55 protein-coding genes and 1 pseudogene (2 of these 56 only partly in view) are annotated in these 55728 nt (G+C 59.4%); 25 read left to right on the plus strand and 31 right to left on the minus strand.

All coding sequences use genetic code 11. The features are described 5' to 3' along the window. Positions 1 to 152, minus strand: partial view of an adenylate/guanylate cyclase domain-containing protein gene (locus tag I8E17_RS23325; protein WP_069615559.1) — the 5' end (the start) only. The gene continues 1096 nt to the left of window position 1, outside the view; only the first 152 of its 1248 coding nucleotides appear in the window; its start codon is at positions 150 to 152; the stop codon falls past the left edge of the window. Positions 153 to 374: 222 nt separating this feature from the next. Here I8E17_RS23325 and I8E17_RS23330 point away from each other — a divergent pair, with 222 nt between their 5' ends. After that, positions 375 to 956: a nucleoside 2-deoxyribosyltransferase gene (locus I8E17_RS23330; RefSeq protein WP_069615560.1), complete on the plus strand. Its 582-nt coding sequence runs from the start codon at positions 375 to 377 to the stop codon at positions 954 to 956. Between the two features lie 31 nt (positions 957 to 987). Here the strand turns inward: I8E17_RS23330 and I8E17_RS23335 are convergent, their stop codons facing one another. The 10 genes from I8E17_RS23335 to I8E17_RS23380 form a co-directional block, all read right to left on the minus strand. Then, the gene (locus I8E17_RS23335; RefSeq protein ID WP_069615561.1) at positions 988 to 1764 is read right to left on the minus strand and encodes a PhnD/SsuA/transferrin family substrate-binding protein; all 777 of its coding nucleotides are present in this window, start codon (positions 1762 to 1764) and stop codon (positions 988 to 990) included. Between the two features lie 45 nt (positions 1765 to 1809). After that, positions 1810 to 2814, minus strand: a complete 1005-nt coding sequence (locus I8E17_RS23340; RefSeq protein ID WP_069615562.1) for an ornithine cyclodeaminase family protein — start codon at positions 2812 to 2814, stop codon at positions 1810 to 1812. Between the two features lie 110 nt (positions 2815 to 2924). Beyond that, positions 2925 to 4439 (minus strand): histidine ammonia-lyase, encoded by a 1515-nt coding sequence (gene hutH / locus I8E17_RS23345; protein WP_069615563.1) that lies wholly within the window; start codon positions 4437 to 4439, stop codon positions 2925 to 2927. Positions 4440 to 4732: 293 nt separating this feature from the next. Next, entirely contained in the window at positions 4733 to 5155 is a 423-nt protein-coding gene (locus I8E17_RS23350) for a type II toxin-antitoxin system VapC family toxin (RefSeq protein ID WP_069615564.1), read from the minus strand. Beyond that, complete coding sequence (locus I8E17_RS23355; RefSeq protein ID WP_069615565.1) at positions 5152 to 5409, minus strand: plasmid stability protein stbC; 258 nt, start codon at positions 5407 to 5409, stop codon at positions 5152 to 5154. Before I8E17_RS23355 ends, I8E17_RS23350 begins: the two co-directional genes overlap by 4 nt. Positions 5410 to 5649: 240 nt before the next feature. Next, complete coding sequence (locus I8E17_RS23360) at positions 5650 to 6396, minus strand: ATP-binding cassette domain-containing protein (protein WP_069615566.1); 747 nt, start codon at positions 6394 to 6396, stop codon at positions 5650 to 5652. Further along, complete coding sequence (locus tag I8E17_RS23365; protein WP_069615567.1) at positions 6389 to 7453, minus strand: ribose ABC transporter; 1065 nt, start codon at positions 7451 to 7453, stop codon at positions 6389 to 6391. The genes I8E17_RS23360 and I8E17_RS23365 overlap by 8 nt, the downstream gene beginning before the upstream one ends. 108 nt (positions 7454 to 7561) lie before the next feature. Next, positions 7562 to 8551 (minus strand): substrate-binding domain-containing protein, encoded by a 990-nt coding sequence (locus I8E17_RS23370; protein ID WP_069615568.1) that lies wholly within the window; start codon positions 8549 to 8551, stop codon positions 7562 to 7564. Positions 8552 to 8779: 228 nt separating this feature from the next. Then, a complete protein-coding gene (locus tag I8E17_RS23375; RefSeq protein ID WP_069615702.1) occupies positions 8780 to 10192 on the minus strand; it encodes an ROK family protein in 1413 nt (470 codons plus the stop codon). After that, positions 10185 to 11126: a tagatose-bisphosphate aldolase gene (locus I8E17_RS23380; protein WP_069615701.1), complete on the minus strand. Its 942-nt coding sequence runs from the start codon at positions 11124 to 11126 to the stop codon at positions 10185 to 10187. Before I8E17_RS23380 ends, I8E17_RS23375 begins: the two co-directional genes overlap by 8 nt. Before the next feature lie 227 nt (positions 11127 to 11353). Between I8E17_RS23380 and I8E17_RS23385 the strand changes: the two genes are divergently transcribed. Together I8E17_RS23385 and I8E17_RS23390 are read left to right on the plus strand one after the other, a co-directional pair. Then, complete coding sequence (locus tag I8E17_RS23385) at positions 11354 to 12274, plus strand: sugar-binding domain-containing protein (protein ID WP_176728059.1); 921 nt, start codon at positions 11354 to 11356, stop codon at positions 12272 to 12274. Further along, positions 12274 to 12936, plus strand: coding sequence for an HAD-IA family hydrolase (locus I8E17_RS23390; RefSeq protein WP_069615569.1), 663 nt, complete (start codon positions 12274 to 12276; stop codon positions 12934 to 12936). The genes I8E17_RS23385 and I8E17_RS23390 overlap by 1 nt, the downstream gene beginning before the upstream one ends. 7 nt (positions 12937 to 12943) lie before the next feature. Here the strand turns inward: I8E17_RS23390 and I8E17_RS23395 are convergent, their stop codons facing one another. Both I8E17_RS23395 and I8E17_RS23400 read right to left on the minus strand, forming a co-directional pair. Then, complete coding sequence (locus tag I8E17_RS23395) at positions 12944 to 13177, minus strand: tautomerase family protein (protein ID WP_069615570.1); 234 nt, start codon at positions 13175 to 13177, stop codon at positions 12944 to 12946. A 137-nt stretch (positions 13178 to 13314) separates the two neighbouring features. Then, positions 13315 to 13581 carry a hypothetical protein gene (locus I8E17_RS23400; RefSeq protein WP_069615571.1) on the minus strand — a complete coding sequence of 89 codons (267 nt, stop codon included), beginning with the start codon at positions 13579 to 13581 and terminating at the stop codon, positions 13315 to 13317. Positions 13582 to 14011: 430 nt separating this feature from the next. Here I8E17_RS23400 and I8E17_RS23405 point away from each other — a divergent pair, with 430 nt between their 5' ends. From I8E17_RS23405 to I8E17_RS23415, 3 genes are all read left to right on the plus strand, one after another. Further along, complete coding sequence (locus I8E17_RS23405) at positions 14012 to 14383, plus strand: PsiF family protein (RefSeq protein WP_069615704.1); 372 nt, start codon at positions 14012 to 14014, stop codon at positions 14381 to 14383. A gap of 168 nt (positions 14384 to 14551) precedes the next feature. Further along, positions 14552 to 15460 (plus strand): TIGR03571 family LLM class oxidoreductase, encoded by a 909-nt coding sequence (locus I8E17_RS23410; protein WP_219511601.1) that lies wholly within the window; start codon positions 14552 to 14554, stop codon positions 15458 to 15460. Between the two features lie 110 nt (positions 15461 to 15570). Continuing rightward, positions 15571 to 16875 (plus strand): hemolysin family protein, encoded by a 1305-nt coding sequence (locus I8E17_RS23415; RefSeq protein WP_069615573.1) that lies wholly within the window; start codon positions 15571 to 15573, stop codon positions 16873 to 16875. A gap of 341 nt (positions 16876 to 17216) precedes the next feature. On the opposite strand, the gene I8E17_RS23420 is transcribed toward I8E17_RS23415, so the two are convergent. Beyond that, positions 17217 to 18131: a DMT family transporter gene (locus tag I8E17_RS23420; protein ID WP_069615574.1), complete on the minus strand. Its 915-nt coding sequence runs from the start codon at positions 18129 to 18131 to the stop codon at positions 17217 to 17219. Between the two features lie 299 nt (positions 18132 to 18430). Here I8E17_RS23420 and I8E17_RS23425 point away from each other — a divergent pair, with 299 nt between their 5' ends. Next, on the plus strand, positions 18431 to 20527 hold the full coding sequence (locus I8E17_RS23425; protein ID WP_083258341.1) for a GGDEF and EAL domain-containing protein: 2097 nt from the start codon (positions 18431 to 18433) through the stop codon (positions 20525 to 20527). 46 nt (positions 20528 to 20573) lie between these two features. Here I8E17_RS23425 and I8E17_RS23430 read toward each other — a convergent pair whose 3' ends face one another. The 3 genes from I8E17_RS23430 to I8E17_RS23440 all read right to left on the minus strand — a co-directional run bounded on the left by I8E17_RS23430 (position 20574) and on the right by I8E17_RS23440 (position 23200). Further along, the gene (locus tag I8E17_RS23430) at positions 20574 to 21692 is read right to left on the minus strand and encodes a lactonase family protein (RefSeq protein WP_069615575.1); all 1119 of its coding nucleotides are present in this window, start codon (positions 21690 to 21692) and stop codon (positions 20574 to 20576) included. 88 nt (positions 21693 to 21780) lie between these two features. Further along, positions 21781 to 22497: a FadR/GntR family transcriptional regulator gene (locus I8E17_RS23435; protein ID WP_113366736.1), complete on the minus strand. Its 717-nt coding sequence runs from the start codon at positions 22495 to 22497 to the stop codon at positions 21781 to 21783. A gap of 118 nt (positions 22498 to 22615) precedes the next feature. Further along, the gene (locus tag I8E17_RS23440; protein WP_069615577.1) at positions 22616 to 23200 is read right to left on the minus strand and encodes an NADPH-dependent FMN reductase; all 585 of its coding nucleotides are present in this window, start codon (positions 23198 to 23200) and stop codon (positions 22616 to 22618) included. Positions 23201 to 23588: 388 nt separating this feature from the next. Here I8E17_RS23440 and I8E17_RS23445 point away from each other — a divergent pair, with 388 nt between their 5' ends. The 8 genes from I8E17_RS23445 to dhaL (I8E17_RS23480) all read left to right on the plus strand — a co-directional run bounded on the left by I8E17_RS23445 (position 23589) and on the right by dhaL (I8E17_RS23480) (position 32663). After that, a complete protein-coding gene (locus tag I8E17_RS23445; RefSeq protein ID WP_069615578.1) occupies positions 23589 to 25067 on the plus strand; it encodes a sugar ABC transporter ATP-binding protein in 1479 nt (492 codons plus the stop codon). 55 nt (positions 25068 to 25122) lie between these two features. Continuing rightward, on the plus strand, positions 25123 to 26127 hold the full coding sequence (locus I8E17_RS23450) for a sugar ABC transporter permease (RefSeq protein WP_069615579.1): 1005 nt from the start codon (positions 25123 to 25125) through the stop codon (positions 26125 to 26127). A gap of 86 nt (positions 26128 to 26213) precedes the next feature. Further along, complete coding sequence (locus I8E17_RS23455; RefSeq protein ID WP_069615580.1) at positions 26214 to 27203, plus strand: substrate-binding domain-containing protein; 990 nt, start codon at positions 26214 to 26216, stop codon at positions 27201 to 27203. A 61-nt stretch (positions 27204 to 27264) separates the two neighbouring features. Continuing rightward, positions 27265 to 28038, plus strand: coding sequence for an SDR family oxidoreductase (locus tag I8E17_RS23460; protein ID WP_069615706.1), 774 nt, complete (start codon positions 27265 to 27267; stop codon positions 28036 to 28038). Between the two features lie 34 nt (positions 28039 to 28072). Further along, positions 28073 to 29065: a dihydroxyacetone kinase subunit DhaK gene (locus I8E17_RS23465; protein ID WP_069615581.1), complete on the plus strand. Its 993-nt coding sequence runs from the start codon at positions 28073 to 28075 to the stop codon at positions 29063 to 29065. 14 nt (positions 29066 to 29079) lie between these two features. Continuing rightward, positions 29080 to 29721 (plus strand): dihydroxyacetone kinase subunit DhaL, encoded by a 642-nt coding sequence (gene dhaL, locus I8E17_RS23470; protein WP_069615582.1) that lies wholly within the window; start codon positions 29080 to 29082, stop codon positions 29719 to 29721. 133 nt (positions 29722 to 29854) lie between these two features. Beyond that, positions 29855 to 31951 (plus strand): bifunctional sugar-binding transcriptional regulator/dihydroxyacetone kinase subunit DhaK, encoded by a 2097-nt coding sequence (locus tag I8E17_RS23475; RefSeq protein ID WP_083258342.1) that lies wholly within the window; start codon positions 29855 to 29857, stop codon positions 31949 to 31951. 55 nt (positions 31952 to 32006) lie between these two features. Then, positions 32007 to 32663: a dihydroxyacetone kinase subunit DhaL gene (dhaL, locus tag I8E17_RS23480; RefSeq protein WP_069615583.1), complete on the plus strand. Its 657-nt coding sequence runs from the start codon at positions 32007 to 32009 to the stop codon at positions 32661 to 32663. Positions 32664 to 32877: 214 nt separating this feature from the next. Here dhaL (I8E17_RS23480) and I8E17_RS23485 read toward each other — a convergent pair whose 3' ends face one another. After that, entirely contained in the window at positions 32878 to 33864 is a 987-nt protein-coding gene (locus I8E17_RS23485; protein ID WP_069615584.1) for an AraC family transcriptional regulator, read from the minus strand. Positions 33865 to 34250: 386 nt separating this feature from the next. On the opposite strand from I8E17_RS23485, the gene I8E17_RS23490 reads away from it, so the two are divergent. From I8E17_RS23490 to I8E17_RS23500, 3 genes are read left to right on the plus strand one after another with little or no spacing between them, the layout of a single operon-like run. Next, entirely contained in the window at positions 34251 to 35747 is a 1497-nt protein-coding gene (locus I8E17_RS23490) for a sugar ABC transporter ATP-binding protein (RefSeq protein ID WP_069615585.1), read from the plus strand. A gap of 16 nt (positions 35748 to 35763) precedes the next feature. Further along, positions 35764 to 36834 (plus strand): ABC transporter permease, encoded by a 1071-nt coding sequence (locus tag I8E17_RS23495; RefSeq protein ID WP_069615586.1) that lies wholly within the window; start codon positions 35764 to 35766, stop codon positions 36832 to 36834. A 40-nt stretch (positions 36835 to 36874) separates the two neighbouring features. Next, the gene (locus tag I8E17_RS23500; protein WP_069615587.1) at positions 36875 to 37969 is read left to right on the plus strand and encodes a substrate-binding domain-containing protein; all 1095 of its coding nucleotides are present in this window, start codon (positions 36875 to 36877) and stop codon (positions 37967 to 37969) included. Between the two features lie 59 nt (positions 37970 to 38028). Here I8E17_RS23500 and I8E17_RS23505 read toward each other — a convergent pair whose 3' ends face one another. The 5 genes from I8E17_RS23505 to I8E17_RS23525 all read right to left on the minus strand — a co-directional run bounded on the left by I8E17_RS23505 (position 38029) and on the right by I8E17_RS23525 (position 41665). Then, a complete protein-coding gene (locus I8E17_RS23505; protein WP_069615588.1) occupies positions 38029 to 39048 on the minus strand; it encodes a LacI family DNA-binding transcriptional regulator in 1020 nt (339 codons plus the stop codon). 134 nt (positions 39049 to 39182) lie between these two features. Then, on the minus strand, positions 39183 to 39515 hold the full coding sequence (locus tag I8E17_RS23510; RefSeq protein WP_004120191.1) for a hypothetical protein: 333 nt from the start codon (positions 39513 to 39515) through the stop codon (positions 39183 to 39185). Next, positions 39512 to 40399, minus strand: a complete 888-nt coding sequence (locus tag I8E17_RS23515) for an NAD(P)-dependent oxidoreductase (protein WP_069615589.1) — start codon at positions 40397 to 40399, stop codon at positions 39512 to 39514. Before I8E17_RS23515 ends, I8E17_RS23510 begins: the two co-directional genes overlap by 4 nt. Continuing rightward, positions 40396 to 40938: a gluconokinase gene (locus I8E17_RS23520; RefSeq protein ID WP_069615590.1), complete on the minus strand. Its 543-nt coding sequence runs from the start codon at positions 40936 to 40938 to the stop codon at positions 40396 to 40398. The genes I8E17_RS23515 and I8E17_RS23520 overlap by 4 nt, the downstream gene beginning before the upstream one ends. Continuing rightward, positions 40907 to 41665, minus strand: coding sequence for an SDR family oxidoreductase (locus I8E17_RS23525; protein WP_069615591.1), 759 nt, complete (start codon positions 41663 to 41665; stop codon positions 40907 to 40909). Before I8E17_RS23525 ends, I8E17_RS23520 begins: the two co-directional genes overlap by 32 nt. An 86-nt stretch (positions 41666 to 41751) precedes the next feature. On the opposite strand from I8E17_RS23525, the gene I8E17_RS23530 reads away from it, so the two are divergent. Next, positions 41752 to 42699 (plus strand): 2-hydroxyacid dehydrogenase, encoded by a 948-nt coding sequence (locus I8E17_RS23530; protein ID WP_069615708.1) that lies wholly within the window; start codon positions 41752 to 41754, stop codon positions 42697 to 42699. A gap of 11 nt (positions 42700 to 42710) precedes the next feature. Further along, positions 42711 to 43742: an L-idonate 5-dehydrogenase gene (locus tag I8E17_RS23535; RefSeq protein WP_069615592.1), complete on the plus strand. Its 1032-nt coding sequence runs from the start codon at positions 42711 to 42713 to the stop codon at positions 43740 to 43742. Positions 43743 to 43803: 61 nt separating this feature from the next. Here I8E17_RS23535 and I8E17_RS23540 read toward each other — a convergent pair whose 3' ends face one another. Continuing rightward, a complete protein-coding gene (locus I8E17_RS23540; protein ID WP_069615593.1) occupies positions 43804 to 44223 on the minus strand; it encodes a heme-binding protein in 420 nt (139 codons plus the stop codon). 90 nt (positions 44224 to 44313) lie between these two features. Here I8E17_RS23540 and I8E17_RS23545 point away from each other — a divergent pair, with 90 nt between their 5' ends. Continuing rightward, positions 44314 to 45204, plus strand: a complete 891-nt coding sequence (locus I8E17_RS23545; protein ID WP_069615594.1) for an SMP-30/gluconolactonase/LRE family protein — start codon at positions 44314 to 44316, stop codon at positions 45202 to 45204. A gap of 187 nt (positions 45205 to 45391) precedes the next feature. Here I8E17_RS23545 and I8E17_RS23550 read toward each other — a convergent pair whose 3' ends face one another. Beyond that, the gene (locus tag I8E17_RS23550) at positions 45392 to 45595 is read right to left on the minus strand and encodes a hypothetical protein (protein ID WP_069615595.1); all 204 of its coding nucleotides are present in this window, start codon (positions 45593 to 45595) and stop codon (positions 45392 to 45394) included. A gap of 326 nt (positions 45596 to 45921) precedes the next feature. On the opposite strand from I8E17_RS23550, the gene I8E17_RS23555 reads away from it, so the two are divergent. Further along, positions 45922 to 46278, plus strand: a complete 357-nt coding sequence (locus I8E17_RS23555) for a metalloregulator ArsR/SmtB family transcription factor (protein WP_069615596.1) — start codon at positions 45922 to 45924, stop codon at positions 46276 to 46278. 92 nt (positions 46279 to 46370) lie between these two features. On the opposite strand, the gene queE is transcribed toward I8E17_RS23555, so the two are convergent. The 4 genes from queE to I8E17_RS23575 form a co-directional block, all read right to left on the minus strand. Beyond that, positions 46371 to 47099, minus strand: coding sequence for a 7-carboxy-7-deazaguanine synthase QueE (queE, locus tag I8E17_RS23560; RefSeq protein ID WP_112723221.1), 729 nt, complete (start codon positions 47097 to 47099; stop codon positions 46371 to 46373). Next, entirely contained in the window at positions 47096 to 47452 is a 357-nt protein-coding gene (queD, locus tag I8E17_RS23565; RefSeq protein ID WP_069615598.1) for a 6-carboxytetrahydropterin synthase QueD, read from the minus strand. The genes queE and queD overlap by 4 nt, the downstream gene beginning before the upstream one ends. After that, positions 47452 to 48162, minus strand: coding sequence for a 7-cyano-7-deazaguanine synthase QueC (gene queC / locus I8E17_RS23570; RefSeq protein WP_069615599.1), 711 nt, complete (start codon positions 48160 to 48162; stop codon positions 47452 to 47454). The genes queD and queC overlap by 1 nt, the downstream gene beginning before the upstream one ends. A gap of 164 nt (positions 48163 to 48326) precedes the next feature. Continuing rightward, positions 48327 to 49433 carry an aldo/keto reductase gene (locus tag I8E17_RS23575; RefSeq protein WP_069615600.1) on the minus strand — a complete coding sequence of 369 codons (1107 nt, stop codon included), beginning with the start codon at positions 49431 to 49433 and terminating at the stop codon, positions 48327 to 48329. Positions 49434 to 49559: 126 nt separating this feature from the next. Between I8E17_RS23575 and I8E17_RS23580 the strand changes: the two genes are divergently transcribed. Both I8E17_RS23580 and I8E17_RS23585 read left to right on the plus strand, forming a co-directional pair. Beyond that, entirely contained in the window at positions 49560 to 50456 is an 897-nt protein-coding gene (locus tag I8E17_RS23580) for a LysR family transcriptional regulator (RefSeq protein WP_069615601.1), read from the plus strand. Positions 50457 to 50724: 268 nt separating this feature from the next. Then, positions 50725 to 51132 (plus strand): helix-turn-helix transcriptional regulator, encoded by a 408-nt coding sequence (locus I8E17_RS23585; RefSeq protein ID WP_083258343.1) that lies wholly within the window; start codon positions 50725 to 50727, stop codon positions 51130 to 51132. 132 nt (positions 51133 to 51264) lie between these two features. Here I8E17_RS23585 and I8E17_RS23590 read toward each other — a convergent pair whose 3' ends face one another. Then, the gene (locus I8E17_RS23590) at positions 51265 to 52536 is read right to left on the minus strand and encodes a TadE/TadG family type IV pilus assembly protein (protein WP_069615602.1); all 1272 of its coding nucleotides are present in this window, start codon (positions 52534 to 52536) and stop codon (positions 51265 to 51267) included. A 339-nt stretch (positions 52537 to 52875) separates the two neighbouring features. Between I8E17_RS23590 and I8E17_RS23595 the strand changes: the two are divergent. Continuing rightward, positions 52876 to 53517 (plus strand): annotated as a pseudogene (locus tag I8E17_RS23595) (EAL domain-containing protein); the annotation flags it as partial. A 105-nt stretch (positions 53518 to 53622) separates the two neighbouring features. Here the strand turns inward: I8E17_RS23595 and I8E17_RS23600 are convergent. Continuing rightward, on the minus strand, positions 53623 to 55728 hold the 3' portion of the coding sequence (locus I8E17_RS23600) for a glycoside hydrolase family 3 C-terminal domain-containing protein (protein ID WP_069615710.1). The gene runs 366 nt beyond the window's last position; 2106 of the gene's 2472 nt are visible here — the last part of the coding sequence; its start codon lies beyond the right edge, outside the window — the gene reads right to left on this strand; the stop codon is at positions 53623 to 53625.

Raw genomic sequence — 55728 nt, forward strand, 5'->3', positions numbered from 1 at the left:
ATTTTCTCGCAGAGTTCCACGAGGATATTGTCGATGAATCGCTGGTCGCGGACATCATTCATAAGCCAATCGAGGATCTTGCTTTGTTTCGTCGGCCAAATGCCCTGGTCGTCCTGCGTCGAGGCGGCAACGGCCTCAAGAGAAGATTGCATTTTCTATACCCCACAATTCCGTCACCTGTCCTAGACAGGGAGCGCCATTCGGTCCGAAGGGAACTATACGCGTCTCGCTGTTGACCGGGAACGGCAATCGCCATTATTTCGCGGTTTCGTAAATTATGCGCCCAGCTATGGCGGTTGCGCCTTGAATCAGCCATAGGCTTCATATGGTTCCGCAACTGCTGCGGTGCAAGATTCCATTAAAGGGGTAAGGCATTGAGAGCATATCTGGCAGGCCCGGAAGTCTTCCTCCCAAACGCTAGGGAAATCCTTGATCGCAAGATCGCGCTGGCGCGCAGCTATGGTTTTACGCCGGTTTCTCCCGGTGACCTTGCCGTGCCTGAGACGAAGACGCGCCGGCAGCGCGGCCTTGCCATCAGTTCCATCAACGAGAGACTGATGATGAGCGCCGATCTCATCATCGCCAATCTGACGCCGTTTCGTGGTGTCGCCGCCGATATCGGCACGGCCTTCGAACTCGGCTTCATGTGCGCCCGCGGCTGCCCGGCATTTGCCTTTTCCAACTGCCTCGATAACCACTTCGAGCGTGTGAGCAGGCTTTATGGCGGCGAAGTGCAGCTCGGTGAGGACGGACGTCACCGTGGCCCCGACGGCATGGCGCTGGAAAATTTCGATATGACCGACAATCTGATGCTCGATGGCGGCATAGCGGCACGTGACGGCATCATCGTCACCCGCCAGGTCGCGGCTGACCAGCTCTTTCTGGATTTGACAGCCTTCGAGGAATGTCTGGGTCTCGCGGCAAAGAAATTGTTGATACACGTCGCCAGCGCATAATGTGCCGGCTATTGATTGGCGCGTCCGAACTTCACCATGTTCCGAGAGCAGCATCGATGACGCGCGCTCTTGCGGGAAGCTGGTCATAAGCGGCAACATCCGGCTCGGCAAAGGCCACCAGTCCAAGCGATGCGAGAATATCGCTCCCTTGCCGATCTTGGTGCGCCTTGAGAAGAACGGCGCGTAGCGCGTCGACGATATCCGGCGATTGCTGCCTTGCGGCCACCAGCAAAGGGAAGGGAGCCGGCTTCGTGGTGGCGACGATGCGCAATGGCGCAACCATGTCCGGCTCGTGCATTGCCATCAGCTGAAAGGCATAGGCGTCGATGGCGCCGACATCTATGGTATCTGAACGAATGGCGTCGACTACGCCGCGGGGATTGAGAAGTGGGCCGACGATCTGCGCCGCTGCAGGCCTATTCGCAAGCGTGGCAAAGAATTCTCTCGGCGCATTATAGCCGGACTGAGAATCCCGCACGGTCCAGCCCCAGCGTGCGGTGGCGAGATCGGCTTCAGTCAGCGCTCTATCACGAGCGGCGACGATATGGCTCGCATAGGCTGGCTGCCCGTTTGCCCAGTCCGCCAGGGAAACCGGCGCGGCCAACAGCTGCGGACGCTCCGCCGGCGATAGCCGGGAGAACGGAAAGCCGCACATGAAAACGGCACCCATGTCCGGACGTCTCCATAGGTCGGACAGAGGAGCCGGAGGGGCATGGGCAATGATTTCGAGCTCGACGCCTGACCGGTCGGCAAGCCAATGAAAGAGCTCATCCCAGAGACCGGATATTTTCGGGCTCAGATTGTACATTCGTGAGCAGGCTATGGCCGTGGCAGAGGATATCGTCATGACGCGTCACGCAAACCGAAGGCGCTGGCCGATGTTCATGCGCTTTGCCTTTTCGACCATGGCTGCGCCGAGCGCGACGTCGGTGGTGCTCAGGCCCCGATGCCAGAAGAGGATGGTCTCGTCATCGCTTTCGCGGCCCGGCTTGGCGCCGCAGACGATCTGGCCGATTTCGGCATGCAGCGTCTCCGCCGTCACCTTGCCCTCATCGACATGGCGGCGAAGGGCACCGAAGGGACGCCCAGGTCCGCATTGTCCCCAGTCATCCACGACGACCTTGTCCATGATGTCGGTCAGGTCGAATTCGAGTGCGCTCATCGTGCCGTAAGGCACGACGAAGGCGCCTTTCTTGACCCAGGCGGTCTTGAACAGAGGCGTCGGCTCCGGCAGCCGGCTCGCCTCGATCATGATATCGGCGCCCTTCAGGCAATCCTCCCAATTGTCCGTTACAATGATTTTCTTGCCGAGATCCTTTTCCAGCCTCGCGGCAAAGGCGTCGCGGCTTTCCGGACGGCGCGAATGCACGCGGATCTCATCGAAGTCGAAGAGGTGATCGAGCAGCCGCACGTTCCAGTAGGAGGTGCCGCGCGCGCCGATATGGCCGAGAACCTTGCTGTCCTTGCGAGCGAGATGGCGCGCGCCGATAGCTGTGACGGCGCCGGTGCGCATGTCGGTGATCGCGGTTGCATCGATGATCGCCTTCGGTACGCCGGTGCGCGGATCGAAGAGATTGAGAACCGCCAGCTCCGAGGGCAGGCCCTGCTTGTAGTTGTCGACGAAATCGCCCACGACCTTGACGCCGGCATAGTCGAGCGGCTTCACATAGCCGCGCAGCACATTGAAATGACCCTTGTCGGAACTCTCGGGCACGAGATGAACGCGAGGCTCGATGACCGTCTCGCCGCGCCCCTGCGCATCGAGCGCTTTGGTCACGGCGTCGAGTATTTCGTCGTTGGAAAGGACCAGCGCCTTGGCGTCGATGGCGTTGAGATAGTCGATCCAGATTTCCTGCATTACCGTTCTCCAGCATGTCACCGGCCGTGCCGGTTTATCGGATGATGCAGGCCGCCAGACGGCCTGCGAGAAAGCGAGGCGGCGGGCAAACCACCCTGTCGCCGTTTCGATCAGGGAGCAGCGTTCGCGGCGGTCTCTGCGATAAATTCCGTCACTCTCTGAAAATCAGGACCGTGCGCGCGGTCTTCTTCGAGCGGCGCCACCAGCTGGCGTACCTGTCGATAGGCGCCCAGCGTTCCGCGGCCGAGCTCGCCCGCAACACCGCGCAGCTCAACGGCCTGGGCCGACGCGACGAGCTCGATGGCCACGAGATAACGCATTCGCTCGATCATTGCTTCGATCTTCGATAGGACGCTCGGTGCCATCGACGCCTGATCCTCTACACCATCCGCGACTGGGATCGGCGTGAGCGACACCGGATTGGCCAGATGGCGTATCTCGGCTTCAAGCGCCGAGACCGTTTTCTGCACGGTGGCGAAACCCGTCCTGCTCTGCCCGAGCGGGGTCAGGAAGCGCGGCAGCTCCGACATGACCGGAGACATGATTTTCATCGTTCTATAGGCGGTGGCCGCCGCACAATGCGCGATTGCCTGGCCAAGCCGCTCCCATGCGAGAACGAAGGCCGTCATGTCGAAATTGCCGTGAGACAGGATAAGTCCCTCGTCGGCCAGCACGACGGGATTGTCCCCTGAGCTGGCAAGCTCGATCTCGGTGGCGGCGCGCGCTTCGCCGATCGCGTGGAGCAGGGCACCCCAGACCTGCGGGGCACAGCGATAGCTCAAAGGATCCTGCAGGCGCCGTGCGGCACCGTCGACAAAAAGAGAGCTCCCGGAAAGCAGCTCGCGAAGTCTCGCCGCGGTTTCGCGTTGGCCGAAGGCTGGTCTCGCCGCCAGCGCGCGGTCATCGAAAGCCGAGACATTGGCGCGGAATGCCTCGAAATTCAGTGCGACGGCTGCAAGCGACCAATCGAACAGGCGCACGATATCCTCGATGCAGAGGCAGGCCTTGCCAACCGACAGGCTGTTGGCGACCACGAGGACGTGGCCATCCTTCGGCGCGATCGGCAAAGGTTTCAGACCGACTTTCGAGAGGGCATCCCGCGCCGGCATGATCGCGCCATCAAGCTCCGCCTCGCCGTCGCCCAACAAGGCCCGTGCCATATGCGCCAGAGGCGCGAGATCGGCTGCGCCGATCGAACCGAGCGAGGGAACCACCGGATGAAAGCCTACATTCAGCGCGGCGACGAGACCGGCGAAAACCGGGAGCGATACGCCGGAGCCGCCAGCCGCCATGCCAGCAATACGAGCGGCCATCATCGCCCTGACCATTTCGCATGGCAGCGCCGGCCCGACCCCGACGGCGCGGGCTTGCGGTACACGTAACTGAAAGGCGATCAGGTCGTCCGTGGCGATCCGAGTGTCGACCCCGGCACCCAATGCCGTCGTCAAACCATAGACTGGCTGGTCGGCTGCCAAATAGCGCTCCACGACTGCGCGCGCAGCGGCGATTTTGTTTTCGACGTCAGTCGAAACCTCGATCCATGCGCTACGGCGCGCTATCGAAGCAATGTCGCTTATCTTCGGTGCGGTACCGGTGAAACGCACGATGGGTACGGCTTCGGTCATGCCTGCTTGCCTCCAGTAAAAGCACTTATAGCCCGGTGGCTCTTTCTCGATCCAGCCTCCGGATCGCATTTGTTGCCGGGATGGCTGAGGAGTCGCACATCCCGTTTGAAGATTACGAACATTTCCTGATTAGCTCCCCGATTAAGGATCGAATGCATTCGGTACCGCAAGAGTAGGGAGATCAACGGGTGCGGTCACGCGGATCGTCGGGCGATGCTCAGCGTAAACAAGCTGTTGCCATTTGAATATTCGGATTGTTCGGCAGACTTATCACGCGACTGCCTTAACCCTCTTCATTTCATGTTCCAAGGGTTGATGACGCTTAAACCGCCAGCTTCAAAAGGGCTAGTATCGCGCGTAGCTACCATAAAGCCATGTGAGGCAGCCGTGGCGGCAATATAGCCATCTGCCGTGCCAATGGACTTGCCTGCCCTCCTCGCTAACGCCATCAAATCGGCATAGGCTTGCGAGGCATCCAAGTCAAAAGGCAGAACCCGGTTGGCAAAAGCTGGTAAAACCTCTCTTTCCAATCGGCCTTGATAGATCGTACGCCGCTTGCCCTCCGGCATCGCAGCCAAGCCGAAGCGCAATTCGGCAACGGTGATGATCGAGAGGTAGAGTGTTTCGATCATCTGCGCATCGATCCATGACAACACATTCGGATCGGGCGTGATCTTCCACAGCTCGGAAATGACGTTGGTGTCGAGAACAATCATTCGAAGCTAATCGGCCCGACCGGGGTCTTATCGCGAAGCTGGTTGAAACCCTCAGCTTCGGCTTCGGTTAGCCCCCCCGCTTCACGAGCGATGGATGTCAACAGCGAACCCAGCTTCAGGCGGCCTTCTGGTTTTGCTGCCTTTTCCAGAATATCGCGGATCTCGGCTTCAGTGCTGCGACCGTGCATAGCAGCTCGCACCCGGATCGCACGGTGCACCTCGTCCGACACATTGCGAATGGTGATCGATGCCATTGCTTCACGCTCCCATATTTGATTGCATTGATAGCAATATATGAGAACGCAATCAAAGCAAAGCAAGCGGAAACGCGCTTGCCGGCTTTCTACGCGCTCCAACATCAACTGCCGGCCTCTTGGTTCTTGCTACTGCTCCGGTGAGCCCAAAACGAGCGCCTTTGATTGCTGACAACGAAACGGCAATGGCGACGAAACACCATTGCCGCTCTCGGCTCAAATCATGTGCCGGCGATCCTGTTAACCGCCAACCATGAGTCTCACGACTTCCTCGTGATTGGTGTCGGCGATGTTGCGTTCGCCGGCAACGATCCCGCGGCGCAGGACGACGATGCGGTCGGAGACCGCGAAAATATCCTGCAGATTGTGGGATATGAAGATGACGCCGCGCCCCTGCGCCTTCAGCGACTTGATGAGGGCCACGACCTTGCGCTGTTCCGGCACGCCGAGTGCTGCGGTCGGCTCGTCCATGACGAGGATGCGGGCATTCCAATAGACGGCACGCCCGATCGCGACGGCCTGCCGCTGACCGCCGGAAAAGTTGCTGACGGGCGCATCGAGCCTCTTCACGTGGAAATCCAGCTCCGCCATTGTCTTGCGAGCCGCTTCGGCCATGGCTTTCCGATCGAGCACCGGCAGGAAGCCGAAGAGTTTCTTCATCGGCTCACGGCCAAGGAAAATATTGGCGCCGATCGGCAGATTATCGGCAAGCGCCAGATCCTGATAGATCGTCTCGATGCCTTTCTCGCGCGCATCCTGCGGCGATGAGAAGGTAACCGGCTTGCCTTCGATCAGGATTTCGCCGGCGGTCGGCGGATAGACGCCGGAAATCGCCTTGATCATCGTCGTCTTGCCGGCGCCGTTGTCACCCGCAAGTGCCACGACTTCACCGGGCCGCACGACCATGGAGCAATTGTCGAGGGCACGCACCGCACCGAAATAACGCGAGAGATTGCGGACCTCGAGGAGGGGAGTTGCACTATTCATCCTGTTTTGCTCCGCTGAACCGACGCTGCGCCTGGTCGATGAGCACCGAAATGATGATGACGACGCCGACGGCGATGAACTGCCAGAACGGCTCCACATTCATGAAGACGAGACCATACTGGATGACGGCGATGACGAGAGCGCCGGCAATGGTGCCGATGATCGTGCCGGAACCGCCGAAGAGGCTGGCGCCGCCGATAACGACGGCGGCCACGCTATCGAGCAGCAGGGGCTCGCCCGCTTGGGCGGCGCCTGCAGTGAAACGGGCCGCATAGAGCGCGCCGCCCAGGCCAGCGCAAACGGCTGAGAGAATATAGAGACGCAGCAGATGGGACTTGATGTTGATGCCGGCGCGGCGTGCCGCCTGGGCATTGGCGCCGATGGCATAATTATGCTGGCCGAAGCGGGTCTGGCTCAGCAAATAATGCATGATCACCACGAAGACGAGCGTGACGATGACGAGATAGGGCACGCCATAGAATCGTCCGTTGCCGAGCTCGGCGAAATAGGAATTCTTGACCGGCACCGTCGTACCGCCGGCGAGCAGGAAGGCGGTGCCACGCGCCACGCCGAACATGCCGAGCGTACCAATGAACGGCGGAACCTTGAGACGGGAGATCAGGAGACCATTAATGAGGCCGGGGACTGCGGCTGCCAGCATGGCGACGAGGATGCCGAAGACCATTGCGACGGGCAGAGGCATGTAAAGACCGGCGATATTGGCAATATGCGCGGCGACGACGGCCGCAAGGCCCATGATGAAGCCGGTCGACAGATCGATACCGCCTGAGATGATGACGAAAGTCTGCCCGATTGCCAGCAGCAACGGTGCCACCGCGAAGATCGCAACGGACTGCCAGTTGAAGCTCGAGCCGATGAACGTACCGCCGAAGTCGATCCGCGCCCAGATCTCGAAAGTCACGATAAGCGCAGCAAGAAAGAGCCACGCACGCAATTGCGCGATGCGATTAAGAAGTGTTTTTGCCTGGTCGCCGTGGTCTGCCTGTGGCGCCACGTGCTGATCCGCCTTGCGGACCTCTGCATTGTCGATTGTCATGGATCGGTCCAAACTGGAGCGTTGGAAGCGCGAAGATTAGAGCGCCGTCGCTCTATCATCGTTGGATAATGTGCCTCGCCGATCGGCGAGGCACAGACTATCCCCGCATCAATCGGAGTAGATGAACTTCGCGATCTTCTTGTCGGCTACGTTCGACTTGTCGATGACCGTGAAACCGGTCCCGATCGCAGTCGGAATCGAATTGCCGGTGAGATGCGCATAAGCGGCCATCACTCCGAAATAGCCGATCTCGGCCGGATGCTGCGCAATCGCCAGATCGACGAGACCGGAGTTGATGTTATCAACGATAGACGTCGGCGCATCGAAGGCCACCACGCGGATCTTACCCGTCTGGCCGGCCTGCTGCACGCCGTTGGCGGCACCGAGAGCGGAGAACAGATTGGCTCCGAAAACGCCGTCGAGGTCGGAGTTGCGTGCGAAGACGGCCTGCAGCTGCGATGCTGCCTTGTTGGCGTCGTCATCGTTATATTGCGTCTCCAGAACGGTGATGTTCGGATACTTCTTCATCTCCTCCTTGAAACCCTGCTCACGCTGGTCGGTGGTCGAGACGCCGGGCTTGACGTTGGAAACATAGACCTTGCCCTTTTCGCCAACGGCCTTTGCCAATGCACGGGCGGCAATCGCCCCGCCGAGCAGGTTGTCGGAAGCGATATAGGCCAGCGGGAAATCGGCATCACCACTGCCGGTCTGGTAAACGCCGTTACCGATGAAGGTATCGACGGTGATGATCGGAATGCCGGCATCAACAGCCTTCTTCAGAGGCTGGATGAGCTGATCCTTGTCGGTCGGCGCAATGAGAATGAAATCGGGCTTCTTGGCGATCACTGCGTCAAGAACCGGAACCTGGGTCACCGGGTTGAAATCGGGGCCGCCCTGAAAAACGAGCTCGGCACCGACTGCCTTGGCTGCCGCTTCGGCACCCTTGCGCATGGTAATATAGAAGGCGTCGGTCGTCAGACCCGGAATGAGGGCAATCGTAAACTTCTTGTCTGCGGCTTTGGTGCTGCCGGCAATTGCCGCAACACCGGTAGCGAGCGATGCCACGGCCGTAGCCTTGAGAAATGAGCGGCGCTCCATAATTTTCCTCCTCTTGAAGCCGAACCTCCCCTGTCCGGCAAAGCGATAATCAGTGGGTTACCGCGGCACGTCAAGTAATTTTTTTCTGCAAACTATTTCTTTCATCTTGCTGATATAGCTAGATAATTCTTCCATGCACACGATGCCGGCATCCGCCGGGGACATAGCGTCGCACGACAGTTCAGGAATATTTCGCATTTATGCCGTCTGCCCGGACGGCGGCGCTTATCATTCGCCCTCGAAGACCTTTGAAAGCCAGGCCGTGATAGCCGCCATATCCGGTTCCTCCGTCTGGTCGACCGTCATTACGGCACCACATCCCATAGGCTCGGCCCGATCGGCAAGCGCTACCAATTCCGGCACATATTCGGCACCTGGATGTCCAGGCAATCGGTCCTTCAACCGACTGGCGTAACGCTCGCCGGCAACCGATCCAGGCACCTTGCACCAGAGCTCCGCGACATGGCCTATCTGCGCAGCATTGAGATAACTCTCTAGTTGAGCCTTCGGCTGAAAGCCGAACCATGCATCGACAATGAAGGTCGAACCCGTGGGCGCCTCAGCGATGAAAGACCAGATCGCTTGGTAGCTCGCCTTTCCCAGCGTCCGGTTGAAGTCGCGGTCTACCGCACCGATATGCTGGAGAAACGGGTTCTTGATGCCGTCGAGAGACAGGACCGGCCAGCCGGTTCGCAGCGACAGAGCTTTGGCCAGACGGCTTTTGCCGGAAGCCGGCACGCCGTTGACCATGACGACCCGCTTTCCTTGCGGCACGGCATCAGCGTCGAAAATCGAAAGTCCGGCGCCGATTACGCCGGCATCGTCTGAAAGCTTCGCTGGCAATATGGCGGGGCAAAACCAGGGAGCGGCGGCCGGTAAGCCGGCAAGAGCCCGTGCGGCGGCACAACCAAGCCCGCCGCCGAGCAGGATAATCTCCGGATCCATGGTCGCTGCAATATTGTCGAGTGCGGCACGCAAGGGTGTTGCCCATTGGCGCAGCACACGGACCGCCGTGTCGTTTCCTTCCGCTGCCATTTCGAGGATTTCACGAATTGTCGTGACGGATAATCCGGATTCGGCGATATGCCGGCGCAAAGCGGTTCCGGAACTGAAGGTCTCGACGCAGCCGCGTCTGCCGCAAGGGCAGGGCGGGCCATCCTGCGCAACGCAGATGTGACCAAGCTGCCCTGCCGCCCTATGCCCGTGATAAATGCGTCCTGCATGGGCGACAGCACCCCCGATGCCTGTCCCGATCGTCAGCATCGCGACGTTTTGATAGCCCTTGGCGCCGCCGATCCGCATTTCGGCGATCAACGCCATGCTGCAATCATTCTCGATGACAACAGGTTTTTGCAGCGCTGTCTCGAGCCGTTTTACGAAATCGAGGCCGGAAAGGTTGAGGATGCCGCCAGACAGAATCTCGCGTCTGTCGACGTCGACCCGCCCTGGTATGCCGACACCGATCCCCAAAACTTCACGAGTGTCGAGCGAGCGCGCCATCGCAATGACGCGCTCCAATGCCAACAGCGGATCGGTCGGGGTTCTTTCCGACAGCTTGGAAAGGATCTCGCCTTGAACGGAGACGAGGGCGGCACGAATATTCGTGCCGCCAATATCGACACCGATGGCGATGTCAGCCATGGGCGCGCCGCCTTTGATCATCGCCGTTAGAGCCTGTGCCCTTGAAGTGCGTCGCGATGACGGCCTGAATTTCGCGAAGCCTCGGCACCGCGACCGTCTCCAGACGATCCTTGGTTACCGAACGATCGAGCGAGATGCAGTCTTTCCACAGCGAGCGACCGGCGATGACGCCCGAAGCGCCGTTGCGCATGGCATCCTCGACCTGGCTGAGGAAGGTGGCGTGGTCGACACCGGCCGACAGCACCGCCCACGGCACATTGCCGGAAAGGCGCGTGACTTCGGCACAGGCTTCCGACGAGCCCGGATAAGGGATTTTCAAGACTTTGGCACCGAGATCGAGGCAGATCTTGCTGCCGCCGACGATCAGAGAGGGCAGTTTCGCCTTATAGTCTGTCTCGTCCTCGTCTTCGAATTTGTAGGTCAGGAATTCAACGACCAGCAGAAGATCCTCATGCGCGAAATCTTCGATGCACTGCTTCAGGATCTGAATATTGTGGGCATTCGCCGCATCCCGATCCGAGCGCAGATAGACCATGATCTTGCCACCCGTTGCCCCCAGCTGGCGCACGCGGCGCGCGGAAATCCCGGGAACCAGCTTCGACAGACGATAGCCGTCTGCCGATGTATCCCAGCCGGAAGCATCGAGGCCGATCAGCAGTGCGGTATCGCGCTGAAGGACACGATCATCGACCAGCGCCGGCACGGCGCAGATGGGATCGACGAGAACACAGGACGCCTTGCTCGCGAGGAAGCGGGCGATATCGGCCTTCGTGTCCCCCAGCACCTTGTCGGAGATCGCCGCCTGCTCGGCCGGGTCCTTGGCTAGAAGGCTGCGCATGCCGCCTCGCTGATCGCAGGCAATCACCATCATGGCACCGTCGCTGCCGCAAATCTGCTGGTAGCCGCGCATCTCCGCTGTCGTCAATTTCGTCATGTGATCCTTCCTCCAGCCGTTGCGAACGGCACCCATACGAGCACGCCTTCCCCACTCCTCGAAGAGGGCAATACTCTTGAAATTGAGGACTCTCATGCGCGGTATAAACGTTGCGTAACCGGGCTTTTTAAGCGATAACTCCTCAAGTGCCGCATGTGTAACACATTGCAGAAAGGAATTTCAATCTGAATTCGTCTCAATCGCAGGAGGCTGCGGCAAATCGCGCGTTGCTGCACACGGTCGCCAAGCTGCATTACCAATCCGATATGGCGCAGGTGGATATTGCCAGGAAGCTTGGTCTGTCGACGGCAACGGTTTCGCGGTTGCTGCAGCGAGCGCGGGCAGTCGGGATCGTCCGGATCGAGGTGATAGATCTCTCACCCGCCGAAGATCTGAGCGCAGCGCTGATCGACGGCCTGAAGCTGCGCACTGCTGCCGTAATCGATACGCCGTCATCGAACGTGCTGAGCGCGCTTGCCGCGCCTGTCGGCTCGCTTCTGCAGCAGGCGGGCCTGCGTTCAGGTTCGACGCTCGGCATCGGCTGGGGGCGGGCGGTGCGCGAGGTGACATTGGCTGGTCTGCCGCAATTGCCTGGTATCCTCACGGTTGCGCTGAACGGCGGCATGCAGCACGCAGCGCCTCACTTCCAGATCAACGAATTCGTGCGTCAGGCGGCGGTCCAGATGGGTGGCGTGCCGCATTTTCTGCATGCGCCCTATATCTCTTCGACAGAACTCCGGGATGCGTTTCTCGGAGATCCCACAGTCCAGCAGGTGACATCTCTCTGGGACAGGCTGGACGCGGCAATCGTCGGCGTCGGGCTGACACATGCGGCCAACCCCTCGGAAACAGCGTTGCCGGGCGAAAAGGCGCTGAGCCGTGCGGCCGGCGATGTGCTGCGCCACTACGTCACCGAGGAGGGCGAGATCCTGCACTGGGATGGAGAGGAGGGCATGATTGCAGCCTCTCCCGCACAATTGCGGAAGGTGCCGCTCTGCATCGCCGTTGCTGCTACTCCCGGCAAAGCAAGCGGCATTATCGGCGCGGCACGATCAGGAATGGTCAACGCTTTGGTCACCGATGCCAATACCGCGCAGGCTATCCTCGATCGTCTGTCATCCAACCCAAAAGTCGAGGATCGACCCTGATGCCCTTTGACGACCGCTCCTTCGGCGCCTTCCTGTTCGACATGGATGGAACCGTCCTGAATTCGATAGCGGTCGCCGAACGGGTCTGGACTTCGTGGGCGGAAAGACGCGGCGTCGATGCTATCGCCTTGCTGGCGACCGTTCATGGTCGTAAGGCGATCGAGACGATCACCCGCCTCGGACTTTCAGGGATCGATCCTGCCGAAGAGGTCAGGATACTCACCCAGGCCGAAATCGATGATGTTGCCGGCGTTGAACCGATCGCGGGCGCTATCGGCTTTCTGAAAAGCCTGCCGTTGGATCGCTGGGCGATCGTCACATCCGCTCCCCGTGAACTTGCCAAGGTCCGCATTGCGGCAGCCGGTATTCCCTGGCCGAAAATTCTGATCGCAGGCGAGGATGTGCAGCATGGCAAACCGGCGCCGGATTGCTTCATGTTGGCTGCAAGGATGTTGGCGCAATCTATTGAAGAATGTCTTATTTTTGAGGATGCGCCAGCGGGAATAGAGGCGGCGGAGGCCTCGGGTGCTTCCGTGCTTGTGATCAGCGCGACCCATCGGACGCCGTTATTCACACGGCATCCTACTATTGAGGACTATGATCGCGTGAGTGCGGGCAGCGATGCAGATGGTAATCTGCGTCTCTCTGCCAGACCCGGCTGACTAGCCCTCACCGAAACGGGTCGTAACCCGGCTTTTTATAGATCGTGTCTGACTTACCCTGGATATCGGGGACATAGACCTTCCCAGTCCAATCGGACATCGCCACATCCTCGATCGCGACCGATACCGAACTCTCGTCAACGCCGAGTGTTTCGATGACCGCCTTGATCAGATTTTCGGCCACGGCATGTTTCATTGCTTCGCTTCTTCCTGCTGCCATTTTCAAAATTATATGGGGCATCGGGTCATTCCTGTGCTCGTCGAAGGTTGCCGAACCGGATACGATATTATCGCGTATGGGGATTGTTGACGTGCCCGTTAGCCAAGAGCCGGTTCCGTTCCTGACCTTACGACGGAGAATATAGGCCCGACATCCAGTCACCAGCAAGTGACAAGGCCGGAGCCTGCGGAAGGAGGGCCGCAGGCTCCGGCATTTCCCGCCATCAACGGTCGATTGAACCGGTGGCGGGGGGAGAGCTCGATACGCGCATATGGAGCACATAGCGCCTTTGGCAAGTCCTTGAGATCATTGTCCTGGCTGGAAGAATCCAGCCAGGTTTCGGCTCTTTGCCAGCTTGGCGTCCCGGAGCGGCGGGCCTGCTTTTCTGCGTATTTCTTGGCGCGCTCCATGAAGCGCTTATTCATGCGGTCCTCGGCCTCTTTCGAGCCGTCGTGAAAGGTGCCGAACCACTAGTCGAGCGGGATCGCGCCATCGGCATATTGCACTCGGAGAATTTGTGATGGAGACAGTGGTCGTAGGCATTGGTATCGATCCCGGCGTTGCGCAGGAAAAGAAAGGCGATCCAGTCTGGCGCCGGCGTCTTCATCGTCTCCATGGAGGGTGTCGCATGAAGCCATAGCAGTGTCGCGACGACGACATCAACAAGGGTTTCGAGCTCATCATTCGGGTGAAAGCATTCGAAGCGTCGTGCTCTACCGACGTTGCAGGCGACCGGAAGTTTTTTGGCAGTCCGAACGACGGATAAGCCGATGACCATCGTTCAAGAAGGGCGCCGGCCTCGTAATGGGGTCGGCGGCTTGAACACGAATGGCCTTCAGGCAAAAGGATATGCCCATGACCAGCAAGCTGCTCAGTGCGACCGCCGCTGCTCTCTTCGCTCTATCTTCCGCAACCGTCGTCTTCGCCCAAACGACGACACCTGCGACGACCGCAACGCCAGCTCCCGCCACAACCCCTTCTACATCGGCCACGTCGTCGACCGAGCCCTCGAAGGATGAGATCAAGACGGCACGGCAAGCCTGCCGGCAGGATGCAACGGGGCAGGGCCTCAAGGGCGACGCGCGCAAAGACGCAGTCAAAAGCTGCCTGCAGCAGAAGTATCCGATCCTGGCGAAACGCAAGACCTGTCATGACGAAGGCACCGCGAAAGGTCTGGAAAAGAAAGCATTACGCGATTACGTCAAGCAGTGCATTTCCGCTAGCTGAGCATCGGCCCGCGATCACGGATCCGAACTGGACCCATCACACAATGACAGTCCGCTCCACGGGGCGGACTACGTGCCTTGCACAATCGCCGTACGCCTTGCACGGCCCCTTTTCCTCAAGCGCAAAGCTCCTTATCTCCTTGCAAGGATATAAATTTCAGGGTGCGGCGTGCTTTTCCATCCAGACAGGCTTTCATTCGGCATAGTCCTGCCGGCGCAAACGAGAACCGCTGCCGACATAGAGTTCGATGCTCAGCTCGGCATTGCGGCCCAAGCCGATAAATTGGGCTTCGATGCGCTGTGGGTGAGGGATGTTCCCCTTAACAGCGAAAGCTATCCTGATCCGATCGGACATGCCGATCCCTGGGTCTTCCTCGGAGCTCTAACCGCTTCCACATCGAGGATCGCCCTGGCGACGGGCGCAATCGTGCTGCCTTTGCGGCATCCGCTCCATATTGCCAAGGCAGTGCTGTCCATCGCCTCTCTGTCGAAAGGCCGGTTCGTCCTCGGTCTCGGCTCGGGAGACCGGCCGAGCGAATATGATGTTTTCGGAGAGGATATTGGAAACCGCAAAGCGCTCTTTCAATCGCATTCGGAGCGCCTCGCCGTTGCGCTTAGCCCGGATCAGAAGGTCGTCGATGAAGGCGGTCGCGTGCGGAAAGAGTTCGCCATAAGACCTGTGCTGCAACAACAGTCCATTCCCATGGTGGCTGTGGGTTCATCGTCGCAATCGCTCGAATGGATCGCTCGGCACGCGTCAGCCTGGATGACCTATTATCGGCCGCTATCCGTTCAGAAAGACCGGTTGGCGCTTTGGCACAATGCCCGGGCTAAGGTCACCGCCGATTTTCGCGGCTTTGGTCAGTCCATGGTCCTGGATCTGCTCGATAACCCCCACGCCTCCTATGAGGAAATCAATCTCGGCGGCAGAACCGGCAGGCGAGGGTTGATCGAAGCCTTATCGGCGATGCGTGAAGCGGGCATTCATCATGTCGCCTTCAATCTTATCGCGCAGGGACGGCCGCTAGGGGAAACCATGGAAGAGATCGCTGCGGATATTCTGCCCGCCATGCGATAGCCTCAACAAATTGGCCTCGGTGACAGCGCCGCGGAGATCATATTCCGTGGAACCCTGGCTTTTGCAGCCTTTGCCACCTATCTTTCCGCTGCAACCAAAAAGGGCTGATTTTGCTTCTCGAAATTTCTATCGTCATTGTCCTCACCCTCCTGAACGGCGTGCTTGCCATGTCGGAATTGGCAATCGTCTCATCCCGTCCTGCCCGCCTGAAAGTGCTTTCCGACCAAGGCAGCAGAGGCGCCACCATGGCGATGAGACTCGCGGACGAACCGGGCCGCTTCCTTTCAACAGTGCAGATCGGCATCACGCTCGTCGGCGTCCTGTCCGGCGCGTTCTCAGGCGCCACACTCGGCGCTCGGCTGTCGGGCTGGCTTGCCGCGCAGGGTCTTTCTGTTGCAGCCGCCGACGCCATAGGCGTCGGTTCCGTCGTGATCGCCATTACCTATCAGTCGCTGATCATCGGTGAGCTCGTGCCGAAGCAGGTCGCTTTGCGGGCGCCGGAAGCGGTCGCCAGCAAGGTCGCGCCGGCCATGGTGTTTCTTTCCCGGGCCGCAGCGCCGCTCGTCTGGTTGCTCGACATCTCGGGACGGCTGGTTCTGAGTGCGCTCGGTCAATCCGGCAAGGCTGCGGATGGTGTCAGCGATGAGGAAATCAAGACGGTTCTGGCGGAAGCCCAAAGCGCCGGCGTCATTGCGACGGAAGAGCAGGCGATGATCTCGGGCGTCATGCGATTGGCCGACCGCACCGCGAGAGCATTGATGACACCGCGTCGCGATGTGGAGGTCATCGATATCGAAGACGGTTTCGACGAGGTTCGCGAACAGCTTCGCCGCACCGAGAAGGCACGGCTGCCGCTGCGCAAGGACAGCTCCGATGAAATCGTCGGCGTGCTGACAACCAGGGACTTCTTCGATGCCCTGGTTTCCGGCGGGCAAGCCGACATTCTCAAGCTTGCCAAACAGGTCCCGATCGTTTCGGATCTTTCCAGCGCCCTTGACGTGGTCAAGGCGCTGCGTCGCTCTTCCTCGCATATGGTGCTCGTCTACGACGAATACGGCCACTTCGAAGGTGTCATCACATCGGGCGATATCCTCGAAGCAATCCTGGGAGCCGTTCAGGAGGAAACCGATGCCGGCGGCGAGCAGGCTCTCGTCCGCCGTCACGATGGCAGCTATCTCGTATCCGGCTGGATGCCCATCGATGAGTTTGCCGATTTCATGAACCTGCAGATCGAGGACGATCGTGACTACCAGACGGTTGCAGGCTTCGTGCTGCAGGAGCTGCGCCATCTTCCGGATGTGGGCGAAAGCTTCTCGAAAAGCGGCTGGCGCTTCGAGGTCGTGGATCTCGACGGCCGCAGGATCGACAAGCTGCTGGTAAGCGCGGACGCCGCCACTCGCGAAGCCGATCACTGAAACTCATCCGAAAGACGGCCCATCGTTTCGTAGCGGATATGCCGGCATCGGATCGGTTTCAAAATTGCCCGCACTCAAGTGTTGAAGCTGCCTTCGCAATCACAAAGCCGGGGCTCGCCATATCGATTTATGTTCCATAATAAATCTTATCTGATGTTTGTATGTAGCGGCTATTTAGTAATGCGACAGTTGGGCCAGTTAGAGATGCGACAGTCTCGCCTCTCGACGCACTGATCAAAGCCAACGTTGGGAGCAAGGATGACGATCTTCAGCCTGGTCGAGCGCAGGTTCAGATCAAGGATGTCCGTCAGTCTGCACGTCGCGGTGGCCGCCATACTGCCTCAATGTCCATCCCGAGCAACGTCGTCTTTCGGGACCGTATCCACCAGGTTCTTCCGATGGAAGATGAAGAGCCCGGCAACGACGATAATCGCAGAACCGATGACAATCTGGGTGTCGGGAATATCGCCGAAGAAAACGAAGCCCAGCACGATTGCCCAGACCAGCAGGCTGTATTGGAGCGGAGCAAGCAGCGAAGCTGGAGCAAGCTTCAGGGATCGGGTTATCAGCATATGGGCGCTGCCGGCGACGATGCCGAGGGCGAGCATGGCGCCGAAATCGAGCGCGGATGCGGGACGCCAGTCGCCAATGCTGAGCACCAGTCCGGCAATGAGCGCCCCGACCGTCTGCCACGCGACGAGGGTCGCATCCCGTGTCTGCCGCAGCCGTCGCCCGAGCACGAGGGTCAAAGCGAATGCGAGGCTGCCGCCAAGGCCGAAAAGCGATGGCCAGGAAAACATTGCCGCAGAAGGTCGGAGAGCGATCAATACGCCGATAAAGCCGACAAAAACCGCCAGCCAGCGCCGCCAGCCGATCTTTTCATCGAGAAAGAAATGCGAGATCGCCGCCACATAAATGGGGCCAGCCATATAGAAGGTCATGACATCGGCCAGCGGCAGATAGGCGACAGCGGCGTAAAAGAGAGCAACGTCGAGCGTTGTCATGCCGACACGCAGAAGCTGCAGCGGAGGCCGTTCGAGGCGAAAAAGCGCGTCACTGCCCTGCCGTGCGATCATCGGCGCCAGAATAATGAACGAACCGAACGAGCGGATCACCAGAATCTGGCCGACGGAGAAGCTCGCAACCAGCCACTTGCCCATGGCATCGTTCAGCGAAAACAGGAAGTCGCCGAGAAGCATCATCAGCATGCCGGCAAGCACAACATTGCCGCTTGTTACGGCTTTGCCCACGCGCATACTATTTTATCCTTGCAAATCCCGTGTTTCCACCACCTACGCTTTAGCCGGTTTTGCCCCCTACCCGCAATGGCATTCATCGCCGACGGATCATCCCGGAAAATCCAGCACCTGCGCACTCATTGGGACGCGTTCTTCCTGTAAAACTTGAGCGGATGTTTATAAATTCGGCTATATGATAACGTTTACGTGAACAGGTGAACCAAACTCGCCAGCGAGGACGGTCGATATGCCTATATGCTTTTATTCTTGCAGAACTGCCTGCGGATATAGTCCGCTTACCGGGTGAGAGAACATACATGATGCAGCCGCCCGATGGATCGTCAGAGCCTACGCACCGAGATCAAGACGTCGAGGATGAGCAGGTCCGCGAGCCGTTTGAATTGCTTCAGGCTCGATATCTGTCTCTCGCCGAGCGTTACGAATGGCTCGAGGCGATGATCAACTACGTGCCGGACTATATCTATGCCAAGGACAGGAACGGCCGGTTCCTTTTTGCCAACATGGCGATCGTCCTCAACAACGGCTTCACGCATGTCGACGAACTGATCGGCCTTACCGACGCCGAAATTCACCCGATGGCCGATGCCCACAAGATCGAAAAAGTCGAACAGCAGGTGATGGAGAGCGGCAAGGCCGATCTCGGCGTCGAAGAGCGGCGCCTCAAGGGCGAAGGCTGGCTCATGATGTCGCGGGTGCCGCTGCGCGATAGAAACGGCAACATCATCGGCGTCGTCGGAGCATCCCGCGATATTTCCGCCCGAAAACGGGCGGAAAAATTGATGAGCGCTCAGACGAAGCTCCTGCAGGATGTGGCGCGCGGCGTTGATCTTGACGTGTTCTTCGAGGATGCCCGGACCCTTCTCGAGGGCTTGCTGAATGGCAGACAGGTCCGTTTCGTTCTTGACGGCGAGCAGACCAAGCCTCTTGCCGGCGACACCCTGCTGTTTCCTATTTTCTCTCGGGATGGTGGTCGACATGGAGCCCTGGTGACGGTGCAAACCGATGGCGACGAGGCTGGACTTATGGAATTCTTCGCCGGCATAGCGCAGACCGTTGGAATAGCCATCGATCGTCATCGTGACATCGCTCACATCGCCTATCTGGCCGAACATGATGCGCTCACCGGCCTGCCCAACCGCATGTTGCTCGACCGCAAGCTCAGCGCCCTGCTGGAAACGGCGTCACGAAAAAGAAAGTCTCTGGCCGTTGCCTTTGTCGACCTGGACAATTTCAAGCTGGTGAACGACACCCTCGGCCACGCCGCCGGCGACGAATTGCTGACGGTGGTTGCGCAGCGCATATCGACGCATGTCGGCGGTCGCGGCATCGTTTCCCGGATTGGTGGCGATGAATTCATCATCGTTCTCGAAGAGAACTCTGAGCCGATATGCGAGAGGCTCGCGGCGGTTCTGGCAGACATATCCAGGCCGATGACCGTACAAGGGGTCGAAATCCGCGTGGGCTGCAGCATTGGCGTGGCTTGCGCCGTGGAGCATGGCAAGACGGCTTCGGAACTGTTCGCGAATGCCGACACGGCGCTCTATCGTGCCAAGGAAGCGGGGCGCAACGCCATTCGACTGTTCACGCCGGCGATGGCAGAGGAGGCCCGCAACAAGCTGACCCGTATTGAAGAATTGCGGCGCGCCGTGGAGCGGGATGAATTCGTGCTCCATTATCAGCCGCAAAAGGAAGTTCGCAGCGGCAAGATCATTGGCGTCGAGGCCCTCGTCCGGTGGCAGCATCCTGCCGAAGGCTTGCTGCTTCCAGGCGCCTTCATTCCGCTCGCCGAGGAGACGGGACTTATCGTCGCGCTCGGCGAAATCGTTCTGCGCAGAGCCTGTCAGCAAGCGCGGCTGTGGCAGGATCGCGGCCTGCCCGCATTGCGTATGGGCGTCAACGTGTCAGCGCGGCAATTCCTGGAAAGTTCGCTAACGAACCAGGTCGCATCGGCATTGCAATCCGCTCATCTCGATCCGCAATGGCTCGAGCTCGAATTGACGGAAAGCTTGATCATGCGTGACATCGAAGGAGCCATCGAGCGGATGCAAGAACTGAAGAAGCTGGGAGTCAGCCTCGCGATGGACGATTTCGGCACAGGATATTCAAGCCTGAGCACCCTCAGGCGCTTTCCACTTTCCCGGTTGAAGATCGATAGATCGTTCATCGCCGATATTCCGGAAAAGCCCGGCGATATGGCCATTACCTCCGCCATCGTATCGCTTGGCAGAACACTCGATCTGGAAGTCGTAGCGGAAGGCGTCGAGACCGAGGAGCAGGCCCGTTTTCTGGAAGGCGCCGGATGCGAACTGCTTCAGGGTTATCTGTTCGCCCGGCCCCTTCCCTCCTCCGAAATCGAAAGTCTGATTGCTGGAACCGCTGCGAAAGCAGTGTAGATATTCGCCCGAAAGGGGCTTGATGCTTGCCGCATGCGGACGCGTCTCAAGGAAATGTCACGATCTCTATCCAGTTCGCACCAGCATTGACCGGATATCGTCCTACCAGGCCGAGACTGCCATCGGCCTGGTCGATAGCATAGACCGACAGCCTGTCGGACTTCTCGCCGGATGCGACAAGAAACCGGCCCGATGGATCGATGCGGATACCGCGCGGCTGCTGCTCGGTCGGATAGTTTGTGACGTAGGTCAGTCTTCCATTGCCTGCGTCGACGCGGAAGAGTGCGATCCGGCTGGTGGTTCTCTCCGTCGTATAAAGAAATTTGCCGTTCGGGGTGATGTCGATATCTGCGGCCCAGACCTTCGGCTTGCCGTTGTCGGCGGAAGCCACGGCCGGCGCAGACGCACCGGATATCGCCGGACCAGGCGGCGCGATGCCCGGTGACAATCCGGCAATCTCGGGAACGGAAGCAACATTTTCGATCTCGCTCAAGGTGCCGGTATTGGTATCGAGCGCATAGTGGATGACATGGCCGGTCAGTTCGGTCAGGACGTACACCGCCGTGTTATCAGGGGAGATGGCGATGTGCCGCGGACCAAAGCCAGCGCCGGTCTCAACCTGCATCGGATCGTTCGGCTTCAGTATCCCGGTCTCGGCGTCGAGAGTGAATTGCTGCACAGCATCGGAGCCGAGATTGGTGACAAAGACATATTTGCCTGTCCGGTCACTGACGATCGAATGGGCATTGCGCCCGGTTGCGATCACTTGCTGTGCCTGCGCAGTGACCAGTCCGTTCTTGTCAATCAGCAGCACGGCGATTTTGCTGCCGCCATAGGAAGCAGCGAATAGAAGCCCACCTGTCGGATCGAGGGAGATGTAGGCCATGCTGTCGGGCAGAGCGGCGACGGCCTCCTGCCTTAGCCTGCCGCTTTCAGGGTCAATCGCCAGCGTCAGTACCCGGTAAGGCTGCTCGCGAATGACGGCATAGAGATGCCGCCGGTCCGGGCTGACGGCCATCGGCATGATCATGGGCCCGACATCAATGCCGGATATTGGGGTAAGCGTGCCCGTCGTCCCATCCATCCTGTACGCATCGATCGTTCCGGCAACTGCCGCGGAGACATAGACGAATGTGCGAGACACACTGGAAGACGTCTGAACCATTAATCACCTCGCCCGAGCATCGAGCGCAACCGCGGACGATCGCTGAATATCATATGACATAATATGACCATCGCAAATGCGTCGAGCATTATTGCGGCTGCAGTTCGGCCAGAAGGCGATAGCGCCGCTGGCTCGCCAGCATGTGTGCTCGCATCGCCTGACGCGCTCGCTCCGGGTCTTGATCGGCGATCGCCGTCAGGATTTCCGCATGCTCGGCATGGACCTTCTCCAAATAGGCACGATCATTCGCTTCAGGTAATGTCGGAAACTGTCCGCGCGGAATGGTTCTGGCTCCGAAATGCCGAAGCACATCGACATAGAAGCGGTTGTTCGTGGCAGCGGCTATCGCCATGTGGAATTCATAATCCGCTTCGACGGTCGATAGCCCCTGCTCCATCAGCAGTGCCATCTTGCGGTTGGCGGCAGCAATTGCTGCCTCCTGTTCGGCCGTTCTGCGATAGGCGGCGATTGCGGCCGCCTCGCCTTCCGCAGCCATGCGGAATTCCAGCAGTTCCAGCGTCTCCGGGATGCTTTTGACCTCGACAGGCGTCAGTAGCAGGCTGGATCGCGCCGACGTTTCGGAAACGAATACCCCCTTACCCTGAACGGGCTTGACGAGGCCTGCGGCACGAAGATCGGCAATCGCCTCACGCACCACGGTACGGCTGACATCGAAGGCCGCTTCGAGCTGCGGTTCCGTCGGAAGCTGGTCGCCTGCCTGAAGCTTGCCAGACTCGATCTGCGTGCGCAATTCATCGATGACCCTTTGTGCCAGCCTTTGCCTTGCCCGGGCATTTGTCGTCATTCCCGATCCCCGATTCCGGCTGCTCAGCCTCAGCCGCTTCTTATAATCAGCGTTAGGTCATAATATGAATAGTCTTAACATGGGACGCATCGAATGCAATCGGGGCAAGGCAAGGCAATTAGATTTCCCAGTCGGAGGTATATGCTCTGGCTCTCAAGCCGGATGACAATTCCAGCTTGACCTCGATCGTTTTCTTCAGCCGTGCCGCAAGAGCGTCGGAAAGGGTGGCGCCATAGATCCAATCCCTCTCCGTGGCATAGACGACATAGGGATTGATAACGCATTTGAAATCGAGCATCAGCGACATGGCGAGACTGCCATATGCCATATAGCTATGCGGGAGCCCACCGGAACAGACGAAGGTGACGATCTGGTCGAACCAGGCCGATTTTCGTCCGCCCTCGCCCGTCGCACCGGTAAGCTCGATCAGGCTCTTGGCAGCGCTGCCGACCGACCAATTGTAAATGGGCACAGCAAGCAGCACACCATCCGCATCGCGAATTGCACGATATAGCCTGTCATAGGAAGGATGCTGATAACAGTTCAAGTTGTCGAATACAGGCAACTCGAGATCCCGAAGATCGATAAATTCAACCTCAGCCCCTCTCTCTCGCAATAGATTTTCTGCCTCACGGCCCATGCGGCGGCTCCGGCTTTCCGGATCCATGCTGCAGGAGAGAATGGTGATTTTCGATGGATGCATCTCTACCTGCTCCGCTGCCAGAGGCACTACGTGAAACCGCTCGGTATCTTAGGATTAAGCGGATTCTCCCCGCCCACAACGAATTTCTTCTGTGCAATCGCTGCAGTCCATTGATGCGGTCTACACCGCATCCCTTCAAAGCGGCATTTTATCAAGCCGACCCATTTGCCGCCTCCGTACTAAATAATCCATTTTATTACAAATATGTACCGGCCCACCCTCAAGTGAATTCTCCTCGTGACGATAACGTACCGTCTCCGCAATCGCATGATTTCCGCATAACCATATTGACATTTGTCGAAAGCATTTCGAATATTGTCAAACCATGCCAAGCAATCGTCGACGGTGACGTCGTGACTCGCCACGGCATCCGGAATGGGAGAGGAAAGTGGAATTCCTGCTTGAAGTAGAGGGACTAAAGAAGTCCTTTGGCGGCGTCGCTGCATTGCGCGATGGGCGCTTTCAGCTGCGTCCCGGCTCCGTCCACGCCTTGTGCGGCGGCAACGGTGCGGGCAAGTCGACGTTCCTCAAGATCCTGATGGGCATTCACAAGCGCGATGCGGGCTCCATTCGCCGCCGCGGCAAGGACGTTGACTACGCAAGCCCTGCCGAAGCGCTGGCCGCCGGCATTGCCATCATCGAACAGGAGCTCAGCCCCATCCCGCACATGACGGTTGCGGAGAATATCTATCTTGGCCGCGAGCCATCGGCGCGCTTTGGCGGCATCGATTTCAAGACAATGAACCGTAACGCGCAGTCGCTCCTCGACCGGCTGCAGTTCAATATCCGCGCCACGCAATTCATGATGAACCTCTCGGTCGCGCAAGTTCAGCTGGTCGAGATCGCCAAGGCGCTCAGCCACGATGCCGAAGTGATCTTCATGGACGAGCCCACCTCGGCGATCGGCGAGAAGGAAGCGCAGCAGCTGTTTGCGACCATCGAGCGGCTGAAAGCTGAAGGCAAGGGCGTTGTCTACGTCTCGCACCGCCTGTCCGAGATTTTCCAGATCGCCGATTCCTACACAGCCTTTCGCGACGGGTCCTATGTCGGCAGCGGCGCGCTTGCCGATATCGACCGGCCTGGCCTCATCCGCCTGATCGTCGGCCGCGAACTTGGCGAGGAATACATCAAGACCAACGTGCCGACGGCAACGCCGGGGCTGGAAGTCGCCGGTCTCACAGCGGAAGGCAAGGTTAACGACATCTCTTTTACCGCTCACAAGGGGGAGATTTTCGGCATTTACGGCCTGATGGGATCCGGCCGGACCGAGATCTTCAACTGCATCTTCGGCGTCGACGCCGTCAGCAGCGGCCAGATCAAGCTTGCCGGCGAGCCCATAACCGTACGCAAACCGGCCGAAGCCATGCAGCATGGCATCGCCTTCGTCACCGAAGATCGCAAGCTGACCGGCCTCAACCTGATCGATAGCGTTCGCAACAACATCTGCCTTGCGAGCCTGCCCGAAATGAGCCCCAATTTTTCGATGGATCGCCGGGCCGAGGCCAGTGCCAGCCGGGACATGATCCAGCGCTTCGGCATCAAGGCAGCGCGCGACAGCATGCCCGTCTCCGGCCTTTCGGGCGGCAATCAGCAAAAGGTCGTGCTCGGCAAATGGTTCCTGCGCAGGCCGAAAGTGCTGCTGCTCGACGAGCCGACGCGCGGCGTCGATGTCGGCGCCAAGCGCGAGATCTATCGCATCATCTGCGACTTCGCCGCCGAAGGCGGCACGGTGATCATGATCTCATCCGAAATAGACGAGGTTCTCGGCATGTCGGACCGCATCCTGGTGATGCGCCAGGGACGCTCCGCCGGAATTCTCAAGAGGGAGGAGGCCGACGCGCAATCGCTCGTGCATCTGTCGACCTGAATGCGGCAGACCACGAAGCTCAAAAGAACGCGTCCGGCAACAAGAGGTATTTGCAATGTCCGCCACTGACAACAATCCATCCAATTCCTGGTTTGGCTCGGACCGGCGCCGATTGATCATTCAGGAATACGGGATCTTTCTCGCTTTCCTGCTGCTCGCCATCGTGCTCTCATTCTCGAATGAGTATTTTCTGACGGCCGGCAATATTTCCAACGTGCTGCTGCAGACTTCGATCAACGGCGTGCTGGCCATCGGCATGACATTTGTCATCCTGACCCGCGGTATCGATCTCTCCGTCGGCTCCGTGGTTGCGCTGACCGGCATCGTCAGCGCGAGCTTCGCAACGACGTCGGCGACGGCCGGCATCGTCGGCGCACCTTATCCGCCCTATGTCGCGCTCGCCGTCGGCCTGCTCGTCGGCGTCGCCTGCGGCGCCGTGGTCGGCCTGATCGTCTCGCGCTTTGCGGTTCCCGCTTTCGTTGCGACGCTCGGCATGCTCTCCGCCGCGCGCGGCCTGACGCTGATCTATGGCGGCGGCAAGCCGGTTCCGGCTCTCACCGCTGATTTTCGCTGGATCGGCACCGGCAGCGTGCTCTCCGTCCCAATGCCGGTTATCCTGCTTGCCATTGTCTTCATAATCGCGTGGTGGGTCCTGAACCGTACCCGCTTCGGCCGCTATATCTATGCTGTCGGCGGCAATCCGCATGCTGCCGTTACCTCCGGTATCAACGTCAGCAAACTGCGCTTCCTCGTTTACGTCATTTCCGGCGGCCTCTCCGGTCTGGCAGGCATGATCCTTGCCGCCCGCACCGGCTCCGCCCTGCCACAGGCCGGCATCGCCTACGAGTTGGACGCGATTGCAGCCGTCGTCATTGGCGGCACCAGCCTTTCCGGCGGCGTCGGCCGCATCACGGGTACGCTGATCGGCGCGCTGATCATCGGCGTCATGAACAACGGCCTCGATCTCATGGGCATCCAGTCCTACTACCAACAGGTCCTCAAGGGCGCGCTCATCGTCGGCGCCGTCATGCTCGACCAAAAAAGAAATCTGGGCGGCTGAGCCCGAAGAACATTCCGGTGTTCGCACTCGGAAAACCAAACGGCGCGTCAAGGCGACGGCCGGACTTTCAACGGAGGAGACTTATAATGAAGAAATTATTGATTGCTCTTGCTGCAGCGACCGCAATTCTGGCGTCACCTGCCCTCGCCCAGGACAAGAAGCTGAAAATCGGCGCGGCGCCCTACGGCCTGAATGCCGAATTCATGCAGATCTGGTCGGCAGCGCTGAAGGAACACCCCGCCGTCAAGAATGGAGATGTCGATCTGACCATCTTCGACGGCCGCTATGACGCGCTCGTGCAGCAGGAGCAGGTCAACACGATGATCACGCAGAAGTTCGACGCGATCATCTTCGTGCCGATCGATATCGAAGCCGCAGCAACCGCCGTACAGGCGGCCCATGACGCCGGCATCCCCGTCGTCGGCTCGAACACCCGCGTCAATTCCGACCTGCTGACCGCCTACGTCGGTTCTGACGACACGATCTCCGGCTACATGGAAGCCAAGACCGTCCTCGACAAGATCGGCTGCAAGGGCAACGTCGTCATCCTCGAAGGCCCGATCGGTCAATCCGCTCAGATCTCGCGTCTCGAAGGCAACAAGAAGGCGCTTGCCGAGTGCCCGAATGTGAAGGTGCTGGAAGATCAGACCGCCAACTGGTCGCGTGCCGAAGCCCAGACCCTGATGGAAAACTGGCTGACGTCTCATCCCGGCCAGATCAACGGCGTCATCGGCCAGAACGACGAGATGGCGCTCGGCGCGATCGAGGCGATCAAGGCTGCCAAACTTAACGTCAAGGACTTCGCCATTGCCGGCATTGACGGCATCACCGATGCGCTCCATGCCGTCAAGGCCGGTACGATGACCTCCATTCTGCAGGACGCCAGCGCGCAGGCTCAGGGCGCCCTCGATCTCGCAATCTTTGCCGCCAAGAAGGGCAACTACAAGCCGGAATCCAAGATCTGGGAACAGTATCCGGCCATGCCGTTCAACGACGGCAAGGACAAGAACTACAATGTTCCATGGACTCCGGTAACGGCCGAGAACGTCGACAAGCTGCTCGAAACCCGCAAGTAAGATCAATGTGGCGGGGCGAACCATCGCCTCGCCGCACCCCGAAAACAGAGGCTTGAAAAAGATGACCGAGACATCCCCAGACATTGATTTGAACTTCCCGCTTTCAGGCAAGACGGCGCTTGTCACAGGCGGCGGCTCCGGCATCGGTGCTGCGGTCGCGGCTGCATTCGCCGCCAAGGGCGCGAAGGTCGCGGTTCTCGATATCAATGTCGACATGGCGAAGGCCAAGGCATCGGAAATCGGCGGCGGCGCTGAAGCATTCGTCTGCGACGTGTCCGATCCGGCCTCGGTCAGCAAGGCGGTCAGCGATGTCGTATCGCATTTCGGCGGCATCGATATCGCCGTCAACAGTGCCGGCGTCGTCTTTCTCGCACCCGCCGAGGATCTGCCGCTCGACAATTGGGACAAGACGATCAACATCAACCTCAAGGGAACGTTCCTGGTCACACAGGCTGTCGGTCGCGCAATGATCGCCGCCGGCAAGGGTGGCAAGATCATCAACCTCGCCTCGCAGGCCGGCACGGTCGCCATCGAAGAGCATGTCGCATACTGCGCCTCCAAGTTCGGCGTGATCGGCATGTCCAAGACCTTTGCCGCCGAATGGGGCAAACACGGCATCAACGTCAACACCATCTCGCCGACCATCGTGCTGACCGAGCTCGGCAAGAAAGCCTGGGCCGGCGAAAAAGGCGAGGCCGCCAAGAAGCGCATCCCCACGGGCCGTTTCGCCTTCCCGCAGGAGATTGCAGCCGCCGCTGTTTTCCTCTCGTCGGCCGGCGCGGACATGATCAACGGCGCCGATCTGCTGATCGACGGCGGCTACACAATTCTTTGAGCGCGAGCGCTCGACAATTTCGACAGGAGGGACCATGCAGCGGTTCATCAACAATCCCGATGAAGTCGTTGAAGATACTGTAAAAGGCTTCATCAAGGCGCATTCGGATATCGTCCGTCTGGCAGACAATCCGCGCGTCGTCGTCGCCAAGGATGCCCCGCATGCCGGCAAGGTCGGCGTGGTCACCGGCGGTGGTTCCGGCCATGAGCCGGCCTTCATCGGCTATACCGGCAAGAACATGCTGGATGCGGTCGCAGTCGGCGAGCTCTTTTCGTCGCCGACGGCCAAGAGCTTCCACGACGCCATACGTGAAGCCAACGGCGGCCGCGGTGTCATCTGCCTCTACGGCAATTATGCCGGCGACAACATGAACGTGAAGATGGCAACGAAGCTTGCCGCCAAGGACGGCATCGAAGTCGCGACCGTCGTCGCCAACGACGATGTCTGCTCGGCGCCACCGGAGGAGCGCGAGAAGCGCCGTGGTGTGGCCGGCGAAATCTTCATGTGGAAGATCGGCGGCGCCAAGGCTTCCAAGGGTGCAAGCCTTGAGGAAGTCCGTGTGGCCGCGCAAAGAGCGATCGACAATTGCCGCTCCGTCGGTATCGGCCTTGGTCCCTGCACTCTGCCCGCCGTCGGTCATCCGAATTTCCGGATCGAACCCGGCACGATGGAAGTCGGCATCGGCCATCATGGCGAACCCGGCGTTCGCGTCGAGCCGCTGAAGACGGCAGCGGAGATAGCCGAGGATATGTGCCAGATCGTGCTCGACGATCATAATCTGGCCGCCGGAACGGAAGTGGCCGTCCTCGTGTCAGGCCTCGGCGCAACACCGGTCAACGAGCTCTACATCCTCAACGATAAGATCGAGACGAAGATCTCCGAACGGGGATTGAAGATCTACAAGACCTATATCGGCAATTACTTCACGTCGCTCGAAATGGTCGGCGCGACGCTGACCGTGATGGCACTCGACGAGGAGCTGAAAGAGCTTCTGGACGTCGAGGTCGAGTGCACGACGCTGCTCTGAGGGGGGACGCACGCATGCAGACATTCAACAATGCAACATCGGGCGACATCGTCTTGGCGCTGGCTGACCGCATCGTCGAAAACCGCGCCTATCTCAGCGAGATCGATGGCAAGATCGGCGACGGCGACCATGGCGTCAACATGGCCAAGGGCTTCGGCATGGCCGCGGAACGCCTTAAGGGCAAGAGCCAGTCGCTGTCAGCCTCGCTCGATACGCTGGGCACGGTGCTGATGACCGAGATCGGCGGCTCCATGGGCCCGCTCTACGGCGTCATGTTCACCGAGATTGCCGAAAAGCTCGACGGCATCGATGCGATCGATAGCGCAGCCTATGGCAAGGCACTGCATGCCGGGCTCGAAGGTATCCAGTCGATCGGCTCGGCCAAGGTCGGCGACAAGACGCTGCTGGACACGCTGGTTCCGGCGATCGAAGCCTTCGATGCTGCGAATGTAGCTGGCAAGTCCTTTGCCGAGGCGCTCGAAGCATTGGTCGCCGCCGCCGAGGCCGGCCGAGATTCGACGCTCAATCTTGTGGCCAAGATCGGCCGCGCCAGCCGGCTGGGCGAGCGCTCGCTCGGCGTTCTCGACGCTGGTGCGACCTCCTGCGCCATCATCCTGAAGGAACTTTCCCTCGGCGCTCGCGCACGACTGCAATAACAGGGCTCTCCCAAGGCTGTGCGACCCCGTGCTCCACCACGGGGTCGCACGCCGCCCCTCCTCAAGAAGAAGCATTTGCAAACATGCGTCATTGCTTTCATCTTCAGGCGAAAACGGGAAATAGTGAATCATCATGACAGGCAAGGCATCTTCGGTCGGCAAGAATAATGCAAGCAAGGCGGGCGTGCCTGACGCAACCGACAGCATGCCGCTGCGCTATGGCGACGACCCTTACGTTTGGGCCTGCTGGCTCTATTATGAAGATGGCAAGACCCAGGGCGACATCGCCGAGATCATGGGCATTTCGCGGGCGACCGTGAACAGCTATCTCGCCGATGCCCGCAACCGCGGCATCGTCAATATCTCGCTCGAGCCATCCCGCCTGAGCTCGCTTTCAATCGCACAGGAACTCAAGCGCCATTTCGGCCTGCACGACTGTCTCGTGGTTCCCAGCGACGATGGTTCGCGGCCGCTAATCGACCGCCTTGGGACCGCTGGCGCGCAGGCCATCGCCCGCTTGCTGAAATCCGGCGACACGCTTGCCGTCGCTTGGGGCCGAACGGTTCTCGCGGTCGCTGAGCAGGCCAATGTGCCGAACCTGCAGGATGTTACCATCGTCCAGGCAACCGGTGGCACCCGTGCGCTCTTTGCCTACACGCCGGAACTCTGTGCCAGTGCCTTTGCCGATGTGACAGGCGGCAGGCTGATAAACATCACGGCCCCGGCGATCGTTTCGGCGCCTGAGGTTCGGGAGATCTTGTTGCGCGAACCATTGGTCGAGGATCAGTTTGCCACGCTTTCTAAAGCCAACAAGGCCATCTTCGGCGTGGCGTCGCTGCGACCGAACTCGACGGTTCACAGCAGCGGTTTCTTCGAGTCCGTCTCCCTGCAGGATTATCTGGCCAAGAATGCCGTCGGCGTTCTTGCCGGCCGTTTCATCGATGCCAAGGGTCTGCCGGTTGCTGGGCCGCTCGACGAGCGCACCATCGGCATATCCCTCGACATGCTGAAATCCATCGGGCTACGCATCGCCGTCGCCGGCGGCTTCGACAAGGTGCCCGCAATTCTCGCCGCCCTGCGCGGCGGCTATATCAATGTGCTGATTACCGATGCAGCCACCGGGCGCGGCATTCTGAATGCCGATGGCGTCACCGAATTCGATCAGAAAGCCCAGCAGCGTCCGAGAACGGACAACAGCATTGCCCTGCCCAGCAGCTATCGAACGCATATCAAGAAATTCCTCAACAATCCCGACGATGTCGTCGACGAGATGCTCGAAGGCATCGTCAAGGCACATGCCTCGCATATCGTGCCGATCAAGGGATCGAACCGCGCCCTGATGGCGCGAACCGGCCCGAGGCCGGGCAAGGTCGGCCTGGTGATCGGCGGCGGCACCGGCCACGAGCCTTGCTTTCTTGGCTATGTCGGCAAGGGGCTTGCCGATGCCGTCGCCATCGGCAACATCTTTTCTTCGCCTCCGCCAACCCCGATCCTCGAATGCGCCAAGGCCTCCTCCGGCGGCGAAGGCGTGCTCTTCGTCTACGGCAATTATGCCGGCGACGTCATGAACTTCGAGATGGCCGCCGAAATGGCGCAGGAGCAGCAGATCGACGTGCGCACGGTGCTGACCACAGACGATATCTCCTCCTCGCCGATCGAGGATCGCGAGGGACGACGCGGCGTTGCCGGCAATTTCTTCATCTTCAAGATCGCGGGCGCTGCCTGCGACAAGGGCCTGTCGCTCGATGCTTGCGAAGCAGTGACGCGCAAGGCCAATGACCGGACGTTCACCATGGGCGTTGCGCTCGAGCCCTGTTCCCTGCCGCAGACCCGACGCCATAACTTCGAAATCGGGCCCGACGATATCGAATTCGGCATGGGCATTCACGGCGAACGCGGCGTGACCCGCGAGAAGATGATGAGCGCCGACGAGATCACCGACCGGGTGATGGACCGGATATTCTCCGAAATGAAGCCGGTTGCGGGCGATCGGGTGGCCGTGCTCATCAACTCCTTCGGCGCGACGCCGCTGATGGAACTCTACATCCTGTTCCGCCGCGTCGAACAGAGGCTGAGCGCCAAGGACATCAAGATCGAGGCAAACTGGGTGGGACATTATTGCACGTCGCTGGACATGGTCGGTGCATCCATATCCATCCTGCATCTCGATCAGGAATTGACCGAAATGCTGAACCATCCGTGCGACACCTTCGCGCTGAAGGTCGGATAAAGCTATAAAAATGTGCCCGGCGACAACAGACATGGCCGGGACCGGGAGGAAGACGATGCCGGAAAAAGCCGCCCGCTGCCTGGGCACCATGTTTCAGCGCATATCGATCGCGATCAATGCCGAAAAAGACCGCCTCTCCGAACTGGATGGCGCAATCGGCGACGCCGATCACGGCATCACCATGTCTCTCGGCTTCATGGCCGTGAATGCGGAGCTCGCAAAGCTCGATCTTGCGCAGGCATCGCCCTCGGAGATCTTCTCCACCGCAGCCTCCGCCTTCCTGGATGCCGTCGGCGCCTCGACCGGCCCGCTCTATGCCACCGCCTTCCGGCGGGCCTCGCAAGCGCTGAAGGCGGATGAATCCCTCTCTCCGGCCTGCCAGGCCATGATTATCGACGAGATGCGGGCCGGCATCCAGCAGCGCGGCAAGGGCCAGCGCGGCGACAAGACCATGCTCGACGCCTGGATCCCCGCCGCCGAAGCCGCCATCGATGCGAAGGCAGGTTCACGCGATGTTACCGCCATGTGGAGCGCCGTAATCGACGCTGCCGAAGCTGGAGCGAATTCCACAAGCTCCATGGTAGCCGCCCGCGGCCGCGCGGCGCGGCTGGGGGAAAGGTCGCTCGGGCATATCGACCCGGGGGCGGCTTCGGCGGTGATTATTCTGCGGGCGATGCGGGATACGTTTGTGGAGGATAAGGCCGGCGGTTAAGCGATTAGGAGCCTACTAACATGTGATCTTGCCAAATTGTTCTCACCAATGCCCGCTCGATATTGGTTAGCCAGCTCTCGTCGTTCCGATTTTCAAGCTTGTCGATGCAATAACTAAATGTCCGGATGCTCAATCCGCTCCCATTCGTTGCAACGCTGTCTGAGAATAGACCGGGGTCGGCAAAGCAACTTCCTCGCGCAAGTAGATCGCAGCGCTATTCATTCCCGCGCCGAGGTTGCCTGACGGTCTCGGACGGCATCTCGCCGAAGGATTGATAGTAAAGTGCAGCGAAGCGGCCCATATGAGAAAATCCCCAATCGCGCGCAATGTCGGCAACCAGCCGCGAATGGCCCGAATCCATAAGGGTTTTGCGCGCACCCTGCAGTCGTATGTTCCGCAAATAGCCAAGAGGCGTTGTGTTCTTGAACTGCTGAAACGCCGCCTGCAAGGACCGCACGCTCGTTCCGGCTTCCCGGGCGATATCGGCCATCCTGATGTCTGCACCGGCATTGGCGTGCATGTATTCCATCGCGCGTTTCAACTGCCTCGGAATGGCCGGTGACGCCGGTCGCAGCAATTGCGCCGAGTAGTTGTGCGGGATGGTTTCAAGCAAAGCGATCATCATCGCCTGCAGGAGCCTTTCGATGAATGCGGCCGAGGATCGTTCTGCGCCGCCTGTCGCGAGATCCTGCCACAGGAGATTTGCAAGCGTTGCGATCTGCATGCCTTGCCCCGACATCAGATCGACCGGGCCGGTAAATTTCAGACCATCTCGAACCGGTGCGTCCAGCAACTCGCTCAGCTGCCGGACCATAGCCGGCTTCTCGAACGCCATACCCATATGACCGCGTTGTTCGAACAATGTCAGATGTTCAAAACATGACATATCGGCCAGCAGACCCCTGCCCGGCAGCGACTCCAGCTGCCGGCCTTCCGTCTCGATCAGCATCCTGCCAGCGGTCGGCAGATAAAGGCCGTAGGCATCGGGACCGCCGGACAATTTGACGCTCATGCCGGAATGACATTTGCCGCGCCAGATGCTGCAGGAACCGATCGTGTAGTGATGATCCACCACCGAAATTGTGCCGCGGCCATTGAGAGGCTCGACAATGGCGGGAAACAGGGTTCTCGCATAATGCGCCGTCATCTCCTCGGCATCGGCCTTATCGACTTTGAACACCGAGAGCGTCGCGTAGGTCAAATAATCCTCTCATGTGCCGCATCAGCGGATTATCCTTCAGACTTCAATTATAGCGCTGAAAGTAAATCCCCGCTCACATCTCCGCCTGAAATAAATGTGGATGATAAACAAAATCAATTCACCAAACAATAAATATTATAATTGCAACCATATGGATATATCAGCATTTCCTCACTGTATACGTTTTGATTATACTTATATTATTTCATAATATGATCCGACCTTCAGGAATATATTTTATACCTAAACCAAAACCTCGGATAATACGCCGACTCCCGTGTGCGTCGACGCCAAGTGCCTGAGTATTCCTCAGATGCCTTTGAACCACTTGACGGAATGTTATCGATAACATAGCCTCCTCTTATTGAAGCTTTGGGAGGAGCAGGATGGACAACGGAAAGCTGCTCGAATTTTCCGATATCACCAAGGAATTTGGCGGAACGCGCGCGCTGTCGAACGTATCTCTCGACCTGCAGCGGGGCGAAATTCTCGCGCTTCTCGGAGAGAATGGCGCAGGCAAATCGACGCTCATCAAGACCTTGGCAGGCATCTACAAGCCGGATGGCGGGCAGATCCTGTTTCGCGGCAAGCCCTATCATCATCGCCCGCCGCAACCCAATCAGCGCCAGCCGGTCGCCTTTATCCATCAGGATCTCGGACTGATCGAATGGATGACGGTGGGCGAGAATGTCGGGCTTGCGCAGGGCTATTCCCTGCGCAGTAAATTGATCGACTGGCGCGCCACGGAGCGGCGTACCGCCGAGGCACTGAAGCTCGTCGGCTGCGATTTCGATCCGTCGACCCGCGTGCAGGAGCTGACCCGCACCGAAAAGTCGCTGGTCGCAATCGCCCGCGCACTCGCCGTCGAAGCCGACGTGCTGGTGCTTGACGAGCCCACAGCCAGCCTGCCCGCCGATGAGGTCGAGAAGCTTTTTGCCGCCATCCGCCCGCTGAAAGAGCGCGGCGTGGCCATGATTTATGTCTCGCATCGTCTCGACGAGATTTTCCGTATCGCCGACCGCGTCGCCGTGCTGCGCGATGGTCAGCTGGTTGGCCAGAAGCCAGTCTCCGAGACGACGCCGGATGAGCTCATCCGCATGATCGTCGGGCGCAAGGCGGACCAGCTGTTCGTCAAGGCGGAAAGAAGCACCGGGCCTGCCATCGTTTCTGTAAAAGAGCTCACCTGCCGCGGCGCCGGTCCTGTATCCTTCGATATCCGACAGGGCGAACTGCTCGGTCTCGTCGGTCTGCGCGGCGCCGGTCAGGAATTGATTGGACGCGCGCTGTTCGGTTGCGAACCATCGCAGGGCAGCGTTCGCTTGAATGGGGCCGCACCCGACCTTTCCAGCACCGTCGCCGCGATGGCTTCGGGTATCGGCCTTATCGCCAGGGATCGGGCGGAAGAATCCGTCGCCATGTCGCTCAGCCTGCGTGAAAATACCTTCCTCAACCCCGGCGCTTCGGGACGAAGCCTGTTTTCGTTCCTGTCTCCGCGCCGCGAAGCGGAGGCCGCCTATTCCCTCGGCAGTCGCGTCGGTCTTAGGCCCAATGACCAGAACCTTGCCATCGAAGCGCTGTCCGGCGGCAATCAGCAGAAGGTCGTCGTGGGACGATGGCTGGCGACGGGTCGCAAATTGCTGATCGCCGAGGATCCGACCGCCGGCGTCGATGTCGGCGCCAAGGCAGACATCTATCGGCTGATCGCCGAGGCGGTCGAGGCGGGCCTTGCCGTTCTCGTCGTCTCCACGGATTTCGAGGAAATCGCTCACATCTGCCACCGTGCCCTGGTGTTTTCGCGCGGGAGGATCATGCGCGAACTCAGCGGTGCCGACCTTACAACACCGGCGGTCATCGCTGCCGCGTCTGCTTCCGACGCGGCCTGAACCGCAGGAGAACACTATGCAATCGATCGAATCCAACGCGCTCGAGCCGACCCGCGCTGAGCTCTCAGCCATGAGCCTCGGCCAGAAGATCCAGCGCCTGCTGCCTGTCTATGGCCTCGTCATCCTGACGGTCTTCCTGATCCTGCTTTTCTCGATTCTGCTACCGCAGACATTCCCGACGATGCTCAATCTGCGTTCGATCATTTCGGACAAGACGATCATCGCCATCCTGTCGCTGGCCGCGATGATCCCGATGGCGGCGGGGCGCATCGATCTGACCATCGGCTATGGCATCGTGCTCTGGCATGTGCTGGCGATCAGCCTTCAGACGATGTTCGGCCTGCCCTGGCCGGTTGCCGTCCTGATCGTCATCGCGCTTGGCGCACTGACCGGCTTTCTGAACGGCCTGCTGGTGGAGATTGCCAAGATCGACAGCTTCATCGCAACGCTCGGCACGGGCACTGTTCTTTATGCAATCGCACTCTGGCATACCGGCGGCCGGCAGGTCGTGGGCATGCTGCCGCAGGGATTTTATGCGCTGAACGGCACGATGGTCTTCGGCCTGCCGATCACCGGCATCTATGTCCTGGCGCTTGCCTTCGTCATGTGGATCGTCCTCGAATATCTGCCGATCGGCCGCTATATCTATGCGATCGGCGCCAATCCAAAGGCTGCCGCCCTTAACGGCATTCCCGTCCGCCGCTTCGTCATCGGCGCCTTCGTTACCTCGGGGACGCTTGCCGCCATTGCCGGCGTCCTCCTTGCCTCCAAGCTGCGCATCGGCCAGGCAAGCGTCGGGCTCGAATATCTTCTGCCCGCGCTGGTCGGCGCATTCCTCGGATCGACCACCATCAAGCCCGGTCGCGTCAACGTCTGGGGCACGATGATCGGCGTCATCATTCTGGCAGTCGGTATTGCCGGCATCCAGCAGTTCGGCGGCTCCTTCTATGTCGAGCCCCTGTTCAACGGCGTCACCCTGCTCGTCGCAATCGGTATTGCCGGTTACGCCCAGCGCCGCCGCAGCCACGCAGGACGCATGGCCCCGGCCCAGGCACCGCAACTTTCCGCCAAACCGGCGGAGAAATGAAGATCATCCGAAGTTCGAATGTCCAAAGGGAGGAGAAGACATGAACCGTAGACAATTCCTGCAGGCCACGACAGCGATCCTGGTGCTATGCGCCGGCAAGGCCTATGCCGATCCGTTGGCGGATGCGAAGGCCGTCGTCGATAAATATGCAACCCCGGTCACCAAATGGGACGGCCCGACGACAGGTCCGAAAGCACAGACCGGCAAGACCATCGTCGTGCTCGCGGGAGATCTCAAGAATGGCGGCATTCTCGGCGTGAGCAACGGTGTCGAGGAAGCGGCGAAGGCGATCGGCTGGGAGGTGAAGATTCTCGATGGTGCTGGTTCCATCGGCGGCCGTACTGCGGCCTTCGGTCAGGCGATAGCGCTGCAGCCCGCCGGCATCATCATCGACGGCTTCGATGCCGTCGAACAGGCCCCTGCGCTGGAACAGGCGAAGGCCGGCAAGATCCCGCTGGTCGCCTGGCATGCCGGCCCGGTGATCGGCCCCGACGACAAGAATGGTCTCTTTGCCAATGTCAGCACCGACGCCATGGAAGTCTCGAAGGCTGCTGCCGACTGGGCATTCGTCGATGCCAAGGGCAAGCCGGGCGTCATCATCTTCACCGACTCCACCTATGCGATCGCTATCGCCAAGGCCGACAAGATGAAGCAGGAGATCGAGCGTCTGGGCGGCAAGGTGCTCGAATATGTCGATACCCCCATTGCCGAGACATCGCAGCGCATGCCGCAGCTCACGACATCCCTCCTTCAGAAATACGGTGACAGCTGGACGCATTCGCTTGCGATCAACGATCTTTATTTCGATTTCATGGGTCCATCGCTCGCCTCCGCCGGTAAGAGCGGCACCGATGCGCCGATCAATGTCGCTGCCGGCGACGGTTCGCAATCGGCCTATGAACGCATCCGCGCCGGTCAATTCCAGAAGGTTACGGTTGCCGAACCCCTCAATCTTCAGGGCTGGCAGCTGGTCGACGAGCTCAATCGCGCGTTCGCCGGAGAAAAATGGTCCGGCTATCTCTCGCCGCTGCATGTCGTGACGGCAGATAATATCCAATCCGATGGCGGCCCGAAGAACACCTTCGATCCGGATAACGGTTACAAGGACGAGTATAAGAAGATCTGGGGTAAATGATCCCAATAACGGGACATGGCCTGGCTTAAAGAGTCGGGCCACTTCATTCGACAATACGACTAAACACGACGGCTGCTGTCACGCGCAATCAGTTGCGGCAAAATCCTGACATCGGGAACCGACTGAGCGCCATCGAGAATATCCAGGATCAATTGTGCAGTCCGCTCGCCGATCTCACGCGCGAAGGCGTTGATCGTTGTCAAGGTCGGCACGCAGACCTCGCCGATCTCATAATTGCCGAAACCGCCGATGGAAAAGCGCTCGGGGACGGGAATTCCAAGCCGGCGACATTCGGTGAGTGCACCGTAGGCGGCAAGATCCGAGACGCAGACGACAGCTTCCGTATCGGGATAGAGCTCGATCAGCTTCGCCATGGCATTGGCGCCCTCCCGCATCGAGATCGGCGGCGATCCGGCTGCAATCAGCCTGGAAGCATCGAGACCATACGCCTGCATCGCGGCGATGAAGCCAAGCCGGCGTTCGCTACCGCGTGAATCGCGCTGGACATCACCACCGATGAAGGCGATGCGACGACAGCCAAGCGCGACGAAATGATCGACCATGTCGCGCATGACAGCCCTATTGGAAAAGCCGACATAGTGGCCGATCGGATCGGTCGGGATATCCCAGGTCTCGATCACGGGAATCGCAACTGTCTGCAGAAGTTTGCGCGCCCGCTGCGTATGCGTGCCGCCGGTCACGACGATCGCCTGCGGTCTGCGACGGAGCAGCTGCTCGATCAGCCGCTCCTCCTCGTCGACATCGTAGTTCGTATAGCCAAGCAGGATCTGCATGTCCCGCTTGGATAAGGTGTCCGAGAGGCCGCCGACCGTATCCGCGAAGTTGGCATTGTTGATGGATGGAATGGTAACGGCAACAAAGCCGGACTTTTGCGAACGCAGGTTGGACGCCGTGCTGTCGAAGACATAGCCCAGCTCTTCCGCCGTTCGCAGGATCGCCTCGCGCGTCTCCGGACTGACCAGGCTATCGGCCTTGAAGGCACGCGACACGGTCATGGGAGAAACTCCCATGACGCGCGCTATGTCTGCCATAGTCGGCGTTTTGCGATCGTTACTCATCAATGGCCTATGTTATCGTTACCATCAAAGTAGTATGCCTCTTCACAGAATAGCAAGAGGCGCTTTCAGCTATGCCGAAAAGCGAGTAAATCGCCAGGGCGGGTCCGCGTCGGAAAGGGGTCGCCGCAGCCCCACTAGAGTTGGAACTCATGCGCCAGCGTCACATGATGATGGATGCGCCCCTCGAAAAAGCGCGAGAGAACCGCTTCCGTCGCCGCACGTGCCTCCGTGCGTACCGGGCTTGCAAGCGCCTTCTCCACGGCGGCCATATCCGGATAGTTCACCGCCAAGATCATCGGGAACTCCGGGGCGCCTTCGTCGCGGGCCTCGGCAAAGGTAACCCGCACGTCGAGGGCACCGGGAAACTGCTTCCACTTCGGCAGAATGGTTTCCATGACAGCCGTTCGAAACGCCTCTGCCTCCCCTTCCCTGACCTTGCCTTCGAATAATGCATATCGGGTAATCATCCGGCGATCTCCTTGTTCGGGCCTTTGAAGAATTCCATCAATGCCGCCTGATCTTCGCCGCCAAGCCCCGAAGCCGTCAGCATGCGGTGTATCTCGGCACAGACGGCCGTTAGCGGCATGGCGGTATTGGTCCTGCGGGCGAGATCCTGAGCGCCGTTCAGATCCTTGACCATGTTGTCGATTCTGCCGGTGCGGCGATAATCCTTGCTGACGTAGCGCGGCATATATTCCTGCAGGATGGCGCTGTCGGCCCTGCCGCCCTTGAGCGCCTGCGGGATTTTCGCGGCATCGACGCCGGAATCGAGCGCCAGTTGCGTCGCTTCGGCGACCGCGAGGAAATTCAATGCGCAAAGAACCTGATTGATGAGCTTCGTGGTCTGGCCCGCACCGACGGGACCCATATGCGTATAGTTCGAGGCCACATGGCGCAGGACTTGATGCGCGTCCGCGACATCCTGCTCACTGCCGCCGGCCATCAGCGTCAATTGCCCGATCAGGGCCTTTGGCGCTCCACCGGACAGCGGGCTATCCACCCAGCGCAGCCTCTTTTCCGCAGCCTCTGCGGCCAGGGCCTTTGTCGCATCGGGGTCGATCGACGACATATCGATGATCAGCGTGCCCGGTTTAGCACCTGCGGCAACACCTTCAGGTCCGAAAACGGCGGCATGGACGATCTTCGGCGAATTGAGGCTGAGGACGACGAAATCGGAAACGGCAGCAGCGGTCGCCGCACTGGCGGCTGCCGTGGCGCCTTTTGCGGTCAGAGCCGCGATCTTATCCTTGTCGAGATCGAAAACCGTCAGCTGATTGCCGGTTTCCGCCAGGCGGGCGCCGATCGCGCCGCCCATTGCACCGGCGCCGATCAGCGCCACCTTCCTGCTCATGATTGCGTCTCCTCCAATGCAATTAAGATAGCCGCCACGACTTGATCCAGCGGCTGATCGATATCGACGGTGATCGCCCGCTCGTCGGCGCCCGGCGGCTCCAGCGCGGCAAATTGACTGTCGAGCAAAGCCGGCGGCATGAAGTGATCGCGCCTTGCCTGCATGCGTTTCACGATAGTTTCCCTCGTTCCGGCGAGATGAATGAAGGAAACCGGCGCGCCGACGACCTCGCGGATCCGATCGCGATAAATGCGCTTCAGCGCCGAACATCCAATCAGCGCGATCTCATCCGGCAAGGTCAGGCGCTGACCGATCTTGTCGAGCCAGGGCCATCGATCGGCATCCGTCAGAGGAATGCCGGCGCTCATCTTGGCAACATTGGCCCGAGGATGAAGATCATCGCCATCGACATAGATGCCGCCAACGCGCGCTGCGAGTGCCGAGCCGACCGACGACTTGCCGCAGCCGCTGACGCCCATGATGACGAAGCGGCGCGGCAAAGCGCCATCAGAGCGAAGCCGTGATGCCGCCGTCGACATAGAGCACATGACCGTTGACGAAGGAGGAGGCATCGGAAGCAAGGAAGATACAGGCCCCGACCAATTCTTCGACGCGTCCCCAGCGGCCGGCCGGCGTGCGCTTTTCCAGCCAAGCCGAGAAATCGGCATCAGCAACCAGCGCTGCGTTCAATGGCGTATCAAAATAGCCGGGTGCGATGGCGTTGCATTGCAGCCCGTACTTCGCCCAATCCGTCGCCATGCCCTTTGTGAGATTGCCGACGGCACCCTTGGTTGCCGTATATGGCGCGATCGAAGGCCGCGCCAGCGCCGTTTGTACGCTTGCAATGTTGATGATCTTTCCGGCGCCGCGCTTGATCATATGACGGGCGACCGCCTGGCCAACATTGAAGACGCTCGATATGTTCGTGCGCAAAAGCCGCTCGAAGGCGTCGGCGGGAAAATCCTCCAGCGGCGTGCGAAACTGCATGCCGGCATTGTTGACGAGAATGTCGATCGCCCCCGTCTCGGCTTCGAACGCATCCACGGCTCGACGCGCGGCCTCGTGATCGGTGGCATCGAATGGCAGCACATGCACCCTGCCTGCAAAGTCTTCAGCCGCCTTGGCAAGCTTTTCCTTGTCGCGGCCATTGAGCACCAGTTCCGCGCCAGCCGCCGCCAGGCCCTTGGCGAGCGCAAGCCCGATACCTTGGGAAGAACCCGTCACCAGGGCACGCCGCCCTTTCAGATCGAAAAGACCAAGAGACATCGCCTCCTCCGTTTTTTATCTCGACATTGGTCGCCTCCCTTGTTTATGTTATCGATAACATTTGATGTCAAGGGAGGATGCGCAAGATGAACAAACCACCGATCCTGCAGATTGGCCCCTACCCGCCATGGGATCAAGAGCCGCTCGACGCAGCGTTTCAGGTTCATCGCTATTTCGAGGCTGCCGACAAGGATAAGTTGCTCGCCGAGATCGGGCCATCGATCAGGGCCATTGCAACGCGCGGCGAGCTCGGTGCCAACCGCGCCATGATCGAGGCCTGCCCCAAACTGGAAGTCATTTCGGTCTATGGCGTCGGCTTCGATGCCGTCGACCTGCAGGCCTGCCGCGAGCGCGGCATTCGCGTCACCAATACGCCGGATGTCCTGACCAATGATGTGGCCGACCTCGGAGTTGCTATGATGCTCTGTCTGTCGCGCGATATGATCGGTGCGGAGACATGGGTGCGGGACGGCAGCTGGGCACAAAAGGGGCTTTATCCTCTCAAGCGCCGCGTCTGGGGACGGCGCGCAGGCGTGCTGGGCCTCGGCCGCATCGGCTTCGAAGTTGCCAAGCGCCTGAAGGGCTTCGACATGCAGATCGCTTATTCCGATGTCGAGGCGAAATCTTACGCATCCGACATGACCTTTGTCGCCGATCCGGTCGAGCTCGCGACACAATCGGATTTCCTGTTCGTCACGCTCGCCGCTTCAGCGGCGACACGGCACATTGTCGGTCATAAGATGATCGAGGCGCTCGGTCCGGAAGGGATGTTGATCAACATCTCGCGCGCCTCCAATATAGACGAGGAGGCACTGCTTGACGCGCTGGAAGCCGGCAAGCTCGGATCGGCTGCACTCGACGTCTTCGAAGGCGAGCCGAAACTCAATCCGCGCTTCCTGGCGCTGAACAATGTGCTGCTGCAGCCTCACCATGCTTCAGGCACGGTCGAGACGCGCAAGGCCATGGGTAAGCTCGTGCGCGACAATCTCGCCGCTCATTTCGCCGGCCAGGCGCTGCCGACACCCGTTCTTTGAGGGAGAAAGATATGAAGGCCATCATCGCCCATGCCGCCAAGGATGTGCGTATCGAGGATTATCCGGAGGAAGAACCGGGTGCGGGAGAGGTCAAGCTGAAGCTCGCAACCGGCGGCGTCTGCGGCAGCGACCTGCACTACTATCATCACGGTGGCTTCGGCACCGTACGTCTGAAGGAGCCGATGATCCTTGGACACGAGGTCAGCGCGACCGTCACCGCGCTCGGTCCCGGCGTGCAGGGTCTTGGGATCGGTCAGCTCGTTGCCGTCTCCCCCTCCCGCCCATGCCGGACTTGCCGCTACTGTCTGCAGGGATTGCCCAATCAATGCCTCAACATGCGCTTTTATGGCAGCGCCATGCCCTTCCCGCACATCCAGGGTGCGTTCCGCGAGACGCTGGTGGCCGATGCCATCCAATGCGTTCCGGCGGATGGCCTGACGCCGGGTGAAGCGGCCATGGCGGAACCTTTGGCCGTGACCTTGCATGCCACGCGGCGAGCGGGCGAGATGCTCGGCAAGCGCGTTCTGGTAACCGGCTGCGGTCCGATCGGCGTCCTCTCGATCCTGGCCGCACGCCGTGCCGGCGCCGTCGAGATCGTCGCAACCGATCTTTCGGATTTCACCTTGTCGCTTGCCAGGCAAGCGGGTGCCGACAGGGTCATCAATACAAAGAACGAGCCCGAAGCGCTTGCCGCCTATTCCGCGGACAAGGGCACTTTCGACGTGCTCTACGAATGCTCCGGCGCTGCTGCTGCCCTTGCCGGCGGCATCACCGCATTGAGGCCGCGGGGGATTATCGTACAGCTTGGTATCGGCGGCGACATGAGCCTGCCGATGCTGGCGATCACGGCCAAGGAACTGGAACTACGCGGCTCTTTCCGCTTTCATGAGGAGTTTGCCGTCGGCGTCGATCTGATGCGCAAGCGTCTCATCGATGTGCGGCCGCTCATCACCCATACGGTACCGCTGGCCGACGCGATCAGCGCCTTCGAGATCGCTTCGGATCGAAGCCAGGCGATGAAGGCGCAGATCGCCTTCACCTGAACCGAAACGACGCGAAATCCACCGATCGAAAACAAAAATGGATTTCGCGCTCACATCCGGCCTAGTCGAGATCGGCGCCGATCGCTTTGAGTGCGGCGCGCGCAACCTGCTCGTCCTGCTCGCCGGACCCGGAACCAACGCCGATACCGCCGACAAGCGTGCCGCCGACACGGATGGGCAAGCCTCCGCGCAAACCCGTCATGCCGCCATGGGTCGCGATCGCCAGCGGCACTCGCGCATGTTCCGGAAGCGAATGGCTCGGCCCGCCGATGGAAGCAGCCGTCTGTGCCTTGGCAGTGGCGCTTTTCAGCGACTGAAAGCGTGAACCGTGCATGCGGAAGGCCCCCAGCGTCACGCCGGATTGATCGACAATGACGATGCATTGCGGCTGCCCCATCTGCGAAGCAGCCGAGATCGCAGCGGTCAACAACGTCATCACTCCTTCGTCGCTCAAGACACTCGACGTCAGAACATGGCTCATGCACTATCCTCCCGACTTGCGGACTCTATTGAATATGTTATCGATAACACATCGATCTCTCGATGTAACCTTATGGGAGGTATTGTTACAATGTCGTTCTTCGAGATCATGGACCCGGCCTTCGGGAAATTTGTTCTTGGCAATGCTCCCGTCAAACAGATCGCCACCGGTTTCGACTGGGTGGAAGGGCCTGTCTGGTTCGGAGATCTGAACTGCCTGCTCTTCTCGGATATCCCGAATAACCGCATCATGCGCTGGATACCGGGGCTCGGCACCAGCGTCTTTCGCGAACCCTCGAATTTTTCGAACGGCCATACGCGTGACCGGCAGGGCCGGCTTGTGAGCTGTGAGCACGGCGGCAGGCGTGTCACGCGGACCGAATATGACGGCTCGATCACGGTTGTCGCCGACCGCTATCAGGGCAAGCGCCTGAATTCACCCAACGACGTCATCGTCGCCTCTGACGGCGCGATCTGGTTCACCGATCCGCACTACGGCATTGCGACGGATTACGAAGGATACAGGAGTGAGCAGGAGCTGCCCTGCAATGTTTATCGCGTCGGTCCCGATGGCTCCATGCAAGCCGTCCTGACGGATTTCAACTGCCCGAACGGCCTCGCCTTCAGCCCTGACGAGAAGAAGCTTTATGTCGCCGATACCGGTCGTATGCATGGCAACGATCCGCGGCATATCCGGGTCTTCAATGTCGGTGAAAACTGGCGGCTATCCGGCGGCGAAGTATTTCACGCGATTTCACCGGGCTGCGCCGACGGCATGCGACTCGACAGCGATGGCAATCTCTGGTCGTCGGCCGCCGACGGTGTGCATTGCATCGCCCCCGACGGCCATCTCATGGGCAAGATCCTGGTGCCGGAAACGGTCTCCAACCTCTGCTTCGGCGGCCGCGGCAAGCACAAGCTGTTCATCACAGCGACGACCAGCGTCTATTCGATCTCGCTCAACCGAAGCGGCGCACTTTAACGCATGCTGGGACCGCATCACGAAACGATCCGTAAAGCGGCGCAGCAACAAGGATAGCCTTATCGAGGCTTCGGAAAAGCCAGCGATCCTGGATTGCCTGGAGACCGGTAGAGACGTTCGATACGGAAATGCCGCAGCGACGATCGCCGGGATCATCCGGCGATCGTCGCTGTCGGATGACGGGATATCAGCGCAGATCGGCCTGCGGCACGGAATGTACCGCCGCATGCGCAATCGACGCGAGATCGGCGGACAAGGCGCGTTCTTGCCGGCGTGCAGCATCCCGCAGCAGATCCGCCATCCGGGTTACGGATATGCGATCTGCGCGCATGACCTGCCGGATCAGCGGATCTTTAAGAACTTCGGCGATCGTCAAGTCCCTTTGGGTCATGCTTACCTCCTGTTCGTTAGCGCAGAAGATAGACCGCTTAATTAGCACTGCGATGTCAAAAGCCGGACAAAAACAAGGCAGTTCGTTCAATTTTGTTACAGATTAATCGCAAATCGAATGGAGGGACATATTCCCAAAATACAATAGGACCCTAGTTGTCGGCTAAGGAAGGGTTGATCAATTGCGATCAGCCTTAAGTGGGAGGGCCGTTTGCTCCGCGAACGCGCAACGTTTTTGCAATAATTCAGACCATAATTTTGCAACTTTTGCGCTACAATTTCACGGCGCCGCGGCTCTGTAGTGTAACACCAACGGTCGGCCACGCGATGTACTCAGATCAGTCCACAGAAGACGAGCGTCTCATCTATCATGCAGATCTTCTCAGCCAGCTCTCCAATCCCAAGCGCCTAGAGGTCTGTATTCATCTGTCCGGCCATGAGGAAGATGTGAACAGCCTGGCCAAGAAGCTGGGCATATCGCAATCCGCGCTCAGCCAGCACCTGACCCGCCTGCATCATTCCGGTATCGTGAAAGTGCGCCGCCAGGCCCAGTTCAGATATTATACCTGCGATCATCCAGGCGTCCTGCAGATTCTGAAGACGCTTGCCGGGATTTTCGATGCCGAACTCAAACCGGAGAGACCGAAGACCGGCGACAATGACGATCGCGACAAAAAACCATGACAAAGCCGATGCGGATTTGCCGCCATCGGCCACCGAATGCGATTTCGGATGTCGAGGGATCGCGCAGGCATGCTATGGCCAATCGCAATTGCTCACACGCCGCGCCTGTTTCCCCAGATGATCACATGCAATTGCGGCAGCACCCTCGCTTCGAACCATCGGTCATCGCCGACCTTTTCCACAAGCCAGCGCATCCGCTCAACGATGCCGTCGATATCGACAAGGGCATCTTCTGCATCGGCTGGCGGCGGCGTGTGATTGCCGGGTTGCAGATAGACGGACAATTGGGGATAGCGAGCGGCCGCATCCCGCGCGTATTCATAGTCGAGATCATCGAATATGACGATCTTCAAAGCGATTTGCGGTCCGTCGCCTGCCATGCGCAGACAATCGTCGAAGGCGGTCCAGTCCGTCGTCATGCCACTCGAAGGTGGCTTCGGGCTGAGCACCAGCACATCGAGTTCGGCAAACCACTCCTTGGCCAGGCTCCCTTGAGTCTCCAGCGCAAAGCGATATCCACCCGCATGACCGCGCGCAATCAGCGGGCCGAGTGGCTGGATCGCGGGATTGCCGCCGGAGAGCGAGATCGTCAGCGGCTCGCCGCCGGAAAGCCTCGTCACCTCTTGCCAGATCTCATCGACCGACATCGGCCGCCATTGATCGCGATAGTCGCTGTCGACGGCATGTAGCGTATCGCACCAGGAGCAGCGATAATCGCAGCCGCCGGTGCGGACGAAAATCGTCGGAAGACCGATCAGAATCCCCTCGCCCTGAATCGTCGGCCCGAAGATCTCGCTGACGCGGATGAGCGCGCCGCTCATGGCCGGTATTCCGCCCAGGTCTTCGGCGTCTCGCTGACCCGCACGGCGGATGCTTCCGGCAATCGTTCCTTGCACCAGTCGTAGAAATGCTTGGCGAGATATTCGGACGTGACGCGATCGTGTCCGAAGACATCGTTCAGGTGACGATGATCGAAGGTTTCATCGATATAGCGCTTTAACGGCTGTAGCTCATGATAGTCTCGCACGAAACCATTCTGATCGAGTTCTGCTGCCGAAAGCTCCACCACGACGATGTAATTGTGCCCGTGCATGCGCGCGCACTGGTGATCATCAGGCAGATGCGAAAGCTGATGCGAGGCGGAGAAGTGGAATTCCTTGGTGATGCGGTACATCACTTCACCTCTTCGGCCGAAAAGCCCGATGTCGCGGTAACCCAGAAATCGGCATCGTCATATTCGGTCGGATCCGCGATACCGGCGAGATGGAAGGCTTCGCGCCGTTCCACACAGGTGCCGCAGCGGCCGCAATGATGCTCCCCGCCCTTGTAGCAGGACCAGGTTTCGGCAAAGGGGGTCTTATGCCGGGCACCGTCAGCAACGATATCCGCCTTGGAAATCGTCACATAGGGCGCATAGAGCGAAACGCTGGCATAGCCGTCGAGCGCATGGTGCTGCATCTGCTGGAAGGCGTCTATGAAGCCCGGGCGACAGTCGGGATAGATGAAATGATCGCCGCCGTGAACCGCGACGGCAACAGCGTCCGCCTTTTGCGCAGCCGCAAGCCCGAAGGCGATCGCCAGCATGATCGCATTGCGGTTCGGCACGACCGTCGCCTTCATGGTTTCCTCGGCATAGTGCCCATCCGGCACCGCAACATCATCTGTTAGAGCCGATCCGGTCAAATGCTTGCCGATGGCGGTGATGTCGATGATCTCATGCGGTACGCCGAGACGCTTGGCGCAAGCGCTGGCGAATTCCAGCTCCTTGCGATGTCGCTGGCCGTAGTCGAAGGAGACGAGTCCGAAAAGCTGACGTTCGGCCGCGACCCTATGGGCGAGCGAAACAGAGTCCAATCCGCCGGAGCAGATGACAATAGTCTTCATAGTGTATGATCCCTTGTTTTGACCGGGTGGGCTGCGACCGGATTTCATGGCTCTTCAAAGCCACGGCCGGCTCACTAGCAGCAGAACCGGGAGGAAACAAGGCATTCCGCAACATTTCATGGCAACGCGCCGGCACCTGCCGGCGCGTCGCGTTTTTGTAACGCTCAGCTCACACCCGCAAACTTCCCCGAAATATTCAGATCGGGGAAGTAACCCGCCGGCTTGCCGCCGACCGTTTGACCGCCCGTCAAGCTGCCCTGGATCTCCGATCCGAAGAAGGAATAGGGGAAAGTCGCCTGCGGGGCACTGACCTCGTCGAGGCGCCGCCGCAGTTCGTTCGGTATCGTAAACTCGAGGGCGCCGAGATTGTCCCTCAGTTGTTCCAGTTTCGTGGCACCGATGATGATCGAGGCGAGGCCAGGCTGGGTCATCGCCCAATTGACGGCCACCTGTGCCATGCTGCGGCCGAGCTCGGTCGCCACCTTCTCCAGCTCGGCGACAACAGCCCAGTTGCGCTCGTTGAATTTCTGGAAGCCTGGATTGGTCGTACCACGCACGGTTTCCAGCCTGCCGGCAGTCTGCCTCTCGCTGCTCGGCCGATATTTACCGCTCAGCAGACCGCTCGCAAGCGGGCTCCAGGCCATGATACCGGCGCCGTAACGCGTTCCGAACGGCACGAATTCATTTTCGATGTTGCGTTCGGCTAGCGAATATTCGAGCTGAAGTGCCGAGATCGGCTCGTAACCGCGATGTTCGGCGACCGCCTGGGCTCTGCTGGCGTACCATGCCGGAACATCGGACAAACCGACATGCCGCACCTTGCCGGAGCGGACCAGGTCATCGAAGGTGCGCATCACCTCCTCTGGCGGCGTCAGGCGATCCCAGCAATGCATGAGATAGAGATCGATGTAATCCGTGTTGAGCCGTTTCAACGATCCTTCGACGGCCCGCAGGATATTCTTGCGGCCATTGCCGGCCGCATTCGGCGTTTGTGCGGTAAGGTTCATGGTGAACTTGGTTGCGATGACGGCGTCATCGCGCAAGCCGCGCTCGGCGATGAATTCACCGAGCCAAGCCTCAGACGTACCGCCCGTATAGGCATCGGCAGTGTCGAAGAAATTGCCGCCGGCGTCGACATAAGTATTGAAGATCGCCCGTGCCGTTTCCTTGTCTGCCCCCCAGCCCCATTCCGTGCCGAAGGTCATGGTGCCAAGGGCGAGCCGTGTTACCTTCAAGCCGCTATTGCCCAGCGTATAAAATTCCATGCTCATCGCTCTGCTCCTCTTTGGCTAACCGGGCGTATCGACGACCGACCCGGCGATGCACCCAGAGTCGCGGTTTTCGAGCTATTCGATAAGATTATTTAATTTGCATGCATTATGCGATATTGTGCAGCAATGGATCGCGATCTGCTGCCACATCTGCCCATCGTCGCCGCCGTGGCCCGCCGCGGAGGGTTTGCCGCCGCCGCCAGCGAACTGGGCATGAGCGCATCGGCCGTTAGCCATGCCGTTCGGCTCGTGGAAGAACGGCTCGGCCAGCCCCTCTTTGCCCGCACGACGCGGAGTGTGGCGCTGACCGAGGCCGGCAAGAGCCTGATCGCCACCATAGCCCCGGCGCTGCAGGACATTCACGACCGCGTCGAGCGTATCAGGGCCGTCAAGGGCAGGCCAAGCGGACTGTTGCGCATCAACGCATCCCGCATCAGCCTGCCGCTGGCAGTCACCCGCGTGATCGCAGCGATGGCCGAACGCTATCCCGAAGTCGAAGTGGAAATCTTCTCCGATGAAAGGCTGACCGATATCGTCTCCGAGGGTTTCGACGCCGGCATCCGCGTCGGCGAAATGATCGCGCAGGACATGGTCGCCGTTCGCCTCACCCCTCCTTTCCGATCCATCGTCGTCGCTTCGCCTGGATATATCGGGCGTTTCGGGCTTCCAAACACGCTTGCGGATCTCTCCAACCATAATTGTATCGGCTACCGCCTGATCCGCTCCGGCGGCCTTTATCAATGGGAATTCGTCGAGGATGGGCGGGATGTCGCGGTGACGGTGAATGGCCAGGCGATCGTCACCGAAGCGCATTCGGCCATAGAGCTGGCCGTTGCAGGCGTGGGATTGGCCTATGTCTTCGAACCGCTGGTCAAGGCGGAGATCGCATCCGGCAGGCTTGTCCACCTTCTAGGTGACTATGCGGTGACGGAAGCGGGCCTTTTTCTCTACTTTCCGCGTCGTGCCGAGCTGGCCCCGAAACTCAGGGCTTTCATCGACACGGTACGACAGATCAATCGTTGAGTCGGTCCCCGGCGGGCAAAAAGCGCCATTTGCTTCCCATCGACATGCTAACGAATGGTCAAATCGCGCAGCTATTGTACGAAATACGCACGAAATGCAGCGCTGGATCGCGATCCAACTGAATCGCGATTGCCGTCTCTCACGGCACTCGGCAGTCATAGTCGGAAAGCTTCGCCAATGAGGGCATGCAAGAGTTTAGGGGTTTAGGGCATTCGCCCTCACCTCCTGCCGGTCCGATTGGCAGCTTCCCGGTCTGAAAGAGGGACTCGTGCAAGACATTTCGAAGAGAAAGCCGCCTAGCCCGATCGATATCGAAGTCGGCAAACGCATCCGCGCGCAACGGTGCCTGCTGGGCATGAGCCAATCAGCGCTTGCCGAAAAACTGGACCTATCCTTTCAGCAGGTTCAGAAATACGAAAAAGGCGTCAACCGTATCGGCGCAAGTCGTCTGCAACATGTTGCCGACTGTCTTGGCGTCCCCATCTCCCACTTCTTCGATAATGCAGCCTTCGACGACCCTCTTTCGACTGAGGAAGCAGGAGTGATCCGCAACGACCTCGTCGGCTTTATTTCGTCCGAAGAAGGTATCGAGCTCAACAGAGCCTTTGCAAAGATCAAGGATGCGAGGACCCGCCAGAAGATCGTCGGCCTGCTCAAGTCGCTGGTGTTGACTTAGGACAATTCCGGAATAAGTGCGCGGCGGCTTTCCGTCCGAATTTACGAAACGAAGTGATGGAGCGGTTTGACGATTCCGTGAAACCCCAAATCACTTCAGCCTTCATTACCCCGACAAATCAATGCCTTGCCGTCAGCTTGTGATACGTGGCATACGAATGACCTTCAGGAACAGGGCGTTCATCGCGTCCGAGATGCCTTGCGTCGGGCTCACCTCGAAATAAAGGCCGGGTGAGGCGCAATTCTGTAAATTGGTGCCGATTTGTGACTGGAAAGGTGCGATCCACTGGTTGTACCAAGGGTTTGTCGGCAGGGGAAAATAGGTCGTGTAGAGTATAGCGATCTTGATATTCTGGTTCTTCAAAGGCTGACAGAAGGTGGTGTCGAGCGGCTCCTGGCAACGCCCGCCCGTCGTCGGCTTGGTGCAGGTGTTTGGCTTCTTGCTGTCACCGACGCCGTCAGTGACAAGGAAGAGGACCTTCTGACGATCGGAAGTGGTTTTCCCGCTGCCGCCATTGCCGATGATCGGCGCGAGCTGCGTCAGCATCGTATCGAAGCTAGTATCCTGGTCGTTGTTGTAGCTCTGTCCTGGGACAGTCATCAGGTCCACTGCACTGGTGGCACTCTTAACCTGCGCCATATCGGATGATAGCGGCGATACGTTGGTCAAGCCAATTTTCGTAGCGTCAGCACCGAACGTATAGACAGCCATTCTGTATTGATCAGGTGTTACGCGGTTCGTCTTAGCGGTATCCGTAAGCGACTGTGTCGCCAGCCCGACGACTGCGATGCGGGTCTTGACGCCAAGGCTCTTTGCAAGATTGTAATAATTGTCGTCTGTATTGCTGTCGTGGCACGCAAAGGCACATTTGTCTGACGTGTTTGCCACCATTTTATCAATATCGGTCATGGTAGCACCGATCCCCATGGATGGCGTGTTGTCCAGCAACATATAGAAATCCATGAAGTTCGCCGTCTGATACTGTGCAGATGCCGAGCCGCCGACGGGAATGGATGTTTTTCCAATAACCTGGCTCAGCGTCGTCGGCACGTTCGCGGAAAAATTGACCGTCGATGAGACGATATTTCCGGTGCGCGTTACGACGGCGCTGACGCTGACCGGTATGGACTGAAGATCGCTGGACGCCTGGCCGTAGAAAAGCTTGTTGGCGTCGCCTTGACCGATCGTGACGGTGCCGTCGCTTGTCATCGCCATGGCAGCCGCAACCGCCGGAGACGAATCCGCGATGGCGCCCACAGCAGCGGCGTCGGCGGCATTTTGCAATTCCGTTCTGACGAGCATCGCATTGGTGACATCGAGCGCCAGACCACCCACCGCGATCAACGGAACGGCAACCAATGCCGTCGTGATTGCGAAATTCCCCGAACGGTCCGCAAACAGCATCCCTGATAGTTTGCGCAATGCGACAAACGATTGTGGATAGATCCTGAATCTCTTCACGAGCAAGCTCTCTGTAGCATAAGTTGTATTTTCAAAACATTCGCGAATTGAAAGTATTACCACTTTCAAATATACTTATTTGTATTATCGAACGAAAATATTTAGATTCTAATAAGAGCAAACTTCCTATTTATACTGCAAAAATTGAGAGGAAATTTACCGAGAATACGGGAGATAGGCGTCGATCCTGTGGTCGAATTGAATGAAGTTCGATACCGTACTCGCACTCCGACGGTCTTAAATCGGGCACAAACCGAACATTTCATGAAGAAAGACGCATGGATCTGCGGCTATGAAGTCCTCGTCCGTTGGCATCACCCCGAGCATGGCGCTGTGCCGCCTTCGGAATTCATTCCGATCGCGGAAGAAAGCGGCACGATCCTTATCATCGGCGAATGGGTTTTACGCACGGCCTGCGGAGAGGCCGCGTCATGGGAGCAGCCCTACAAGATCGCCGTCAACCTATCACCCGTACAATTTGCTCATGCCGATCTCGCAAGACTCGTTCATGCGATCCTTCTCGAAACCGGCCTTGCTCCGTCGCGGCTGGAGCTTGAAATTACCGAATCCACAATCATTGCCGACAAAACTCGTAGCTTACATGTCCTGCGACAGATCCGGGCTCTCGGCGTAGCCGTTGCCATCGACGATTTCGGAACAGGATATTCGTCGCTCGAGACGCTTCGCTCCTTCCCCTTCGACAAGATCAAGCTCGATCGCTCCTTCATGAACGAAGTGGATCACAGCATTCAGGCAAAAGCGATCGTCCGCGCCGTGCTCACGCTCGGCAAGAGCCTAGATATCCCTGTTCTCGCGGAGGGCGTCGAGACCAACCATCAGCTCGAAATCCTCCGTGTCGAGGGTTGCGACGAGGCATCCGCATTTTCCGGCCGCTTGCCGCCCCAGCGCATGCGCCGTCGCTAGCAGGATCCAGACGCGTCGGCGCAATATAGCCGCAGCAATTTCAAGGCAAAGACCTGTCCGCTCCTTCGTCCTGCGCAAACTCGCCGGCCGCACCTGCCTGCAATATCAGATCGAGCGATCCGAAACCTCGCCGATCCATTCGCTCGCGAGCTCGATTGCAACTGCGGAGCGGATATCGAGAGCATTGGCGGCCACGAGAAGCTCATAGCGACCGGCGATAGCTCGAAATGTTCCGGTCTGCTCGTCGAAATAGCTCAGATCGCGTGGGCGCACGACAAGCGAAGCCGTCCCCTTTTCACCCGGCATCAGCCGAAGCTTTGCGAAGGCGCGCAACTCCTTGTCCGGCCGCTCGACTGTCGAAGCAGGCGCGCGAACGTAAAGCTGCACGAGCTCCGAACCGGTCCTGTCGCCGGTATTGGTGACATCGACCGTGACTGTGATGCCATCCACGCCCATTCTTGTTGCCGAAACCTGCGCTTCACTCCAGGAAAATCGCGTATAGCCAAGACCGAAGCCGAAGGGGAACAAGGGCTCGATATCGCGCGTATCGTGATGGCGATATCCGATGAAAACGCCCTCGGCGTAGCGCACATGCCCATCCTTGCCAGGATAGACGGATGCATCGCCAACGATTGCGGAATTATCCGACAGGTGTTTCGGAAAGGTCTGCGGCAGGCGCCCGCCGGGCTCGACATCGCCGAAGAGCACATCGGCAACGGCGTGGCCGAGTTCCTGGCCGGGATACCACATCTGCAATACGGCCCGAACCTTGCCGAGCCAGGGCATCTCGATGGGGCCACCGGTCTGCAGCACGACAATCGTATTGGCATTGGCGGCCGCCACCCGGTCGATCAATTCCTCTTGCCGGCCCGGCAGACGCATGTCGGGCAGATCGAGTCCTTCCGTATCCCATTCGCCGTCGCGGCCAACAAAGAGCAGAACGACATCCGCATTTCTTGCCTTCTCAACGGCATCCAGCATGGCCTCTTCACCGAGCGGCTTCTCCACGCCGAAGCGTACCGCCGTCAGATTGATCCCCTCCTCGGTCGTCGCGGAAGAGCAATACTCCACCATCACCTTGTAGCTCTGTCCGGCTTCCAGATGGATGCTTTGCCGCTGCTCGACATTGGCCGTGCCGAAATAATTGTCTCCTCGGGCCCAGCCGTCATAGCCATTCACGACGAGCTTGTCGTCGACAAAGAGCCTAGCAAGGCCTGCATTCGTCATGCCGAATACATGCTCGCCGCTCTCCGTCGGCATGTAGGTGGCCGTCATGCGGGCGGAGAATTCGTTGGGATCGAGTTCCGAAGATGGGAGGTCGAACCAGAAAAACTCGCCCTTATTCGCCGTTTCGGTGGCGATCACCGGTCCTACAAGGTCGCGGCCCTTAAAATACTCCACCCGCATCTCACCGGAGAAAACATTGACGAGGCGATTGTTGCGGCAGCCGGGCGCGTGATGAATGCTGTTGGCATTCGACAGCGCTTTCCGGATGCCCTCCAGTGGGCTGACCCTGTAGTGGGCGGCAATCTGGGCGCTGCCGCCGCCCATGACACGAGCTTCGGCAGCATTCGGCCCAATAACCGCCACATGCCCAAGGCCGGCCTTCTGCAGCGGCAGAATGCCGTCGTTCTTCAAGAGCACGGTACCCTCGGCTCCGAGCTCGCGGATCAAAGCCCGATCCTCAGGCAGATCGAGCGCGTGTTCGCTCAAATCGGGCACCTTCTCGAAGGCGCCGACACGCTCCAGCAATGTCAGAATGCGGCGGGCGGCTTCGCGCACTGTCTTCGGCTCGACCTCGCCATTGCGGACCGCCGCCACCAGCTTTTCGCCACGGTCGCGCGTCGGACCGGGCATTTCGAGATCAAGCCCGGCATTGATGGTCGCCGCCGTCGAATGCGAACCGAACCAGTCCGACATGACGATGCCGTCGAAACCCCACTCCTGTCGCAAAACTTTGGTCAGCAGCCAGGGATGCTCGCTCGTATAGGCGCCGTTCAGCCGGTTATAGGAGGACATGACGGCCATGACTCCGGCCTTCTTCACAGCCTGCTCGAACGGCGGCAGATAGATTTCGCGAAGAGCGCGCTCGTCAATATCTGACGACATCGTCTGGCGCTCGATCTCGGACTCGTTGCCTGCAAAATGCTTGATCGTAGCGGCAATGCCCTGGCTCTGCACGCCCTGGATATAGGCGACGGCAAGCGCGGC

Source organism: Rhizobium sp. AB2/73 (assembly GCF_020871915.1).
Taxonomy (GTDB): Bacteria; Pseudomonadota; Alphaproteobacteria; order Rhizobiales; family Rhizobiaceae; genus Rhizobium; species Rhizobium dioscoreae.

Bases quoted from the DNA above. Each gene is read 5' to 3' on its own strand.
- I8E17_RS23335 (WP_069615561.1), bottom strand. From the start codon at position 1,764: ATGTACAATCTGAGCCCGAAAATATCCGGTCTCTGGGATGAGCTCTTT.
- I8E17_RS23340 (WP_069615562.1), bottom strand. From the start codon at position 2,814: ATGCAGGAAATCTGGATCGACTATCTCAACGCCATCGACGCCAAGGCG.
- hutH (WP_069615563.1), bottom strand. From the start codon at position 4,439: ATGACCGAAGCCGTACCCATCGTGCGTTTCACCGGTACCGCACCGAAG.
- I8E17_RS23350 (WP_069615564.1), bottom strand. From the start codon at position 5,155: ATGATTGTTCTCGACACCAACGTCATTTCCGAGCTGTGGAAGATCACG.
- I8E17_RS23355 (WP_069615565.1), bottom strand. From the start codon at position 5,409: ATGGCATCGATCACCATTCGCAATGTGTCGGACGAGGTGCACCGTGCG.
- I8E17_RS23360 (WP_069615566.1), bottom strand. From the start codon at position 6,396: ATGAATAGTGCAACTCCCCTCCTCGAGGTCCGCAATCTCTCGCGTTAT.
- I8E17_RS23365 (WP_069615567.1), bottom strand. From the start codon at position 7,453: ATGACAATCGACAATGCAGAGGTCCGCAAGGCGGATCAGCACGTGGCG.
- I8E17_RS23370 (WP_069615568.1), bottom strand. From the start codon at position 8,551: ATGGAGCGCCGCTCATTTCTCAAGGCTACGGCCGTGGCATCGCTCGCT.
- I8E17_RS23375 (WP_069615702.1), bottom strand. From the start codon at position 10,192: ATGGCTGACATCGCCATCGGTGTCGATATTGGCGGCACGAATATTCGT.
- I8E17_RS23380 (WP_069615701.1), bottom strand. From the start codon at position 11,126: ATGACGAAATTGACGACAGCGGAGATGCGCGGCTACCAGCAGATTTGC.
- I8E17_RS23390 (WP_069615569.1), top strand. From the start codon at position 12,274: ATGCCCTTTGACGACCGCTCCTTCGGCGCCTTCCTGTTCGACATGGAT.
- I8E17_RS23395 (WP_069615570.1), bottom strand. From the start codon at position 13,177: ATGCCCCATATAATTTTGAAAATGGCAGCAGGAAGAAGCGAAGCAATG.
- I8E17_RS23400 (WP_069615571.1), bottom strand. From the start codon at position 13,581: ATGAATAAGCGCTTCATGGAGCGCGCCAAGAAATACGCAGAAAAGCAG.
- I8E17_RS23405 (WP_069615704.1), top strand. From the start codon at position 14,012: ATGACCAGCAAGCTGCTCAGTGCGACCGCCGCTGCTCTCTTCGCTCTA.
- I8E17_RS23420 (WP_069615574.1), bottom strand. From the start codon at position 18,131: ATGCGCGTGGGCAAAGCCGTAACAAGCGGCAATGTTGTGCTTGCCGGC.
- I8E17_RS23425 (WP_083258341.1), top strand. From the start codon at position 18,431: ATGATGCAGCCGCCCGATGGATCGTCAGAGCCTACGCACCGAGATCAA.
- I8E17_RS23430 (WP_069615575.1), bottom strand. From the start codon at position 21,692: ATGGTTCAGACGTCTTCCAGTGTGTCTCGCACATTCGTCTATGTCTCC.
- I8E17_RS23435 (WP_113366736.1), bottom strand. From the start codon at position 22,497: ATGACGACAAATGCCCGGGCAAGGCAAAGGCTGGCACAAAGGGTCATC.
- I8E17_RS23440 (WP_069615577.1), bottom strand. From the start codon at position 23,200: ATGCATCCATCGAAAATCACCATTCTCTCCTGCAGCATGGATCCGGAA.
- I8E17_RS23450 (WP_069615579.1), top strand. From the start codon at position 25,123: ATGTCCGCCACTGACAACAATCCATCCAATTCCTGGTTTGGCTCGGAC.
- I8E17_RS23455 (WP_069615580.1), top strand. From the start codon at position 26,214: ATGAAGAAATTATTGATTGCTCTTGCTGCAGCGACCGCAATTCTGGCG.
- I8E17_RS23460 (WP_069615706.1), top strand. From the start codon at position 27,265: ATGACCGAGACATCCCCAGACATTGATTTGAACTTCCCGCTTTCAGGC.
- I8E17_RS23465 (WP_069615581.1), top strand. From the start codon at position 28,073: ATGCAGCGGTTCATCAACAATCCCGATGAAGTCGTTGAAGATACTGTA.
- dhaL (WP_069615582.1), top strand. From the start codon at position 29,080: ATGCAGACATTCAACAATGCAACATCGGGCGACATCGTCTTGGCGCTG.
- I8E17_RS23475 (WP_083258342.1), top strand. From the start codon at position 29,855: ATGACAGGCAAGGCATCTTCGGTCGGCAAGAATAATGCAAGCAAGGCG.
- dhaL (WP_069615583.1), top strand. From the start codon at position 32,007: ATGCCGGAAAAAGCCGCCCGCTGCCTGGGCACCATGTTTCAGCGCATA.
- I8E17_RS23490 (WP_069615585.1), top strand. From the start codon at position 34,251: ATGGACAACGGAAAGCTGCTCGAATTTTCCGATATCACCAAGGAATTT.
- I8E17_RS23495 (WP_069615586.1), top strand. From the start codon at position 35,764: ATGCAATCGATCGAATCCAACGCGCTCGAGCCGACCCGCGCTGAGCTC.
- I8E17_RS23500 (WP_069615587.1), top strand. From the start codon at position 36,875: ATGAACCGTAGACAATTCCTGCAGGCCACGACAGCGATCCTGGTGCTA.
- I8E17_RS23505 (WP_069615588.1), bottom strand. From the start codon at position 39,048: ATGAGTAACGATCGCAAAACGCCGACTATGGCAGACATAGCGCGCGTC.
- I8E17_RS23510 (WP_004120191.1), bottom strand. From the start codon at position 39,515: ATGATTACCCGATATGCATTATTCGAAGGCAAGGTCAGGGAAGGGGAG.
- I8E17_RS23515 (WP_069615589.1), bottom strand. From the start codon at position 40,399: ATGAGCAGGAAGGTGGCGCTGATCGGCGCCGGTGCAATGGGCGGCGCG.
- I8E17_RS23520 (WP_069615590.1), bottom strand. From the start codon at position 40,938: ATGTCGACGGCGGCATCACGGCTTCGCTCTGATGGCGCTTTGCCGCGC.
- I8E17_RS23525 (WP_069615591.1), bottom strand. From the start codon at position 41,665: ATGTCTCTTGGTCTTTTCGATCTGAAAGGGCGGCGTGCCCTGGTGACG.
- I8E17_RS23530 (WP_069615708.1), top strand. From the start codon at position 41,752: ATGAACAAACCACCGATCCTGCAGATTGGCCCCTACCCGCCATGGGAT.
- I8E17_RS23535 (WP_069615592.1), top strand. From the start codon at position 42,711: ATGAAGGCCATCATCGCCCATGCCGCCAAGGATGTGCGTATCGAGGAT.
- I8E17_RS23540 (WP_069615593.1), bottom strand. From the start codon at position 44,223: ATGAGCCATGTTCTGACGTCGAGTGTCTTGAGCGACGAAGGAGTGATG.
- I8E17_RS23545 (WP_069615594.1), top strand. From the start codon at position 44,314: ATGTCGTTCTTCGAGATCATGGACCCGGCCTTCGGGAAATTTGTTCTT.
- I8E17_RS23550 (WP_069615595.1), bottom strand. From the start codon at position 45,595: ATGACCCAAAGGGACTTGACGATCGCCGAAGTTCTTAAAGATCCGCTG.
- I8E17_RS23555 (WP_069615596.1), top strand. From the start codon at position 45,922: ATGTACTCAGATCAGTCCACAGAAGACGAGCGTCTCATCTATCATGCA.
- queE (WP_112723221.1), bottom strand. From the start codon at position 47,099: ATGAGCGGCGCGCTCATCCGCGTCAGCGAGATCTTCGGGCCGACGATT.
- queD (WP_069615598.1), bottom strand. From the start codon at position 47,452: ATGTACCGCATCACCAAGGAATTCCACTTCTCCGCCTCGCATCAGCTT.
- queC (WP_069615599.1), bottom strand. From the start codon at position 48,162: ATGAAGACTATTGTCATCTGCTCCGGCGGATTGGACTCTGTTTCGCTC.
- I8E17_RS23575 (WP_069615600.1), bottom strand. From the start codon at position 49,433: ATGAGCATGGAATTTTATACGCTGGGCAATAGCGGCTTGAAGGTAACA.
- I8E17_RS23580 (WP_069615601.1), top strand. From the start codon at position 49,560: ATGGATCGCGATCTGCTGCCACATCTGCCCATCGTCGCCGCCGTGGCC.
- I8E17_RS23590 (WP_069615602.1), bottom strand. From the start codon at position 52,536: ATGCTGTTTGCGGACCGTTCGGGGAATTTCGCAATCACGACGGCATTG.